The 55,949-nt window shown below is 72.9% G+C and carries 50 protein-coding genes, 1 tRNA gene and 1 pseudogene (2 of these 52 only partly in view); 27 read left to right on the top strand and 25 right to left on the bottom strand.

The genetic code is table 11. The annotated features are described in order from the left end of the window. Together ACIQFX_RS23885 and ACIQFX_RS23880 are read right to left on the bottom strand one after the other, a co-directional pair. Positions 1–417, bottom strand: the 5' portion of a protein-coding gene (locus ACIQFX_RS23885; protein ID WP_402467398.1) for a TetR family transcriptional regulator. It extends 273 nt beyond the left edge of the window; only the first 417 of its 690 coding nucleotides appear in the window; the start codon lies at positions 415–417; the stop codon falls past the left edge of the window. Then, entirely contained in the window at positions 417–1,400 is a 984-nt protein-coding gene (locus tag ACIQFX_RS23880) for an acyl-CoA desaturase (protein ID WP_402466790.1), read from the bottom strand. The genes ACIQFX_RS23885 and ACIQFX_RS23880 overlap by 1 nt, the downstream gene beginning before the upstream one ends. Before the next feature lie 252 nt (positions 1,401–1,652). Between ACIQFX_RS23880 and ppc the strand changes: the two genes are divergently transcribed. Further along, complete coding sequence (ppc, locus tag ACIQFX_RS23875; protein ID WP_402466787.1) at positions 1,653–4,382, top strand: phosphoenolpyruvate carboxylase; 2,730 nt, start codon at positions 1,653–1,655, stop codon at positions 4,380–4,382. Between the two features lie 74 nt (positions 4,383–4,456). Here ppc and ACIQFX_RS23870 read toward each other — a convergent pair whose 3' ends face one another. The 7 genes from ACIQFX_RS23870 to ACIQFX_RS23840 all read right to left on the bottom strand — a co-directional run bounded on the left by ACIQFX_RS23870 (position 4,457) and on the right by ACIQFX_RS23840 (position 10,171). Further along, the gene (locus ACIQFX_RS23870) at positions 4,457–5,248 is read right to left on the bottom strand and encodes an LPXTG cell wall anchor domain-containing protein (RefSeq protein WP_402466785.1); all 792 of its coding nucleotides are present in this window, start codon (positions 5,246–5,248) and stop codon (positions 4,457–4,459) included. A gap of 125 nt (positions 5,249–5,373) precedes the next feature. Further along, entirely contained in the window at positions 5,374–5,817 is a 444-nt protein-coding gene (locus tag ACIQFX_RS23865) for a hypothetical protein (protein WP_402466782.1), read from the bottom strand. A gap of 89 nt (positions 5,818–5,906) precedes the next feature. Continuing rightward, complete coding sequence (gene pth, locus ACIQFX_RS23860; protein ID WP_402466779.1) at positions 5,907–6,503, bottom strand: aminoacyl-tRNA hydrolase; 597 nt, start codon at positions 6,501–6,503, stop codon at positions 5,907–5,909. A 112-nt stretch (positions 6,504–6,615) separates the two neighbouring features. After that, positions 6,616–7,203 (bottom strand): 50S ribosomal protein L25/general stress protein Ctc, encoded by a 588-nt coding sequence (locus ACIQFX_RS23855; protein ID WP_402466777.1) that lies wholly within the window; start codon positions 7,201–7,203, stop codon positions 6,616–6,618. A gap of 244 nt (positions 7,204–7,447) precedes the next feature. Beyond that, positions 7,448–8,422 carry a ribose-phosphate diphosphokinase gene (locus ACIQFX_RS23850; protein WP_116160552.1) on the bottom strand — a complete coding sequence of 325 codons (975 nt, stop codon included), beginning with the start codon at positions 8,420–8,422 and terminating at the stop codon, positions 7,448–7,450. Positions 8,423–8,543: 121 nt separating this feature from the next. Further along, on the bottom strand, positions 8,544–9,989 hold the full coding sequence (glmU, locus tag ACIQFX_RS23845; protein WP_402466774.1) for a bifunctional UDP-N-acetylglucosamine diphosphorylase/glucosamine-1-phosphate N-acetyltransferase GlmU: 1,446 nt from the start codon (positions 9,987–9,989) through the stop codon (positions 8,544–8,546). Between the two features lie 110 nt (positions 9,990–10,099). Further along, a tRNA-Gln gene (locus tag ACIQFX_RS23840) sits at positions 10,100–10,171 on the bottom strand. A gap of 146 nt (positions 10,172–10,317) precedes the next feature. On the opposite strand from ACIQFX_RS23840, the gene ACIQFX_RS23835 reads away from it, so the two are divergent. Continuing rightward, positions 10,318–11,649 (top strand): sensor histidine kinase, encoded by a 1,332-nt coding sequence (locus ACIQFX_RS23835; protein WP_402466772.1) that lies wholly within the window; start codon positions 10,318–10,320, stop codon positions 11,647–11,649. A gap of 30 nt (positions 11,650–11,679) precedes the next feature. On the opposite strand, the gene ACIQFX_RS23830 is transcribed toward ACIQFX_RS23835, so the two are convergent. Further along, positions 11,680–12,171, bottom strand: coding sequence for an SUKH-3 domain-containing protein (locus ACIQFX_RS23830; protein ID WP_402466770.1), 492 nt, complete (start codon positions 12,169–12,171; stop codon positions 11,680–11,682). Between the two features lie 8 nt (positions 12,172–12,179). Beyond that, on the bottom strand, positions 12,180–12,692 hold the full coding sequence (locus tag ACIQFX_RS23825; protein WP_402466768.1) for a YwqJ-related putative deaminase: 513 nt from the start codon (positions 12,690–12,692) through the stop codon (positions 12,180–12,182). A 247-nt stretch (positions 12,693–12,939) separates the two neighbouring features. On the opposite strand from ACIQFX_RS23825, the gene ACIQFX_RS23820 reads away from it, so the two are divergent. The 5 genes from ACIQFX_RS23820 to ACIQFX_RS23800 all read left to right on the top strand — a co-directional run bounded on the left by ACIQFX_RS23820 (position 12,940) and on the right by ACIQFX_RS23800 (position 20,421). Next, positions 12,940–13,932, top strand: a complete 993-nt coding sequence (locus tag ACIQFX_RS23820; protein WP_402466765.1) for an SMI1/KNR4 family protein — start codon at positions 12,940–12,942, stop codon at positions 13,930–13,932. A gap of 7 nt (positions 13,933–13,939) precedes the next feature. Beyond that, positions 13,940–16,582, top strand: a complete 2,643-nt coding sequence (locus tag ACIQFX_RS23815; RefSeq protein ID WP_402466763.1) for an SUKH-4 family immunity protein — start codon at positions 13,940–13,942, stop codon at positions 16,580–16,582. A 117-nt stretch (positions 16,583–16,699) separates the two neighbouring features. Then, positions 16,700–17,647: a cellulose-binding protein gene (locus tag ACIQFX_RS23810; protein WP_402466761.1), complete on the top strand. Its 948-nt coding sequence runs from the start codon at positions 16,700–16,702 to the stop codon at positions 17,645–17,647. A gap of 11 nt (positions 17,648–17,658) precedes the next feature. Continuing rightward, positions 17,659–18,036: a VOC family protein gene (locus ACIQFX_RS23805; protein WP_402466759.1), complete on the top strand. Its 378-nt coding sequence runs from the start codon at positions 17,659–17,661 to the stop codon at positions 18,034–18,036. Between the two features lie 105 nt (positions 18,037–18,141). Then, positions 18,142–20,421 carry an FG-GAP repeat domain-containing protein gene (locus ACIQFX_RS23800; RefSeq protein ID WP_402466756.1) on the top strand — a complete coding sequence of 760 codons (2,280 nt, stop codon included), beginning with the start codon at positions 18,142–18,144 and terminating at the stop codon, positions 20,419–20,421. 24 nt (positions 20,422–20,445) lie between these two features. Here the strand turns inward: ACIQFX_RS23800 and ACIQFX_RS23795 are convergent, their stop codons facing one another. Beyond that, on the bottom strand, positions 20,446–21,990 hold the full coding sequence (locus ACIQFX_RS23795; RefSeq protein WP_402466753.1) for an MFS transporter: 1,545 nt from the start codon (positions 21,988–21,990) through the stop codon (positions 20,446–20,448). Positions 21,991–22,185: 195 nt separating this feature from the next. Here ACIQFX_RS23795 and ACIQFX_RS23790 point away from each other — a divergent pair, with 195 nt between their 5' ends. From ACIQFX_RS23790 to mfd, 3 genes are all read left to right on the top strand, one after another. Continuing rightward, the gene (locus ACIQFX_RS23790) at positions 22,186–22,974 is read left to right on the top strand and encodes an ABC transporter ATP-binding protein (protein WP_376489277.1); all 789 of its coding nucleotides are present in this window, start codon (positions 22,186–22,188) and stop codon (positions 22,972–22,974) included. After that, positions 22,971–25,544 carry an ABC transporter permease gene (locus ACIQFX_RS23785; RefSeq protein ID WP_402466749.1) on the top strand — a complete coding sequence of 858 codons (2,574 nt, stop codon included), beginning with the start codon at positions 22,971–22,973 and terminating at the stop codon, positions 25,542–25,544. The genes ACIQFX_RS23790 and ACIQFX_RS23785 overlap by 4 nt, the downstream gene beginning before the upstream one ends. Before the next feature lie 167 nt (positions 25,545–25,711). After that, positions 25,712–29,242 carry a transcription-repair coupling factor gene (gene mfd, locus ACIQFX_RS23780; protein WP_402466746.1) on the top strand — a complete coding sequence of 1,177 codons (3,531 nt, stop codon included), beginning with the start codon at positions 25,712–25,714 and terminating at the stop codon, positions 29,240–29,242. A 78-nt stretch (positions 29,243–29,320) separates the two neighbouring features. Here the strand turns inward: mfd and ACIQFX_RS23775 are convergent, their stop codons facing one another. Further along, positions 29,321–29,884: a TetR/AcrR family transcriptional regulator gene (locus tag ACIQFX_RS23775; protein ID WP_402466744.1), complete on the bottom strand. Its 564-nt coding sequence runs from the start codon at positions 29,882–29,884 to the stop codon at positions 29,321–29,323. 121 nt (positions 29,885–30,005) lie between these two features. On the opposite strand from ACIQFX_RS23775, the gene ACIQFX_RS23770 reads away from it, so the two are divergent. From ACIQFX_RS23770 to ACIQFX_RS23760, 3 genes are all read left to right on the top strand, one after another. Continuing rightward, entirely contained in the window at positions 30,006–30,854 is an 849-nt protein-coding gene (locus tag ACIQFX_RS23770; protein WP_402467395.1) for a hypothetical protein, read from the top strand. A 133-nt stretch (positions 30,855–30,987) separates the two neighbouring features. Beyond that, the gene (locus ACIQFX_RS23765; RefSeq protein ID WP_402466741.1) at positions 30,988–31,692 is read left to right on the top strand and encodes an HNH endonuclease family protein; all 705 of its coding nucleotides are present in this window, start codon (positions 30,988–30,990) and stop codon (positions 31,690–31,692) included. A gap of 83 nt (positions 31,693–31,775) precedes the next feature. After that, complete coding sequence (locus ACIQFX_RS23760; RefSeq protein WP_402466739.1) at positions 31,776–32,519, top strand: N-acetyltransferase; 744 nt, start codon at positions 31,776–31,778, stop codon at positions 32,517–32,519. A gap of 118 nt (positions 32,520–32,637) precedes the next feature. Here ACIQFX_RS23760 and ACIQFX_RS23755 read toward each other — a convergent pair whose 3' ends face one another. Together ACIQFX_RS23755 and ACIQFX_RS23750 are read right to left on the bottom strand one after the other, a co-directional pair. Then, positions 32,638–33,426: a hypothetical protein gene (locus tag ACIQFX_RS23755; protein ID WP_402466737.1), complete on the bottom strand. Its 789-nt coding sequence runs from the start codon at positions 33,424–33,426 to the stop codon at positions 32,638–32,640. Between the two features lie 170 nt (positions 33,427–33,596). Then, the gene (locus ACIQFX_RS23750) at positions 33,597–34,397 is read right to left on the bottom strand and encodes a DUF4190 domain-containing protein (RefSeq protein WP_402466734.1); all 801 of its coding nucleotides are present in this window, start codon (positions 34,395–34,397) and stop codon (positions 33,597–33,599) included. Between the two features lie 273 nt (positions 34,398–34,670). Between ACIQFX_RS23750 and ACIQFX_RS23745 the strand changes: the two genes are divergently transcribed. The 5 genes from ACIQFX_RS23745 (at position 34,671) to ACIQFX_RS23725 (ending at position 40,323) form a co-directional block, all read left to right on the top strand. Continuing rightward, complete coding sequence (locus ACIQFX_RS23745; RefSeq protein WP_402467392.1) at positions 34,671–36,722, top strand: N-6 DNA methylase; 2,052 nt, start codon at positions 34,671–34,673, stop codon at positions 36,720–36,722. Between the two features lie 120 nt (positions 36,723–36,842). Then, positions 36,843–37,436 carry a hypothetical protein gene (locus ACIQFX_RS23740; protein WP_402466732.1) on the top strand — a complete coding sequence of 198 codons (594 nt, stop codon included), beginning with the start codon at positions 36,843–36,845 and terminating at the stop codon, positions 37,434–37,436. Further along, a complete protein-coding gene (locus ACIQFX_RS23735; protein WP_402466730.1) occupies positions 37,433–39,028 on the top strand; it encodes a protein kinase in 1,596 nt (531 codons plus the stop codon). The genes ACIQFX_RS23740 and ACIQFX_RS23735 overlap by 4 nt, the downstream gene beginning before the upstream one ends. Before the next feature lie 132 nt (positions 39,029–39,160). Next, complete coding sequence (locus ACIQFX_RS23730) at positions 39,161–39,547, top strand: hypothetical protein (protein ID WP_402466727.1); 387 nt, start codon at positions 39,161–39,163, stop codon at positions 39,545–39,547. A gap of 437 nt (positions 39,548–39,984) precedes the next feature. Beyond that, a complete protein-coding gene (locus tag ACIQFX_RS23725) occupies positions 39,985–40,323 on the top strand; it encodes a hypothetical protein (RefSeq protein WP_402466725.1) in 339 nt (112 codons plus the stop codon). A gap of 17 nt (positions 40,324–40,340) precedes the next feature. Here the strand turns inward: ACIQFX_RS23725 and ACIQFX_RS23720 are convergent, their stop codons facing one another. Both ACIQFX_RS23720 and ACIQFX_RS23715 read right to left on the bottom strand, forming a co-directional pair. Continuing rightward, complete coding sequence (locus ACIQFX_RS23720; protein WP_402466722.1) at positions 40,341–40,547, bottom strand: DUF397 domain-containing protein; 207 nt, start codon at positions 40,545–40,547, stop codon at positions 40,341–40,343. Then, positions 40,529–41,371, bottom strand: a complete 843-nt coding sequence (locus tag ACIQFX_RS23715) for a helix-turn-helix domain-containing protein (protein ID WP_402466719.1) — start codon at positions 41,369–41,371, stop codon at positions 40,529–40,531. The genes ACIQFX_RS23720 and ACIQFX_RS23715 overlap by 19 nt, the downstream gene beginning before the upstream one ends. Positions 41,372–41,516: 145 nt before the next feature. Here ACIQFX_RS23715 and ACIQFX_RS23710 point away from each other — a divergent pair, with 145 nt between their 5' ends. Then, positions 41,517–41,891, top strand: coding sequence for a hypothetical protein (locus ACIQFX_RS23710; RefSeq protein ID WP_402466716.1), 375 nt, complete (start codon positions 41,517–41,519; stop codon positions 41,889–41,891). A gap of 67 nt (positions 41,892–41,958) precedes the next feature. Here ACIQFX_RS23710 and ACIQFX_RS23705 read toward each other — a convergent pair whose 3' ends face one another. After that, the gene (locus tag ACIQFX_RS23705; protein WP_402466713.1) at positions 41,959–42,729 is read right to left on the bottom strand and encodes a TetR/AcrR family transcriptional regulator; all 771 of its coding nucleotides are present in this window, start codon (positions 42,727–42,729) and stop codon (positions 41,959–41,961) included. Positions 42,730–42,824: 95 nt separating this feature from the next. On the opposite strand from ACIQFX_RS23705, the gene ACIQFX_RS23700 reads away from it, so the two are divergent. Beyond that, positions 42,825–43,916 (top strand): alpha/beta fold hydrolase, encoded by a 1,092-nt coding sequence (locus ACIQFX_RS23700; RefSeq protein WP_402466710.1) that lies wholly within the window; start codon positions 42,825–42,827, stop codon positions 43,914–43,916. 256 nt (positions 43,917–44,172) lie between these two features. On the opposite strand, the pseudogene ACIQFX_RS23695 reads toward ACIQFX_RS23700, so the two are convergent. Further along, positions 44,173–44,361 (bottom strand): annotated as a pseudogene (locus tag ACIQFX_RS23695) (transposase); the annotation flags it as partial. 104 nt (positions 44,362–44,465) lie between these two features. Here ACIQFX_RS23695 and ACIQFX_RS23690 point away from each other — a divergent pair. Continuing rightward, positions 44,466–45,089, top strand: a complete 624-nt coding sequence (locus ACIQFX_RS23690) for a hypothetical protein (RefSeq protein ID WP_402466708.1) — start codon at positions 44,466–44,468, stop codon at positions 45,087–45,089. A 6-nt stretch (positions 45,090–45,095) separates the two neighbouring features. On the opposite strand, the gene ACIQFX_RS23685 is transcribed toward ACIQFX_RS23690, so the two are convergent. The 3 genes from ACIQFX_RS23685 to ACIQFX_RS23675 all read right to left on the bottom strand — a co-directional run bounded on the left by ACIQFX_RS23685 (position 45,096) and on the right by ACIQFX_RS23675 (position 46,777). Further along, positions 45,096–45,704: a GNAT family N-acetyltransferase gene (locus ACIQFX_RS23685; RefSeq protein ID WP_402466706.1), complete on the bottom strand. Its 609-nt coding sequence runs from the start codon at positions 45,702–45,704 to the stop codon at positions 45,096–45,098. A gap of 126 nt (positions 45,705–45,830) precedes the next feature. Next, positions 45,831–46,409 (bottom strand): HAAS signaling domain-containing protein, encoded by a 579-nt coding sequence (locus tag ACIQFX_RS23680; protein ID WP_402466704.1) that lies wholly within the window; start codon positions 46,407–46,409, stop codon positions 45,831–45,833. After that, the gene (locus ACIQFX_RS23675; protein ID WP_376487837.1) at positions 46,406–46,777 is read right to left on the bottom strand and encodes a PadR family transcriptional regulator; all 372 of its coding nucleotides are present in this window, start codon (positions 46,775–46,777) and stop codon (positions 46,406–46,408) included. Before ACIQFX_RS23675 ends, ACIQFX_RS23680 begins: the two co-directional genes overlap by 4 nt. A 63-nt stretch (positions 46,778–46,840) precedes the next feature. On the opposite strand from ACIQFX_RS23675, the gene ACIQFX_RS23670 reads away from it, so the two are divergent. Beyond that, positions 46,841–47,578: a DUF2625 domain-containing protein gene (locus ACIQFX_RS23670; protein WP_402466700.1), complete on the top strand. Its 738-nt coding sequence runs from the start codon at positions 46,841–46,843 to the stop codon at positions 47,576–47,578. Between the two features lie 142 nt (positions 47,579–47,720). Here ACIQFX_RS23670 and ACIQFX_RS23665 read toward each other — a convergent pair whose 3' ends face one another. Both ACIQFX_RS23665 and ACIQFX_RS23660 read right to left on the bottom strand, forming a co-directional pair. After that, positions 47,721–48,623 carry a hypothetical protein gene (locus ACIQFX_RS23665; protein WP_402466697.1) on the bottom strand — a complete coding sequence of 301 codons (903 nt, stop codon included), beginning with the start codon at positions 48,621–48,623 and terminating at the stop codon, positions 47,721–47,723. Positions 48,624–48,627: 4 nt separating this feature from the next. Further along, the gene (locus ACIQFX_RS23660; protein ID WP_402466695.1) at positions 48,628–48,999 is read right to left on the bottom strand and encodes a peptidase inhibitor family I36 protein; all 372 of its coding nucleotides are present in this window, start codon (positions 48,997–48,999) and stop codon (positions 48,628–48,630) included. 249 nt (positions 49,000–49,248) lie between these two features. Here ACIQFX_RS23660 and ACIQFX_RS23655 point away from each other — a divergent pair, with 249 nt between their 5' ends. Together ACIQFX_RS23655 and ACIQFX_RS23650 are read left to right on the top strand one after the other, a co-directional pair. Next, complete coding sequence (locus ACIQFX_RS23655) at positions 49,249–50,262, top strand: helix-turn-helix domain-containing protein (RefSeq protein ID WP_402466693.1); 1,014 nt, start codon at positions 49,249–49,251, stop codon at positions 50,260–50,262. A gap of 106 nt (positions 50,263–50,368) precedes the next feature. Beyond that, positions 50,369–50,908 carry a GNAT family N-acetyltransferase gene (locus ACIQFX_RS23650; RefSeq protein WP_402466690.1) on the top strand — a complete coding sequence of 180 codons (540 nt, stop codon included), beginning with the start codon at positions 50,369–50,371 and terminating at the stop codon, positions 50,906–50,908. On the opposite strand, the gene ACIQFX_RS23645 is transcribed toward ACIQFX_RS23650, so the two are convergent. Continuing rightward, entirely contained in the window at positions 50,905–53,274 is a 2,370-nt protein-coding gene (locus ACIQFX_RS23645) for a YfhO family protein (RefSeq protein ID WP_402466687.1), read from the bottom strand. The two genes, ACIQFX_RS23650 and ACIQFX_RS23645, sit on opposite strands and share 4 nt — an antisense overlap. Before the next feature lie 126 nt (positions 53,275–53,400). Here ACIQFX_RS23645 and ACIQFX_RS23640 point away from each other — a divergent pair, with 126 nt between their 5' ends. The 3 genes from ACIQFX_RS23640 to ACIQFX_RS23630 all read left to right on the top strand — a co-directional run. Further along, on the top strand, positions 53,401–54,384 hold the full coding sequence (locus ACIQFX_RS23640; RefSeq protein WP_402466685.1) for a glycosyltransferase family 2 protein: 984 nt from the start codon (positions 53,401–53,403) through the stop codon (positions 54,382–54,384). 81 nt (positions 54,385–54,465) lie between these two features. Next, on the top strand, positions 54,466–55,110 hold the full coding sequence (locus ACIQFX_RS23635) for a SurA N-terminal domain-containing protein (protein ID WP_402466682.1): 645 nt from the start codon (positions 54,466–54,468) through the stop codon (positions 55,108–55,110). A gap of 19 nt (positions 55,111–55,129) precedes the next feature. Then, positions 55,130–55,949, top strand: partial view of a nucleoside triphosphate pyrophosphohydrolase gene (locus ACIQFX_RS23630; protein ID WP_402466679.1) — the 5' portion only. The gene runs 140 nt beyond the window's last position; 820 of the gene's 960 nt are visible here — the first part of the coding sequence; its start codon is at positions 55,130–55,132; its stop codon lies off the right edge, out of view.

Genomic DNA, 55,949 nt, shown 5'->3' with positions numbered 1-55,949 from the left:
CTGCGCCACCGGCGAGTCCCGCACGAGGATCCGGAAACCGTCCGTGTAGTTCTCGATGTAGTCGAGGAGCGCGAACGCCGCCTGCTCCAGGAGCTCCCGCGGATGCCCGGCCGTCAGCGCGCCCGTCACCCCGTCGAGGAGCTGGCGCATCTCCCGGTCGACGACGACCGCGTACAGCCCCTCCTTGCCGCCGAAGTGCTCGTACACCACCGGCTTGGACACCCCGGCCTTCGCCGCGATCTCCTCCACCGACGTGCCCTCGAAGCCCTTCTCGGCGAAGAGCGTGCGACCGATGTCGAGCAGCTGCTCCCGGCGCTGCGCGCCCGTCATCCGCACCCGACGCCCCCGCCGGGCCTTCTGCTCTCCGCCACTGCCGCCGGTACCGCCGGTCCTGCCCTCGATCGCCACGTCTTCCATCATGCCGCGTCTGCGGACGCGCTCTGGCGGCGGGCTTCGATGCGGGACTTCGCCGGCCAGCGCACGTCGGACGCCCAGCCGAGCTGCTCGAACCAGCGGATCAGCCGCGCGCTGGAGTCGACCTGCCCGCGCAGCACCCCGTGCCGGGCCGACGTCGGGTCCGCGTGGTGCAGGTTGTGCCAGGACTCGCCGCAGGACAGCACCGCGAGCCACCACACGTTGCCCGAGCGGTCACGCGACTTGAACGGCCGCTTGCCCGCCGCGTGGCAGATCGAGTTGATCGACCACGTCACGTGGTGCAGCAGCGACACCCGCACCAGGGAGCCCCAGAAGAACGCGGTGAACGCGCCCCACCACGACCACGTCACCAGACCGCCGACCAGCGGCGGGATCGCCAGCGACACCACCGTCCACAGCACGAACTGGCGGGAGATCGCCCGGATCGCCGGGTCCTTGATCAGATCGGGCGCGTACTTGTGCTGCGGAGTCCGCTCCTCGTCGAACATCCAGCCGATGTGCGCCCACCACAGGCCCTTCATCAGCGCCGGCACCGTCTCGCCGAACCGCCACGGCGAATGCGGGTCGCCCTCGGCGTCCGAGAACTTGTGGTGCTTGCGGTGGTCCGCCACCCAGCGCACCAGCGGACCCTCCACCGCGAGCGACCCCATGACCGCGAGCGCGATCCGCAGCGGCCGCTTCGCCTTGAAGGCGCCGTGCGTGAAGTAGCGGTGGAAACCGATCGTGATGCCGTGGCAGCCGACGAAGTACATGACGACCATCAGCACCAGGTCCAGCCAGCTCACCCCCCAGCCCCACGCCAGCGGCACCGCCGCGAGCAGCGCCACGAACGGCACCGTGATGAAGAGCAGCAGCGCGACCTGCTCGAGCGAACCCTTGCGGTCGCCGCCGAGCGTGGCGAAGGTCAGGGCCGCGGTGCCCTCGGACGTCGCGGGCGCCGAGGTCACCTCGGGGCTCATGGTCATGGATGTCCCCTGGGGGTGAGGGTGAGAGTGGGGGAATGTACGAGAAAGTACGGAAAGACACGGCCGAGGCTACGCCTCCGTAACCTACGGCGTCGTAAGTATGGCAGCGCCGTGGCGCGCGGCAAGAGGGCACAACAGGGCCCTGGCCGCCGTCCACGGGTTGGACACCTATCCTGGGTGCGTCGGACAGCGCGGTCCGCAAGCCTCCAGAACCCCTCCAGACGTGCTGAAACACTGCAAGGAGCCGCACCTGTGAGCAGTGCCGACCAGACCCCCACCGCCAGCACCGAGCTGCGCGCCGACATCCGCCGACTGGGCGACCTCCTCGGCGAGACCCTCGTCCGCCAGGAGGGCCACGAGCTCCTCGACCTCGTCGAGAAGGTCCGCCGCCTCACCCGGGAGGACGGCGAGGCCGCGGCCGAGCTCCTCCAGGGCGTCGAGCTGGAGACCGCAGCCAAGCTGGTGCGCGCCTTCTCCACCTACTTCCACCTGGCGAACGTCACCGAGCAGGTCCACCGCGGCCGCGAGATGCGCGAGAAGCGCGCCGCCGAGGGCGGCCTCCTCGCCCGCACCGTCGACATGCTCAAGGACGGCGACCCCGAGCACGTACGCGAGACGGTCAAGAACCTCAACGTACGGCCCGTCTTCACCGCGCACCCCACCGAGGCCGCCCGCCGCTCCGTCCTCAACAAGCTGCGCCGGATCGCCGCCCTCCTGGAGACCCCGGTCATCGAGGCCGACCGCCGCCGCCACGACCTGCGGCTCGCCGAGAACATCGACCTCATCTGGCAGACCGACGAACTCCGGGTCGTCCGCCCCGAGCCCGCCGACGAGGCCCGCAACGCCATCTACTACCTCGACGAGCTGCACGCCAACGCCGTCGGCGACGTCCTGGAGGACCTCGCCGCCGAGCTGGAGCGCGTCGGCGTCGAACTCCCCGCCGGCACCCGCCCGCTGACCTTCGGCACCTGGATCGGCGGCGACCGCGACGGCAACCCCAACGTCACCCCGCAGGTGACCTGGGACGTCCTGATCCTCCAGCACGAGCACGGCATCACCGACGCCCTCGAACTCGTCGACTACCTGCGCGGACTGCTCTCCAACTCCATCCGCTACGCCGGGGCCACCCAGGAACTCCTGGACTCCCTCCAGCGCGACCTGGAGCTCCTCCCGGAGATCAGCCCCCGCTACAAGCGCCTCAACGCCGAGGAGCCCTACCGGCTCAAGGCCACCTGCATCCGGCAGAAGCTCGTCAACACCCGCGAGCGCCTCGCCACCGGCACCCCGCACCAGGACGGCCGCGACTACCTCGGCACCGCCGAGCTCCTCCGCGACCTCACCCTCATCCAGACCTCGCTGCGCGAGCACCGCGGCGGCCTCTTCGCCGACGGCCGGATGGACCGCACCATCCGCACCCTCTCCGCCTTCGGCCTCCAGCTCGCCACCATGGACGTCCGCGAGCACGCCGACGCCCACCACCACGCCCTCGGGCAGCTCTTCGACCGCCTCGGCGAGGAGTCCTGGCGGTACGCCGACATGCCCCGCGACTACCGGCAGAAGCTCCTCGCCAAGGAGCTCCGCTCGCGCCGCCCGCTCGCCCCCACCCCGGCGCCGCTGGACGCCGCCGGCGAGAAGACGCTCGGCGTCTTCCACACCATCAAGGAGGCCTTCGAGCGCTTCGGCCCGGAGGTCATCGAGTCGTACATCATCTCGATGTGCCAGGGCGCCGACGACGTCTTCGCCGCCGCCGTCCTCGCCCGCGAGGCCGGCCTGATCGACCTGCACGGCGGCTGGGCCAAGATCGGCATCGTGCCGCTCCTGGAGACCACCGACGAGCTCAAGGCCGCCGACGTCATCCTCGACGGCATGCTCGCCGACCCCTCCTACCGGCGCCTCGTCTCACTCCGCGGCGACGTCCAGGAGGTCATGCTCGGCTACTCGGACTCCTCCAAGTTCGGCGGCATCACCACCTCCCAGTGGGAGATCCACCGCGCCCAGCGCAGGCTCCGCGACGTCGCCCACCGCTACGGCGTCCGCCTCCGCCTCTTCCACGGCCGCGGCGGCACCGTCGGCCGCGGCGGCGGCCCCTCGCACGACGCGATCCTCGCCCAGCCCTGGGGCACGCTGGAGGGCGAGATCAAGGTGACCGAGCAGGGCGAGGTCATCTCCGACAAGTACCTGATCCCGTCCCTGGCGCGGGAGAACCTGGAACTGACGGTCGCCGCCACGCTCCAGGCCTCCGCCCTGCACACCTCGCCGCGCCAGTCCGACGACGCCCTGGCCCGCTGGGACGCGGCCATGGACACCGTCTCGGACGCCGCCCACACCGCGTACCGCAAGCTCGTCGAGGACCCGGACCTCCCCTCGTACTTCTTCGCGGCCACCCCGGTCGACCAGTTGGCCGACCTCCACCTGGGCTCCCGTCCCTCGCGCCGCCCCGACTCGGGTGCCGGACTCGACGGACTGCGGGCCATCCCGTGGGTGTTCGGCTGGACCCAGTCCCGCCAGATCGTCCCCGGCTGGTTCGGCGTCGGCTCCGGCCTCAAGGCCCTGCGCGAGGCCGGCCTCGACCCGGTCCTCGGCGAGATGTACGAACGCTGGCACTTCTTCCGCAACTTCCTCGCCAACGTCGAGATGACGCTCGCGAAGACGGACCTGCGGATCGCCCGCCACTACGTCGACACCCTGGTCCCCGACGACCTCAAGCACGTCTTCGACACCATCGAGGCCGAGCACGCGCTGACCGTCGCCGAGGTCCTCAAGATCACCGGCGGCGAGCAGCTCCTCGACTCCAACCCGGTGCTCCAGCAGACGTTCGCCATCCGCGACGCCTACCTCGACCCGATCTCGTACCTCCAGGTCGCCCTCCTCGCCCGCCAGCGCGCGGACGCCGAGCGCGGCGAGGACCCGGACCCGCTCCTCGCGCGGGCCCTGCTCCTCACGGTGAACGGCGTCGCCGCGGGCCTCCGCAACACCGGCTGACCCGCCCCCCGTTCATGACCGTGCCCCCGTCGGGAGACCCGACGGGGGCACGGTCGTCCGACGCTACGGCGCTGTTACTGCTGCGCCTTGCGACGACGGGTCACCAGGACCGCACCGGCGGCCGCGAGGGCGAGCGCCGCGGCGGCCAGCATCCCCACGGGGGCGCTGGAACCGGTCTCGGCGAGGTCGCCCTCGCCCTTGGTGTCCGAACCACCGGTGCCACCGGCCGACGCGGACGCCGACGGGGACTCGGAGCCACCCGGGGTCGTCTCGCCCGGAGTCGGGCTCTCGGTGCCGGGGGTGGTGGTCTCCGTGCCCGGAGTGGTGGTCTCCGTGCCCGGGGTGGTGGTCTCCGTGCCGGGAGTCGTCGTCTCCGTGCCCGGAGTGGTGGTCTCCGTGCCCGGGGTCGTCGTCTCCGTGCCCGGGGTGGTGGTCTCGGTGACCGGGGTGGCGGGGCAGGTGTGGGAGAGGTTGAACCACTCCTTCTTCAGCGTGCCGACGACCTCGGCCGAGGCGGCGACCAGCTTGGCGCCCGGCTCCGAGCTCGCGTAGGCGTGCTTGTCGCTCGGGGGACCGAAGGTGGTGATGGTCTGGACACCACCGGGCTCGAACTCGACCGTCAGCTTGGTGAAGACGGCGTTCCCGTCCTTGCCGCTGCCCGGCAGCACGAAGTGCCAGCCGTCCTTGCCGTCCGGGACGGTGGGGCATTCGCCCTTCTCGCCGAACTCCTCGGCGGTGATAGGAAGGTCCTCGACCTGGTGCAGCGGGATCGGCGTGGGAGCCGACGCGGAGGCGACCGGGGCCAGGACGAGGGAGCCCGCCATTGCCGCGACAAGTGCGGCTGCGGGTATGAGGGAGCGTCGCATGTGCAGTCGTCCATCTGTGGGATGAGGATGCCGTGGGAGGTGGCTGGGGCAGCCTATCGACCCCCTTAAGCCGTGCTTAACCCAGAGCTCCATAACGATTGCGCCAGGAACCCGGCGCAATCCGCTCAGAGCGCGAGGAAAGCCGCGACGAGCAGCGCTCCGCCGATGCCGGCGACCGACCACGCGGTCCGCGGCAGCCGCATGCCGCCGCCTATGAGCGGCGCGGCGAGGAGGAGCGCGCCGCCGAGCGGGAGCCAGGCGTGCAGGCCGCCGCCCCAGCCCGTGCGTACGCCCTCGTCGGTGCCGGGCTTCACGACGACGGGGATCGTGGTGCCCTTCTCCGCCGCGACCGAGCGCGCGATCGTCAGCGTCCGCCGCGTCGACGACGGGTCCTCGGGTGTGTAGGCGCCGCTGCAGGTTTCCTCCGTGCAGCCGGTCACCGTCAGCGTCCCGTGCTCGCGGCCCTTGGCGAGCAGGACGTGCTGGGCCGAGTTCCAGGAGGTCCACGCGCCCGCGACGAGGAGGAGGAGCGCGACGAGGGCCATGGCGGCGTTACGGACGTGCGTCATGACCCGCGATCGTACAGTCGTACGTTCCGACCGCCGGAGGGTCAGGTCCCGTCCGGAAGTGGCGTCGGCCGGGACTTTCCGGACAGGGCCTACGAGTTGTACGCCGACTGGGCCCGCTCCAGGCCCTCCGCCACCAGGCATTCGACGGAGTCGGCCGCGCGGTCGACGAACCAGTCGAGTTCCTTGCGCTCGGTGGAGGAGAAGTCCTTGAGGACGAAGTCGGCGACCTGCATGCGGCCCGGCGGGCGGCCGATGCCGCAGCGGACGCGGTGGTACTCGGCGGTCATCGCCTTGGTCATGGACTTGAGGCCGTTGTGGCCGTTGTCGCCGCCGCCGAGCTTCAGGCGCAGCGTGGCGTAGTCGATGTCCAGTTCGTCGTGGACGGCGACGACGTGCGCCGTCGGCACCTTGTAGAAGTCCCGCAGTGCCGTCACGGGGCCGCCGGAGAGGTTCATGTACGACATCGGCTTCACGAGGATCACGCGGCGGTTCTCGGGGCCGGGAGGGCCCATCCGGCCCTCGACGACCTGCGCCTGGGCCTTCTGCGCGCGCTTGAACGAGCCGCGCATCCGCTCGGCGAGCAGGTCGACGACCATGAAGCCGATGTTGTGGCGGTTGGCGGCGTACTCGGGCCCGGGGTTGCCGAGGCCGACGATCAGCCAGGGGGCGTTGGCGTCGTCCGTCATGTGCGTCAGGTCTCCTCGTATCCGTCCACGCGCGTGCGTGCTTCCGTGCAAGAGAAACGGGGTGACGGGCCGCACGGCCCGTCACCCCGTCACGTCAGGCAGAGCCTACGGCTCAGGCCTCGGCGCCCTCGGTGGCCTCGGCCTCGGCGGCCGGCTCCTCGGCCTGCGCGGCCAGGACCTGCAGGACGACGGCGTCGGCGTCGGTGACCAGGGTCACGCCGCCCGGGAGGGTGATGTCCTTGGCGAGGACGGAGGAGCCGGCCTCCAGGCCCTCGACGGAGACCGTGACGGCCTCGGGGAGGTGGGTGGCCTCGGCCTCGACGGACAGGGTGGAGAGCACGTGCTCCAGCAGGTTGCCGCCGGCGGCCAGCTCGCCCTCGGCCTGGACCGGGACCTCGACGGTGACCTTCTCGCCGCGCTTGACGAGGAGCAGGTCGACGTGGACCAGGAAGCCCTTGATGGCGTCGCGCTGGACGGCCTTCGGGATCGCCAGCTCGTTGGTGCCGTCGATGTCGAGGGAGAGCAGGACGTTCGGCGTACGCAGCGCCATGCCGAGCTCGTGGGCCGGGAGGGTGATGTGGACCGGCTCGGAACCGTGGCCGTAGACGACGGCGGGAACCTGGGCGTTGCGGCGGATGGCGCGGGCGGCGCCCTTGCCGAACTCCGAGCGGACGGAAGCGGCGAGCTTGACCTCGGACATGTGGCACTCCTCGTAGAAGGTGTCGAAAGAAGACGGTCACCCGGCCACGACTGGCGATGGCCTGCTACGAAGAGCGCGTCGATAACGGACCGCCGTGACCCCATGGGGTACGGCCTCCCTCGCCGAGCAACTACGGCAGTCTACCGGCCCGCCGTCCGACCACCCAATTGGATCACCGGAACACGGCGGAGGGCCGCTCCCCCGAACGGGGAAGCGGCCCTCACGCACGGGCTCTCGCCGTGGCTCAGTGCTCCTCGAAGAGGCTCGTCACGGAGCCGTCCTCGAAGACCTCGCGCACCGCGCGCGCGATCGTCGGGGCGATCGAGAGCACCGTGATCTTGTCCAGCTCCAGGGCGCCGGGCACCGGCAGCGTGTCCGTGAACACGAACTCGCTGACCTTGGAGTTCTTGAGGCGGTCCGCGGCCGGGCCCGACAGGATGCCGTGCGTGGCCGTCACGATGACGTCCTCGGCGCCGTGCGCGAACAGGGCGTCCGCGGCGGCGCAGATCGTGCCGCCGGTGTCGACCATGTCGTCCACCAGGACGCAGACGCGGCCCTTCACGTCACCGACGACCTCGTGCACGGTGACCTGGTTGGCGACGTCCTTGTCGCGGCGCTTGTGCACGATCGCGAGGGGGGCGTCCAGGCGGTCGCACCAGCGGTCGGCGACCCGTACGCGGCCCGCGTCCGGGGAGACGATCGTCAGCTTGTCGCGGTCGACCTTGGCGCCCACGTAGTCCGCGAGGACCGGGAGGGCGGACAGGTGGTCCACGGGGCCGTCGAAGAAGCCCTGGATCTGGTCGGTGTGCAGGTCGACCGTCAGGATGCGGTCGGCGCCCGACGTCTTGAGCAGGTCCGCCACCAGGCGCGCCGAGATCGGCTCGCGGCCGCGGTGCTTCTTGTCCTGGCGGGCGTAGCCGTAGGACGGGATGATCACGGTGATGCTCCGGGCCGAGGCCCGCTTGAGAGCATCGATCATGATCAGCTGCTCCATGATCCACTTGTTGATCGGAGCCGTGTGGCTCTGGATCAGGAAGCAGTCCGCGCCGCGGGCCGACTCCTGGAAGCGGACGTAGATCTCACCGTTGGCGAAGTCGAACGCCTTGGTCGGAACGAGACCGACGCCCAGCTGGTGCGCGACCTCCTCGGCCAGCTCGGGGTGGGCGCGGCCGGAGAAGAGCATCAGCTTCTTCTCGCCGGTCGTCTTGATCCCGGTCACAGCACTGTCTCCTCAGACGTGTTCTCTGGCCGCGATCCCGCGCCTGTCGAGCGCATGGGCGAACCAGCCGAATTTGTGTGCACGTATCACGGTACGCCGAGTTCGACGTACCCGTTTCCGGTCAGCTTTCGCCGGCGGAGTCCTCAGAGGTGGCCTGAGCTGCCTGCGCGGCGGCGCTGCCGGGACGCTTCCGGGCCACCCAACCCTCGATATTCCGCTGCTGGCCCCGGGCCACCGCCAGCGAACCGGCCGGCACGTCCTTCGTGATCACGGACCCCGCGGCGGTGTAGGCACCGTCGCCGATGGTGATGGGAGCCACAAACATGTTGTCCGACCCCGTACGGCAGTGGGAGCCGATCGTGGTGTGGTGCTTCGCCTCGCCGTCGTAGTTCACGAAGACGCTCGCCGCGCCGATGTTCGTGAACTCGCCGATCGTCGCGTCACCCACGTACGACAGGTGGGGGACCTTCGTGCCCTCGCCGATCGTCGCGTTCTTCATCTCGACGTACGTGCCGGCCTTGGACTTCCGGCCGAGGTTCGTCCCCGGGCGCAGGTACGCGAACGGGCCCACGGAGGCGGACTCGCCGATCACGGCCGAGTAGGCGACGGTGTTGTCCACCCGGGCGCCCTTGCCGACGGTGGTGTCCGTCAGACGCGTGTTCGGGCCGACCTCGGCGTCCTCGCCGATGTGCGTCGCGCCGAGCAGCTGCGTACCCGGCAGGATCACCGCGTCCGGCTCGAACGTCACCGTCACGTCCACGAACACCGACGCCGGGTCGACCACGGTGACGCCGGCGAGCATCGCCGCCTCGATCAGCCGCCGGTTCAGCAGGGCGCGCGCCTCGGCGAGCTGCACCCGGTTGTTGATGCCGAGGATCTCGCGGTGGTCGCCCGCCACGGAGGCGCCGACCCGGTGGCCGGCCTCGCGCAGGATCGACAGGACGTCGGTGAGGTACTCCTCGCCCTGGCTGTTGTCCGTCCGCACCTGGCCGAGCGCCTCGGCGAGCAGCTTCCCGTCGAACGCGAACACACCCGAGTTGATCTCCCGGATGGCGCGCTGCTCGTCGGACGCGTCCTTGTGCTCGACGATCTCGGTCACCGCGCCGGAGGCGTCGCGGACGATCCGCCCGTAACCCGTGGAGTCCGGCACCTCGGCGGTCAGCACGGTCACGGCGTTGCCGTCGGCGGCGTGCGTGCCGGCCAGCGCCTTCAGCGTCCCGCCGGACAGCAGCGGGGTGTCGCCGCAGACGACGACCACGGTGCCCTCGGGCGCCTCGCCCAGCTCCTCCAGCGCCATCCGCACCGCGTGCCCGGTGCCGTTCTGCTCCTCCTGGACGGCGGTGCGGGTGCCCGCGTAGTGCTCCTCCAGGTGTCCCCGCACCTGCTCGCGGGCGTGGCCGACGACCACGACGAGGTGCTCGGGCTCCAGCTCCCGCGCGGCGGACACGACGTGCCCGACGAGGGACCGCCCGGCGATCTCGTGCAGGACCTTGGGAGTCTTCGACTTCATACGGGTGCCCTCACCCGCTGCGAGGACGACGACGGCTGCCGGGCGGTTGGCGCTCACGGGAATGCCCTTCGGCTTTGGGTGGTGGACCCACGAAGGATACCGGGGGGCAAGGGGGCGGACATGAGTGCGGGTCCTGACCGTGGTGGTCAGGACCCGCTCGCTCGCTGCTCCCCTGCCAGGACTCGAACCCGGACATAGGACTCCAAAGGTCCCAGTGCTGCCGATTACACCACAGGGGATGGTGTACGCCACCCAACGGACGATCTTTCTGCCCCGTCCGCCCGGCGGCCTCCCACTATGCCGTACCAGGCCCCTTCGTCGCGACGGTACGGGCGGGAGCCCGGCCGCCCGGGCGATCGGACGACCCGCCCGTAGGGTGGTGGCCATGACCACAACGGGGGCAGACCGGGACGCCGAGGGCGTCGGGAGTTGGTGGTGGTGGGGGAGAGGACGGAGTGTCGTCCTCGACGTCGGACTCGCGCTGGTATCGGCGCTGGAGTGCGCGGTCGAGGGGGTGGGATTCGCCGGGAAGGCCGGCCTGCCGGTGCCCGTGGGCGTGCTGTTCGGGCTGATCACGGGGTCCGTGCTGCTGCTGCGCCGGCGCTGGCCCATCGCGGTCGTGCTCGTGTCGATCGCCGTGGCGCCCGCCGAGATGGGCTTCCTCATGGGGATCGTCGGGCTGTACACGCTCGCCGCCTCCGAGGTGCCCCGCCGGATCACCGCCGTCCTGGCCGGTATGTCGACGGTGGCCGTGTTCGTCGTGACCGTGGTGGGGCTGCGGCAGGACGTGGCCCAGGTCGACGACGGCCCCCGGGACTTCGACCCGAGCGGCTGGTACGTGCCGATCGTGTCGCTCTTCATGACCCTCGGGCTCAACGCCCCGCCGGTGCTCCTCGGCCTGTACACGGGGGCGCGGCGCCGGCTCATGGAGAGCCTGCGGGAGCGGGCGGACAGCCTGGAGCAGGAGCTCTCGCTCCTCGCCGACCGGGCGGAGCAGCGGGCGCAGTGGGCGCGCCAGGAGGAGCGGACCCGGATCGCGCGGGAGATGCACGACGTCGTGGCGCACCGGGTGTCGCTCATGGTCGTGCACGCGGCGGCGCTGCAGGCCGTGGCGCTGAAGGACCCGCAGAAGGCGGTGCGGAACGCCGCCCTCGTGGGTGACATGGGTCGGCAGGCCCTCACCGAGCTGAGGGAGATGCTGGGCGTGCTCCGCGAGGGGTCCGCCCCGGCGGCTCCCGCCGCGGTGCCGCTCGCCGCCGTGGGGCGGGCCGCGGCGGCCGCCGCCGAGGCCGCCGCCGACGACGGGCCCTGCCTGGACGCCCTGGAGGCGCTCTGCGAGCAGTCCCGGCTCGCGGGCGCGGCCGTGGAGTTCGTGGTGATGGGCGAGGCCCGCCCGTACGCCCCCGAGGTGGAGCGGACGGCGTACCGGGTGGTGCAGGAGGCGCTGACCAACGTCCACAAGCACGCGGTGGGCGCCGCCGTCGTGGTGCGGCTCGCGCATCGGGACGCCGAGGTCGCCATGCAGGTCGAGAACGGCCCCCGCCCGTCGGACGCGGGCGACACCGACGTACGGCTGCCCAGCGGTGGCAACGGCCTCGTCGGGATGCGGGAGCGCGTGCTCCGGCTCGGCGGGGTGTTCGTGTCGGGCGCGACGGACGCCGGGGGGTTCCGGGTGTCGGCGGTCCTGCCGGTGGCCGGGGCGGAACCGGCCGCGTAGCCGGGCGCGGGCGGGACTTTCCGGGAGGGCTCAGTGCGCCGTGAGGCGGGTGGGGTGGGCTCCGGTGACGAGGGTGGCGAGCGCCGCGTCGATGTCCTTGCCGAGGTACCAGTCGCCGGCGTGGTCGAGGCTGTAGACGCGGCCTTCGACGTCCATGGCGAGGACGGCCTGGTGCTCGCCCTCCTCGCCGAGCGGGGCGATCTCCGTGTCGAGGGCGCGGCCGAGGTCGGCGAGGGTGCGGGACAGGTGGAGGCCGGCGAGCGGGTCGAAGCGGACCGTCGCGGGCGCTATCTGCCGGCCGTGGCCGGGCGCGGTGATCCGCAGCCCGCCGAACTCGGCCCAGGCCTCGACGGCCGAGGGGAAGACGCAGTGCCGGTGCCCGGCGGGGGAGACGTGGGCGCGCAGCGCGTCGGCCCATTCCTCGGCGAGCTTGATGTCCCAGCGGCCGGGCTGCCAGCCGGCCTCCCGGAGCGCGGCGTCGACGTTGACGGGGAAGCGGGTGGTGCTGAGGTGGTCGGGCATGGGGGCGGTCAGCCGTTCTCGACAGGCGTGGTGGGGTCGACGGCGCGGACGCCGAAGTGGGCGAGCATCGCCGTACAGGAGCGGCAGGGCGCGGCGTAGCTGCCGTGGAGCGGGTCGCCGTCCTCCCTGATGCGCCGCGCGGTGAGCTTGGCCGCCTTCAGGGAGCGGCGGGCCTCCCCGTGGGTGAGCGCCTTGCGCTGGGCGCGCTTGGAGCGGGCGTTGTCGGTGGCGGTGAGGTGCCGGGAGATCAGGATCGCCTCCGGGCACCGGCCGGTGAAGCGTTCCCGCTGGCTGCTCGTCAGGGTGTCCAGGAAGTCCTGGACGAGCGCGTGCAGCACGGGCGGCCGGTCGCCGCGGCCCGCGGTGCATGTGAGGGTCTCGCCGCGGACCGAGAGGGCGGCGCCCACGGTGGGGAGGATCCCGTCGCGGCGGTGACGCAGCGAGGGCGCGCGCGTGGCCTCGGCACTGCTGCTCCAGTTGAGGCGTGGGTCACCCTGTGTGGGCGTTGTGGCTACGTGCATGGTGCTGGTCTTCCCCTCCTGCAATCCCCCGAGTTGCGTGGACAGCCTGCCAAATAGGGAGCCATATGGGGAAGCTGGGGCGCCGAAACGCGCTTTCGGTGTGTCGGAATCATGGTGTGACTGTCATGGCGTCGTGACACTTGGTCACCGTCGGGCGGGGGCCGTTACGTGTCCTGTGGCAGCGCATAGGCTGTGCGGGATTCAGTCGGTAGCAGCAGTCAGCGACGCCATGCAGGGGGCAACCGCCATGACGAGTCGGCTCGGGCACACCGCGCCACCGAACGCGGCCTACGCCGGGCAGGTCGTGCACTTCCCGGACCCGGTCCGCGCCTCCCGTCACCCCAGAGGGGTACGGGTCGACGAGCACGGTCACCCGGACTTCTCGCCGTACGCGCGCGCGGCGGCCGAGATCGCCGACCCGCCGGAGGGCTTCGGCGTCGACGAGCTGCGGCTCACGGACTACGTGTCGGCGAACGCGGCGATGGCCGCGACCGGCCACGAGCTGTGGGACACCATCCCGTCGGTCGCGACGCCGCACGGCTGGACCTGGCACCACGTGGCGTGCAGCCGCCGCATGGAGCTGGTGCCGGTCGAGGTGAAGGCGCTGCTGCGCCACCACGGAGGGGTGGCGACGGCCGCCGTCGACCAGTCCAAGCGCGGCACGCGGCCGCTGCAGGAGACCAGGCCGGCGCACTTCGGGCTGCCGAAGACCCTGGTGTCGGTGTCGGAGCAGCAGCTCCAGGGCGTCGAGGAGGACCTCGGCTACCGGCTGCCGGGGGCGTACCGCACCTTCCTGAAGGCGGCCGGCGGCTGCGCCCCGGTGGGCGCGGCGCTCGACGCGGAGCTGGGGCTCCTCGTCGACCAGCCGTTCTTCACGGTGCGCGAGGAGGCGGGCGTCAACGACCTCGTCTACGTCAACAAGTGCCTGCGCGACCACCTGACCAAGGACTACCTGGGCGTCGCCTTCGTCCAGGGCGGTCTGATCGCGGTGAAGGTGCGCGGCCAGGGCGTCGGTTCGGTGTGGTTCTGCGCGTACGACGACGCGCGGGACTCCGGCGAGGTGGCGGCCGGCTGGTCCGTGGCCGAGCGCGTGGAGCGGCTCCTGCTGCCCTGCGGCGCGGACTTCGACGCGTTCCTCCAGCGGCTCGCGGGCAATCCGCCGGAGCTGGAGACGGTGGCGAACCTGATGGTGGACGGTGGCTTCGCGCGTGCCGTGCCCGTGGTCCCGGTGGGGGAGTGAGCTGGCTGTGGTGACGTTCGCGCAGGCGCAGGAGCGCGCCGAGGAGTGGATCAACGGCGAACTGCCGTCCTACCAGCACCGCGAGGTGCGGGTGCGGGAGTTCGAGCTGGGCTTCGTGGTGTGGGCGGAGGACCGCGAGGGCGGCCCCACGTCCGACGGCGGCCGCCAGCGGCTCGTGATCGCCCGCGACAGCGGCGAGGCGACGCTGTGGCCCGGACTGCCGGTGGGCGAGGTGATCCGCCGGTACGAGGAGGAGTACGGCTCCGCCGACGACGTCCCGGCCCAGGCGGCCGTGCCCGCGGCCCGCATCGACCTCAACCAGACGTCGTTCCTGCTGAGCCCGCCCGAGTGGCTCCAGGACGCGGCCGACAAGATCGGCCTCCCGAACGGACCGAACGCCTCGCAGGAGAGCGGCGGTTCGTCGACCCCGGCGGACGACTCCTCGGAGGCGGTGGGCGCCGTGGACGCGGTGCCTTCGGCCTCGGTGGCGTTGTCGGGGGTGGACGCGAGTGAAGGCCTCGGGGTCGGAATCGGTGCCAATGCCGGCGTCGCTCCCGGTGCCGGTGCCGGTGCCGGTGTCGGCGTCGCTTCCGGTGCCGGTGTCGGCGTCTCTTCCGCAGCCGGTGCCGGGGAGTCCGGTCCCGCGTACGAGCCGACGGCGATGGACGGGGTGCCGGCGGCCGCGCCCGCGGCACCGGTGGCTTCCGCGACCCCCGCGGCGCCCGTGGCCCCCGTGGTCCAGGACGCGCCCGTCGCGCCTCCGGCTCCGCCCGTGTCCGTTCCCGCTCCGGCGCCCGCGCCCGTCGCCGCGCCCGTCGCGCCTCCGGCCTCGGCCACCGGCAGCCCGTGGGTGGACGCGAACGCGAGTTCCGGGGGTGCGGACGGGGCGGTGCCGTTGCCGGCGACCGTGTTCGCGCCTCCGCTGTCCGGGACGGACGACGAGGACACCCCGCCGCACGCGGTGGGTGCCGACGCGCCGACCGCGCTGATGAAGGGCGGCAGCGCGCTGCCGCCGACCGCCGTGGCTCCCCGTCTCGACCCGGCCGCGCCGCGGCCGGACGCCGCTCCGGTGAACCCCCTCGCACCGCCGGCCCAGGCGCCGGCCGCGCCCGTGCCGCCGGTGCCCGCGCAGGGCGGCCCCGGGGCGCCGCCGCCTCCGCCGCCCGCGCCCTCGGCGCCGGGCGCGGGGGACATCGCGGACGCCGCGACCAGCAAGGCGACGCTGCCGCCGAAGGCAGGTCGCGGCCCGACGCCGCCTCCGCCGCCGGGAGCACCCGGGGTGCCGGGAGGGTCGTCGGGCGCCGGGGCGTACATCCCCACGCAGCTGGTGTCGCAGCTCGGCCCCGACGGCCCCAAGCCGCCCGCGCAGCCCGGCCCGCCGCCGGCACCGGCCCCGCCCGGTCCGCCGACGCCCCCGCAGCCCGTGCACCACGCCGCGACGATGCTGGCGCACCCGAACCAGGGCGGTCCCGGCGCGCCCCCGCCGCCCCCGCCGCCGCCGGGCGTGCCCGGCACGCCGCCGGGCGGCATCGCGCACGCCGCGACGATGCTGGCGCACCCCGGTCCGGCCGGACCGCCGCCCCCGCCCGCCCCGGCGCCGCCGGTGCACGGCGGGCACACGCCGCCGCCCGCGGCCGGTCCCGTACCCCCCGCGTACGGCTATCCGCAGCCGGCGGGGCAGCCGACGGTCGGTCCGGGCTACCAGGCGGTGCTGCGGTACCGGGCGCCCGACGGTTCCGAGGCGCAGATCATCCGGCGTTCGGCGCCGGGCACCCCGCACCCCGAGTGGCAGATCCTGCACGAGCTGCGCGCGATGAACGTGCCGCCGCAGCAGGTGCTCGAACTGCACACGGAGCTGGAGTCCTGTGAGCTGCCGGGCGGTTACTGCGCGCGGATGATCCGGGAGACCTGGCCGCAGGCGCGGATCACCAGCATCGCCCCGTACGGCCGCGACCACGCCGGACGGCAGCAGGGCATGCGGCAACTCCTCACCCATCAGGGTGAGTTGCATCAGGTCGCGGACGGCCCGGCGCGACCCGCGCCGGTGCGGGCACCGCTGCCGCAGGTGCAGCCGGCGCCGCCGGTCCCGCCGGAGGGCATCGCGCAGGAGCTGGCCGGGGCGTTCGGTCCCGGCATCCTCCGCTTCGACCAGCGCGCGGTGTCCCGGCAGGGCGTGCCGGAGCTGGTGGCGCGGACCCTGGTGTGGGCGGGCCTGCCCGCCGACTTCGGCCCGTTCTTCTGGGCGCAGCCGGCCGTGCCGGTGGTGCCGACGCTCGCGGAGCTCGCGGCGCAGCGACAGGTGCAGGCCGCGACGGACGCCAGCTCGTACCTGGTGCTCGGTTCGGACTTCGGGCGGGCGATCTGCGTCCAGTACGGCACCGCGCACATCGTGGCGGTGCCGGTGGAGGCCGGCCCCGGAGGGCAGCCGGTGCCGCCGCAGTTCGTGAACACCGGACTGCCCGAGTTCACGCGCTCCCTCGCGCTGCTCGGCCGCATGTGGCGGCTGCGCTTCGGGCTCAACCCCGAGCAGGCGGGCCGCTGGACCGTCGACTTCCAGGCGCAGTTGGCGATGCTCGACCCGCAGGCGCTGTCCTCCCCGGAGAACTGGTGGTCGGTGCTCCTGGAGCAGATGTGGGACGGCCTCCTGTAGCCACCGGCAGGCGGAATGTGACGAAAGGCGCTCGACGTGCATGCACGTTCGGCGCCTTTTGTCCGTTCTGATGGCGCATCCTTGACGTTTGAGGCCGTACGGGAAGGGGCGTCAGGGATGGGATTCGCTGTCGGACGAGGCCGGGGATACCGCCCGGAACAGGTCGACCGGTACGTCGCCGCACTCTCCGAGGAACGCGACCGCGCCTGGGAACGCGCGGCGCGGCTCACCGTACTCGCCAAGGAGAAGGAGGCCGAGGCCACCCGGCTGCGCGCCGCCGTCGAGACCCTCGCACCCCAGCGCTACGAGTCCCTCGGCGACAGGGCCCGCACGATACTGGAGATGGCCGAGCAGGAGGACGAGGCCCTCGTCCGCGCCGCCGAAGCCGACGCCCAGGCCCTCGCGGAAGCCGCCGAGACCGCCGGGGAGGAAGCCGCCGCCGCGGCCCGCGCCCACGCCGAAGGCGTCCGCGCCGCCGCCGAGACCGCCGCCCGGGCGACCCTGGACACCGCCCGCGAACAGGCCGCCGAACTCGCCGCCGACGCCCACCGCGACACCGGCGAAGAACGCGCCGCCGCCCGCGAGGCCTTCGAGGAGGCCCGGCGCCGCACCAGCGAACTCCTCGCCGCCCAGCGCACCGAGCAGGCCGCCGTACGCGACGACGCCGACCGCGAGGCCGAAGCCCGGACCGCCGACCTCGACGCCCGCCACGACGCACTCGCCACCGCCGCCGAAGCACGGCTCGCCGAGGCCCGGCGCGCCCTCGCCGAGACCGAGGAGCAGGCCCGCCACGGCCAGGAGGACGCCGAAGCCCGCGCCGGGGAACTCCTCGCCGAAGCCCGCATGAAGGCCGAGCGCGTCGACCGCGAGACCGACCGCGTCCTCCGCGAGCACGACGAGGCCCGCGAAGAGATCCACTCCCACATGGAGCACATCCGCAACTCCCTCGCCGCCCTCACCGGCCGCCCCGGCACCCCCGGCGAGGAACAGGCCGACGACGAGGGTGAATTGTCCGACGAAGGAGACGACTTGACGGACTCGGAAGGCCCCGAGCCCACCCCGTAGGCTCCCCGCCCATGCTCATGAAACTGACGGCCGTCACCCTCGACTGCGCCGACCCCATGGCCCTCGCCGCCTTCTACCACCGCGCCACCGGCATCCCCCTCGCCGACCGCTCCGACGACGAGTTCGCCGGCCTCCGCGACCCGGACGGCGGCCTCTTCCTCGGCTTCCAGCGGGTGGACGGCTACCGGCCGCCGACCTGGCCCGGGCCGGAGGTGCCGCAGCAGCTCCACCTGGACTTCGACGTCGACGACCTCGACAAGGCGGCGGCGCTGCTCGTGGAGTGGGGCGCCACCGTGCCGGAGGCGCAGCCCCGACCGGATCTGTGGCGGGTGGTCCTGGACCCGGCGGGGCATCCGTTCTGCCTGGCGGTACCGCGCCCTGCCGCCTAGTCGGCGCGGCGGAACTGCCCTTCCTGCCGCGGGTCACGCGGGGGTGCCGGGAGGCGTGACCCAGGTGGCGGTTAACCTCCTGAGTTCCAGGGAGGGAACCCGTACATGCATCACGCACGCGCACGCGGCCGTCGTCTCGCGGCCGCCGCCGTCACCATCGTCCTCGCCGCCACGGGCGGCACACTCACCACGCTCCCGGCCGTGGCCGCGCCCGCGCCCGTCGCCGAGCAGGACGACCCGCAGTCGACCCCCGTGGCCTTCCCGCTCGACGCGGACGTCGTCGGCGCGGGGCCCGGCGGCTTCCTGTCGAAGACCCGCGGCACGACACCGGAGTACCGGTGGACCCGGTACGCGGACGGCTCCTCGACCGTGCTGCCGGGGGCAGCCGCCGCCGGTGGCGGCGCGGACCTGGTCGTGACCGGCAACAGGACTCTGCTGTCCGTCAGTTCGGTGCTTCGGATCCACGACGTGTCGAAGCCCGACGTGCCGTCCGTGGAGATCGACCTCGACGCGCTCGGCGACTACAACTACTCGGGTCTGGCCGGCGACACCCTGCTCCTCGGGAAGTACGAGGGCGGCAACCAGGTTCAGTACGCCGCCCCGCTCGACGAGGCCGCGCTCGCCGGGGGCGCGCTCAAGCTCCGCAAGCTGGTCGGTGGGGTCCAGATCGACTGCGACGCCGCCGACGAGGGCTGGACCGACACCGGCTCCGCGCTCTACGACTGCGCGGTCGGCGACTGGCGGGGCTCCGCCAAGATCGCCGTCGATCTCGCTTCGGGAACGGAGACCTGGCACATCCCGGGCAAGGACCAGTGGATGTGGGACGGCGCGGTGTCCGCCACGCATGTGGCCTGGCGGGTGGCCGGGGTGACCGGCGACGGGATCGAAGCCGTCCGGCGTGGCAGCGGGGCCGCGCCGAAGTGGTTCCCGACCACCGGCGCCGAAGTGCAGGACCCGCTCTACCTGGTCGGCGACTGGCTCGCCTTCGGCCAGAAGGCGCACATCGACGCGGCCGCCACCGGCGGCGCCCCGAGTGCCACGGTGCGGCCTTTCACCGTCCAGTCGATCGCGACCGGCGAGAAGGCCGTCCTCCTCACCGCGTTCTCCTCCGCCGTCGCCGGACCCGGTGGCACCCTCCTCGTGCGCGGCGGCACCCCCGAGCAGGGCGAAGGCCTCTACCGGATCTCGCCGCGCGCCGACGGCGGCAGGCCGGACGTCGAACGGGTCGCGTCCACCGGCCAGTCGACCGTGGTGACCCTCACCGGCTCCGACACCCCGAAGGCGCTCACCGGCGAACAGGCCGAGCGCGGAGTCGACTTCGGCTGGGACCTGTCCCGGGCGGACAGCCGCGCATGGCTGACGCTGACCCATGTGCGCAGCCGCACGACCGTGTACCACGAGTGGCCCGACCCGTCCGGCGCCGCCCCCGGGACGCCGCGCCGGGTCACCTGGCGCTGGGACGGAAAGAGCCTGGGGGGCAGCCCGGACCTCGGGACCGCCCCCAACGGTGAGTACGAGTGGGTGCTCACCGCACGCCCGGACGAGGGCATCGGCCCCGAGCTCAGGGCGACCGGCCGCTTCACCGTGACCCGGCCCGTGGGCGCGCACGACTACAACGACGACGGGACACCCGACCTGTTCGTCCGCTGGGGGGACGGCGAACTGCGGCGCGTCGGCGCGATGCGGACGCCCGCCGGCGACAACGTGACGCCCACGGGAGGACTGCCGGTCGGGACCGGCTGGCAGGTCTACGACCGGACGGAGTCCGTCGGGAACATCGCGGGCACGTCCGTGGCCGACACCATCGCCCGAGACAGGGGCGGGGCGCTCTGGCTCTACCAGGGCACAGGCATCGGCGAGAAGCCGTTCTCGGGGCGTACGAGGATCGGCACCGGCTGGCAGGTGTACGACCAGATCGCCGGCGGCAGCGACCTGACCGGCGACGGGAAGTCCGACCTCCTGGCGACGGACAGGTCCGGAGGGCTGTGGCTCTACCCCGGCACCGGCAACGCCAACGCCCCGCTCTCCGCGCGGAAGAAGATCGGCACCGGGTGGGGGATCTACAACCAGATCACCGCGACCGGCAACCTCGCCGGTGCGCCCGCCGGCGACCTCGTCGCCCGGGACAAGGCCGGCGTCCTCTGGATGTACCTCGGCCTCGGCAACGGCACCTTCGCACCGCGGGTGAGGCTGGGCGGCGGCTGGAACGCGTACAGGGACATCGTCGGCATCGGCGACGCCGACGGCGACGGGCGTGCGGACCTGCTCGGGGTGAACGAGAGCTCGTACCTCTACAGGGGTACGGGGGACTGGCGGGCACCCTTCAAGGGCGCGGTGCGCAACGGCCTGGTCGAGCCGGGCCACTGGATCGACGCGGCGTTCTGAAGGACCCCGTCCCCTCGCTCCGCCTCACTCCGCGCCGCGCCGCTCCCGCTCCTCCGCCAGGACCGGGAAGCGGCGCGGCGCCAGGGTGAGGAGCACGAGGAGGGCGAGGGCGGCGGCACCGGCGGCGCCGACGTACACGTAGTCGACGGCGGCGTCGACCGCCCGGCGGAGGTGGTCCGTGGCCTCGGCGGTGAGCGACGCGGGCGCGGCCAGGGCGCGGGCGAGGCCGTCGAGATCGCCGGTGCCGCCGAGACGGGACGCCAGTACGGAGTTCGCGAGCGCGCCGAAGACCGCGGCCCCGACGCTCTGGCCGACCTGGCGGCAGAAGAGGACGGACGCGGTGGTCGTGCCGCGCTCCTCGTACGGGACGGTCGACTGCACGCCGACGATCAGCGGGAGCTGGAACAGGCCGAGCGCCGCACCGAGCAGCAGCATCAGGAGGGCAGGCTGCCACGGCTCGCCGGGGAACGGCAGGAAGGGGAAGGCGAGCAGGACGAGCAGGGCGCAGGAGATCCCGATGACCGCGGTGAGACGGAAACCGATCCGGTTGTAGACGCGGTTCGAGAACGCGGCGGAGACCGGCCAGCTCAGCGTCATCACGGACAGGACGAACCCGGCCGCGATCGGACCGAGCCCCAGCACGGCCTGGGCGTACGTGGGCAGGAACACGGCCGGGGCCACCATCAGCAGACCCAGGGCCCCGAGGGCCAGGTTGACGGCGGCTATCGTGCGCCGCCGCCACACCCAGCCGGGAATGATCGGCTCGGCGGCCCGCCGCTCGACCGCGACGGTCACACCGGCCAGGACGACGGCTCCCCCGAGGAGCCCGAGCGAGGGCGCGGACAGCCAGGGCCACGCGACACCGCCCTGGACCAGCGCGGTGAGCAGCAGCGCCCCGGTGGCGAAGATCGCGAGCGCCCCCGCCCAGTCGATCCGCACCCGCTGCCGGGCGGCGGGGCGGGCCGGCTCGACGAGGTGGCGGCCGATCAGCCAGAGGGCCAGCAGCCCCACCGGCAGGTTGATGAGGAAGATCCAGCGCCAGTCCGCGTACCCGGCGAGGAGCCCGCCCGCCGCCGGTCCCGCGACGGACGACGCCGCCCACACCGAGGACAGCTTCGCCTGGATCTTCGGACGCTCCTTCAGCGGGTACAGGTCCGCCGCGATCGTCTGGATCGTCCCCTGGAGCGCGCCTCCGCCGAAGCCCTGCACCACCCGGAACGCGATCAGCGACGCCATGTTCCACGCCGCCGCGCACAGCAGCGACCCGACGACGAACAGCACGACCCCGGCGATCAGCACCGGCTTCCGCCCGAACGTGTCACTCAGCTTCCCGTACACCGGCAGCGTCACGGTCACCGCGAGCAGGTATCCCGAGAACAGCCACGAGAACACCGCCAGCCCGCCCAGGTCCCCCACGATCTGCGGCACCGCCGTCGACACGATCGTCCCGTCGATCGCCGCCAACCCCATCGTGATCATCAGCGCCGCCACCACGGGCCCCCGCCGCGCCTGCGCGGGGGACGCGTGCGCCGGATCGGCCCCGGCCCGGGTCGTCGACGGCTCCGTCACCGCGCCACCATTCCTTTCTTCATACACCTAAATGATCGGTGACAGGGTCTCACTAGAACCCAGGGCGGAGAAACCCCTAGGGGCCTCTCCCCCATACGGGGCAGGGGTTGTTCGTACCGGCGGAGGAGGTGGGGCGGGGGTGGAGGTTCTTAACTTGAACCTACAAACCAAGGCGCCGCTTCAAGGGAGAGAACCGTGACTTCGGCTGTGACCATCCCCAGGCACGGGGGTACTGGAGGACGAACGGCCGTCGCTGCGCGGGCGCGGCAGGTCGTGAAGGCGTACGGGTCGGGGGAGACCCGGGTCGTGGCGCTGGACTCGGTGGACGTGGACATCGCGCGCGGGCAGTTCACCGCGATCATGGGGCCGTCGGGGTCGGGCAAGTCGACGTTGATGCACTGCCTCGCGGGGCTCGACACCGTGACCGGCGGGCAGATCTTCCTCGACGAGACGGAGATCACCGGTCTGAAGGACAAGAAGCTGACGCAGCTGCGGAGGGACCGGATCGGGTTCATCTTCCAGGCGTTCAACCTGCTGCCGACGCTGAGCGCGATCGAGAACATCACGCTGCCGATGGACATCGCGGGGCGCAAGCCGGACGCGGAGTGGCTGCGGCGCGTGGTGGACACGGTGGGCCTGTCCGACCGGCTGAAGCACCGGCCGAACGAGCTGTCCGGCGGCCAGCAGCAGCGGGTCGCGGTGGCGCGGGCGCTGGCGGCGCGGCCGGAGATCATCTTCGGTGATGAGCCGACCGGAAACCTGGACTCGCGGGCGGGCGCCGAGGTGCTCGGCTTCCTGCGGACGTCGGTGGACGAGCTGGGGCAGACGATCGTCATGGTGACGCACGACCCGGTGGCCGCCTCGTACGCGGACCGGGTGCTGTACCTGGCGGACGGGCGGATCGTGGACGAGATGGAGCGGCCGACGGCCGACGCCGTGCTCGACCGGATGAAGGACTTCGACGCGCGCGGGCGGACGTCATGAGCGTCCTCAAGACCTCGATGCGCAACTTCTTCGCGCACAAGGGCCGGATGGCGCTCTCGGCCGTCGCCGTGCTGCTCTCCGTCGCGTTCGTCAGCGGCACGCTGGTTTTCTCGGACACGATGAACACGACGTTCGACAAGCTCTTCGCGGTGACCGCGTCCGACGTCACCGTCAGCCCGAAGAACGCGGCGGGCAACGACGAGACCCCGCAGACCGGCCGCCCGGAGGCCCTGCCCGCCTCGCTCGTCGAGCAGGTGCGGAAGGCGGAGGGCGTGCAGGCCGCGCAGGGCTCGGTCGCGTCCACCGGCGTGACGGTCGTGGACGGGCGGAACAAGAACGTCGGCCCGACCGGCGGCGCGCCGACCATCGCCGTCAACTGGACGCCCAACGAGCTGCGTTCGGTCGAGCTGGTGTCCGGTCACGAGCCGCGCGGTCCGACCGACGTGGTCGTCGACGGCGCGACCGCCGAGAAGCACCACCTGAAGATCGGCGACACGCTGCGGACCATCGCCGTGACCGGCGACTTCACCGCGAAGATCTCCGGCATCGTCGACTTCAAGGTCACCAATCCGGGTGCCACCGTCGTCTACTTCGACACGGCCACCGCGCAGCGCGAACTGCTCGGCAGGGAAGGCCTGTTCACCCAGGTCACGGCGGACGCGAAGCCCGGCGTCGAGGACGAGGCCCTGAAGGCGGACATCGCCGCCGCGATCGGCGACGGCTACAAGCTGCAGACCGCCGCGGAGACCGCCGACGCGGGCCGCGAGGACGTCGCCGGCTTCCTCGACGTCATGAAGTACGCGATGCTCGGCTTCGCCGGGATCGCCTTCCTCGTCGGCATCTTCCTGATCGTCAACACCTTCTCGATGCTGGTCGCCCAGCGCACCCGCGAGATCGGCCTGATGCGGGCCATCGGGTCGAGCCGCCGGCAGGTGAACCGTTCCGTCCTCGTCGAGGCGGTGCTGCTCGGCGTCGTCGGCTCGGTCGCCGGCGTGGCGGCGGGCGTCGGTCTCGCCGTCGGTCTGATGAAGCTGATGTCCGCGGTGGGCATGGAGCTCTCCACCCGCGACCTCACCGTGAAGTGGACGACGCCGGTCGTGGGCATGGTCCTCGGCATCGTCGTCACCGTCCTCGCCGCGTACGTCCCGGCCCGCCGGGCCGGCAAGGTCTCCCCGATGGCGGCCCTCCGCGACGCGGGCACGCCCGCCGACGGGAAGGCCGGCCGGGTGCGGGGCGGTCTCGGGCTCGCCCTCACCGCCGCCGGTGCGGCGGCGCTGTGGACGGCGACCCGCGCCGCGGAGGCCGGTCCGGGCTCCCTGTGGCTCGGTCTCGGCGTGGTCCTGTCGCTGCTGGGCTTCGTCGTCGTCGGCCCGCTCCTGGCGGGCGGTGTGGTCCGCGCCCTCGGCGTGGTCGTCCTGCGGGTCTTCGGCCCGGTCGGCCGGATGGCCGAGCGCAACGCGCTGCGCAACCCGCGACGCACCGGTGCCACGGGCGCGGCCCTGATGATCGGCCTCGCGCTGGTCGCCTGCCTGTCGGTGGTCGGCTCGTCGATGGTGGCCTCGGCCACCGAGGAGTTGGACCGGTCCGTCGGCGCCGACTTCATCGTGCAGTCCGGTACCGGGCAGCCGATCGTGCCGCAGGCGCAGCAGGCCCTGGAGAAGGTCCCGGGCCTGGACCACGTCACCGAGTACCGGTGGGTCGACGCCCAGGTCACCGACCCGCGCGGCAAGGTCTCCACGGCCGACATGGCCGCCACCGACCCGACGTACATGAAGGACCTGCGCCGCGAGACCACCGCCGGCACGCTGGCGGACGCCTACGGCAAGGGCGCGATGTCCGTCGGCAGCGACTACGCGACCGAGCACGGGGTGAAGGTCGGCGACGTCCTGACCGTCGCGTTCAAGGGCGGCGAGACGGCGAAGCTGAAGGTCGCGGCGATCACCGCGGACACCGGCCAGGTCGACAAGGGGGCGATGTACGTGAACGTCGCCACGCTCGCCGAGTACGTCCCCGCCGACCGGATGCCGCACAGCCTGCTCCTGCTGGCCAGCGCGAAGGACGGCCAGGAGACCCAGGCCTACCAGGCGGTCAAGGACGCGCTCGCGGCCTACCCGCAGTACAAGGCGAGCAACCAGGCCGACTACAAGGAGGACCTGAAGGACCAGGTCGGGCAGCTGCTCAACATCGTGTACGGGCTCCTCGCCCTGGCGATCGTCGTCGCCGTCCTCGGCGTCGTGAACACCCTCGCCCTGTCGGTGGTCGAGCGGACCCGCGAGATCGGTCTCATGCGGGCCATCGGCCTCTCCCGCCGCCAGCTGCGCCGCATGATCCGGCTGGAGTCCGTGGTCATCGCCCTCTTCGGCGCCCTCCTCGGCCTCGGTCTGGGCATGGGCTGGGGCACGGCCGCCCAGAAGCTCCTCGCCCTGGAGGGCCTGGGGGTCCTGGACATCCCGTGGCCGACCATCCTGACGGTGTTCGTGGGTTCGGCCTTCGTGGGCCTCTTCGCGGCCCTGGTGCCGGCCTTCCGGGCCGGCCGGATGAACGTCCTGAACGCGATCGCGAGCGAGTAGCGGCCGCGCCCCGCAGCGGTACGGCCCCGGTGGAGCTCCACCGGGGCCGCCCGTGTTTTCGGAAGCGGCTGTCGGTGCACCGTCGTACGCTGGACACCCCGGCCCGTACGACGTGTCGGGCTGTTCGCGTTGCCCGCCTCCGGCACTCCTCGGGATGGACACCTTTCATGAGCCTGCACGGTCTGCTCGATGTCGTCGTCAAGGACGCGGCCCTCGCCGAGGCGGTGAAGGCCGCCGCCGACGGGAACCGTCCGCACGTGGACCTGGTCGGTCCGGCCGCCGCGCGGCCGTTCGCGCTGGCCGCGCTGGCCCGTGACTCGGGGCGGCCGGTGCTCGCGGTGACCGCGACCGGCCGGGAGGCGGAGGACCTGGCGGCCGCGCTGCGGTCGCTGCTCGACCCGGACACGGTCGTGGAGTACCCGTCGTGGGAGACGCTGCCGCACGAGCGGCTCTCGCCGCGCTCGGACACCGTCGGCCGCCGCCTGGCCGTCCTGCGCCGCCTGGCGCACCCGCGGGACGACGACCCGGCGGCCGGCCCGGTCAGCGTGGTCGTCGCGCCGATCCGCTCCGTGCTCCAGCCGCAGGTCAAGGGCCTGGGTGACCTGGAGCCCGTGGCGCTGCGCAGCGGTCGGACGGCGGATCTGAACGAGGTCGTCGAGGGCCTGGCGGCGGCCGCGTACTCCCGGGTGGAGCTGGTCGAGAAGCGCGGCGAGTTCGCCGTGCGCGGCGGCATCCTGGACGTCTTCCCGCCGACCGAGGAGCATCCGCTCCGGATCGAGTTCTGGGGCGACGACGTCGAGGAGATCCGCTACTTCAAGGTCGCCGACCAGCGGTCCCTGGAGGTCGCCGAGCACGGGCTGTGGGCGCCGCCCTGCCGCGAGCTGCTCCTGACGGACGACGTGCGGGCCCGGGCCCGGGAGCTGGCCGAGGCGCACCCGGAGCTCGGCGAGCTGCTGGACAGGATCGCGGAGGGCATCGCGGTCGAGGGCATGGAGTCCCTCGCCCCGGTCCTCGTCGACGACATGGAGCTGCTGCTCGACGTGCTGCCGAAGGGCGCCATGGCGGTGGTCTGCGACCCCGAGCGGGTGCGGACCCGGGCGGCGGACCTGGTGGCGACCTCGCAGGAGTTCCTGCAGGCGTCCTGGGCGGCGACCGCCGGCGGCGGCGAGGCGCCGATCGACGTGGACGCGGCGTCGCTGTGGGGGATCGCGGACGTGCGGGACCGGGCGCGGGAGCTGGACATCGCCTGGTGGTCGGTGTCGCCGTTCGCGGCGGACGAGGTCGTGTCGGGGGACACCCTGACGCTCGGCATGCACGCCCCGGAGTCGTACCGCGGCGACACCGCACGCGCGCTCGCCGACACGAAGGGCTGGCTGGCCGACGGCTGGCGCACGGTGTACGTGACGGAGGCGCACGGCCCCGCGTCGCGCACGGTCGAGGTCCTCGGCGGCGAGGGCATCGCCGCCCGCCTCGACGCCGACCTGGCGGAGATCTCGCCGTCCGTCGTGCACGTGTCGACCGGCTCCATCGACTACGGCTTCGTCGACCCGGTGCTCAAGCTCGCCGTCCTCACCGAGACCGACCTGTCCGGCCAGAAGGCGGCCGGCAAGGACGGCCAGCGGATGCCGGCCAAGCGCCGCAAGACGATTGACCCGCTGACCCTGGAGGTCGGCGACTACATCGTGCACGAGCAGCACGGCGTCGGCCGGTACATCGAGATGGTCCAGCGGACCGTGCAGGGCGCCACCCGCGAGTACCTCCTCGTCGAGTACGCGCCCGCCAAGCGCGGCCAGCCCGGCGACCGGCTCTACATCCCGACGGACCAGCTGGAGCAGGTCACCAAGTACGTGGGCGGCGAGGCGCCGACCCTGCACCGGCTCGGCGGCGCGGACTGGACGAAGACGAAGCAGCGGGCGAAGAAGGCCGTCAAGGAGATCGCGGCCGACCTGATCAAGCTGTACTCGGCCCGGATGGCGGCCCCCGGCCACGCCTTCGGCGCGGACACGCCGTGGCAGCGCGAGCTGGAGGACGCCTTCCCGTACGCGGAGACGCCCGACCAGCTGTCCACCATCGCCGAGGTGAAGGAGGACATGGAGAAGACGGTCCCGATGGACCGTCTGATCTGCGGCGACGTCGGCTACGGCAAGACGGAGATCGCGGTGCGGGCGGCGTTCAAGGCCGTCCAGGACGGCAAGCAGGTCGCCGTCCTCGTCCCGACGACGCTGCTCGTGCAGCAGCACTTCGGCACGTTCAGCGAGCGCTACTCGCAGTTCCCGGTGAAGGTGCGGGCGCTGTCCCGCTTCCAGACCGACACCGAGTCGAAGGCGACCCTGGAGGGGCTGCGGGAGGGTTCGGTCGACGTCGTCATCGGCACCCACCGCCTGTTCTCGTCGGAGACGAAGTTCAAGGACCTGGGTCTGGTCATCGTCGACGAGGAGCAGCGCTTCGGCGTCGAGCACAAGGAGCAGCTGAAGAAGCTCCGCGCCAACGTCGACGTGCTGACCATGTCGGCCACGCCCATCCCCCGCACGTTGGAGATGGCGGTCACCGGCATCCGCGAGATGTCGACGATCACCACCCCGCCGGAGGAGCGGCACCCCGTCCTCACCTTCGTCGGCCCGTACGAGGAGAAGCAGATCGGCGCGGCCGTGCGCCGTGAACTCCTGCGCGAGGGCCAGGTCTTCTACATCCACAACCGGGTCGACTCGATCGACCGGGCGGCGGCCCGGCTGCGGGAGATCGTGCCCGAGGCGCGGATCGCGACCGCGCACGGCCAGATGTCGGAGTCGGCGCTCGAACAGGTCGTGGTGGACTTCTGGGAGAAGAAGTTCGACGTGCTCGTGTCCACGACGATCGTGGAGTCCGGCATCGACATCTCCAACGCCAACACCCTGATCGTGGAGCGCGGCGACAACTTCGGCCTCTCGCAGCTGCACCAGCTGCGCGGCCGTGTCGGCCGCGGCCGCGAGCGGGGTTACGCGTACTTCCTGTACCCGCCGGAGAAGCCGCTGACCGAGACCGCGCACGAGCGGCTCGCGACGATCGCCCAGCACACCGAGATGGGCGCCGGCATGTACGTGGCCATGAAGGACCTGGAGATCCGCGGCGCGGGCAACCTCCTCGGCGGCGAGCAGTCCGGCCACATCGCGGGCGTCGGCTTCGACCTGTACGTGCGGATGGTCGGCGAGGCGGTCGCGGACTACCGGGCGCAGATGGAGGGCGGGGCGGAGGAGGAGGCCCCGCTGGAGGTCAAGATCGAGCTGCCGGTGGACGCCCACATGCCGCACGACTACGCCCCCGGGGAGCGGCTGCGCCTCCAGGCCTACCGGTCCATCGCCTCCGCCAACTCGGAGGAGGACATCAGGGCCGTGCGGGAGGAGCTCACCGACCGCTACGGCAAGCTGCCCGAGCCCGTCGAGAACCTGCTCCTGGTGGCCGGTCTGCGGATGCTGGCCCGCTCCTGCGGTGTCGGCGAGATCGTCCTCCAGGGCTCCAACATCCGTTTCGCCCCGGTGGAGTTGCGCGAGTCCCAGGAGCTGCGCCTCAAGCGCCTCCACCCTCGTACGGTCATCAAGCCGGCCGTCCACCAGATCCTCGTCCCGCGCCCGACGACCGGCAAGATCGGCGGCAAGCCGGTGGTGGGCCGTGAACTCCTGTCGTGGACGGGGGAGTTCCTGACGACGATTCTCGACTCGTGACGGCGTCGGCCCGGCCGCCCCGCGAGGCGGCCGGGCCGACGGCTTCGTGCCCTGCGGGTCACGGGAGGTGAGGGGGCGTCAGGCGGTCGGCGGGGGGAACATCGAGCCGGTGAGGGAGCGGAACACCTCTCCCGGGTCCCGGTCGCCGACGGGGTCGTCCAGGTTGCGGGTGAGGAGCAGGGTTGCGAAGCCGTGGGCCAGGGACCAAGCCGCGATGCCCGCGGTGCGGACGTCGGGGGCGTTCTTCAGGTCGGTGACGCCCGCGCGGAGTTCCGCGGAGGCGCGGTCCTTGGCGGCGAGGAGGTCGGGGTCGTCGGCGCGCAGCAGCTCGGGCTGGAACATGACGGTGAAGTGGGCGGGGTGGTCGACGGCGAACCGAACGTACCGGACGCCCCGTTCGCTCAGCTCGGGTGCGCCGGCGAGGGCGTCGGCGAGCAGCTCGTACCCCTGGGCGGCGATGGCGGTGAGGAGCCCGGTGCGGTCCTTGAAGTGGTGGGCGGGGGCGGCGTGGGAGACCCCGGCGCGGCGGGCGAGGTCGCGCAGGCTCAGGGATCCGGGGCCCTCGGCGGCGATGGCGTCGAGGGCGGCGGCGAGGACGGCCTGCCGCAGGTCGCCGTGGTGGTAGCTGTTCCGGCTCGTCATGGCAGCAGCGTAGCCCGTATCTAGTCATTGACAAGTTGATGGCGCCGGAGCAATCTAGTCAGTGACAAGACGTGGGGGCGAGGGAAACGAGGACACCGTGGAACCCGGACGCGTACGCCAGATGTGGCACCTGCTCGAACCGCTGCACGCCCTGCTCTACTACGCCCCCGAGGCCTTCGACGAGGCCGCCGCCCTCGGCTACGACACCACCGAGCGCTGGCCCTCCTACTTCGCCTGGCGGGCCGCGCCCCTCGGCGCCGCGGGCCCGCTCCCGGTGGCCTCCGCCTTCTACAGCTTCAGCCCCGGGACGGTCGCCCGGTACGTCCCCGCCGTCTGGGAGACCGCCGCCCCGGCGAAGGTCCTCGCCGCCCGGCTGCGGGCCGTCGACCGCACCTACCGGGCCGTCCTCGGCGACGAAGCCGTCACCGGCCCCGAGCTCGCCGAGGCCGCCGCGCTCGCCCGCCGCGCCGCGGAGGCCGTCCGGCCGCTCGGCCTGGCCGGACGCCCGCTCGCCGCCGCCAACGCCGGGCTTCCCTGGCCCGACGCCCCGCACCTCGTCCTCTGGCAGGCCGCGACGGTCCTGCGGGAGCACCGCGGCGACGGGCACCTCGCCGCCCTCCTCACCACCGGACTCGACCCGGTCGAGGCGCTCGTCTCCTTCGCCGCCGTCGGCGCCGCCCCGGAGCCCGTCTTCGAGAGCCGCGGCTGGTCCGCCGCCGACTGGTCGGCCGCCCGCGCCCGCCTGACCGCCCGCGGCCTCCTCGACCCGGCCGGCGCCGTCACCGAGGCGGGCCGCGCCCTCCGCGCCGACGTCGAGCACCGGACGGACGTCCTGGCCGCCGCCCCCTGGACCGCCCTCGGCCCCGAGTCCACCGCCCGCCTCGCCGACCTCCTCGGCGGCCCCTGGCTCGCCGCGATCGGCTCCGGCCTGCTGCCCTCCGAGAACACCCTCGGCATCGGCAAGGTCTGAGCCGCCGACAGGGCGCCCTCGGCAAGTCCTGAGGCGTCGACAAGGGGGCCCGTGGACGAGGGGCGAGCCGCCGACAAGGCGGCCCGTGGGCGAGGACCGAGCCGCCGACAAGGGCGCCCCCTAGGATTCCGGGGTGTTCACACAGCGGACGTATCGAACGAATCGAAGGCCCCTGGCCGCCGCGGTGCTCGCCGCCGCCGCGCTCGTCGCCACCGGCTGCTCGCCCGGCACCGGCATCCCCGGGCCCGGCGACAGCTCGGGCGGCAGGCCCGCCGCGCGCGGTACGGCCCTGGCGGCCGTGGACGCCCTCACGGTCAAGGGCCGTGCCCCGAGGACCGGTTACGAGCGCGAGAAGTTCGGCCGCTCCTGGGTGGACGTCGACGGCAACGGCTGCGGGACCCGCGACGACGTACTCAAGCGCGACCTGACCGGCGTCCGCTTCACGGACGGCCGCTGCAAGGTCGCCTCCGGCACCCTGGCCGACGACCCGTACACGGGCGCCGACGTCCCCTATGTCCGGGGGCGCAGCAAGGTCGACATCGACCACGTCGTCGCGCTCTCCGACGCCTGGCAGAAGGGCGCGCAGAAGTGGGACGCGGAGACCCGGCGCCGCTTCGCCAACGACCCGCTCAACCTCCTCGCCGTCGACGCGTCCGCCAACCGCCGCAAGTCCGACGGCGACGCGGCGACCTGGCTGCCGCCGAACAGGGCCTACCGCTGCTCCTACGTGGCCCGGCAGGTCGCGGTGAAGAAGAAGTACGGGGTGTGGGTGACGAAGGACGAGCGGGACGCGATGAAGCGGGTCCTCGGTGGCTGTCCGCAGCAGAAACTCCCGTAGCGCGGCGCCCTGTCGGGAAATCCACTGTGAAACCGACGGGAAAGTCGGTTGGTGTAGCGGGCAGCGATCTCTATCCTGCCCCCATGGACATCAACATATCGACCCTCGCCGAACGTCCCGAGCTCGAAGGGGCGATGTGGTCCATGAAGGACCTGTGGCCCGAGTTCATGATGTACGACCCGGTCGGCTGGGCGAACATGGGCCGGATCGTCCGGGAGTTCCCGGAGTACGTGCTCGTCGCCACCGACGGCGAAGGCGCGGTCGTCGCCCGCGGCTTCAGCGTGCCCTTCCGGCTCGACGCGGAGGGCCGCCGCGAGCTGCCCGCCCGGGGCTGGGACGAGGTCCTCAACTGGGCCTTCTCCGACCTGCGGCACGGCCGGGAGGCCGACACCGTGAGCGCGATCGAGATCACCGTCGACCTCGCCCACCTCGGCAAGGGCCTGTCGCACCGGATGCTCGCCGCCCTGCGGAAGAATGTCGCCCGGCTCGGCTTCGCCGAGCTCGTCGCCCCGGTCCGCCCCAACGGCAAGCACCTGGAGGCCGCGACCTCCATCCACGAGTACGCCTTCCGCACCCGTGAGGACGGCCTGCCGCACGACCCGTGGCTCCGCGTCCACGTGCGCGCGGGCGGCACGATCGTGGCGGTGGCCGCCGCCTCGATGACCGTCTCCGGCTCCGTCGAGCAGTGGCGCTCCTGGACCGGCCTCCCCTTCGAAACGGACGGCCCGGTCGAGGTTCCCGGCGCCCTGGTGCCGGTCCACTGCCAGGCCACCCGCGGCTACGCGGTCTACGTCGAGCCCAACGTGTGGGTCCGCCACCGGGTCTGACGTACGGGTACGGGTACGGGCCGCGGGACACGGGGAGCGCGCACGCGGGGCGGGGCCGCTCCCCTGCGGCGGCCCCGCCCCGCGTGACGCGTTCCCCGTGTCCCGCGGCCCGCGCGGCTCAGTCGGCGGCGACGACGTCCTTCGCCGCCGGGGCCTTCGCGTCGACCGGCTTCCCGTAGTGGGAGAAGGCGATCGTCCCGGGCTCCTCGCCGCCCTTCGTGACGATCTTCAGGATGTACGGGGTGCCCTCGGTGGCCACGTAGACCGTGCTCGTCTCGCCGGCGTCGCCCGGCTCCGTCAGGGCCAGCGCCGGCTGCCCGTCGACGGTGGTCTCCGCGCCCTTCTCGATATCGGTCGCGCCCTGCTCGAACCCGTCGAGCAGCTCGTCGAGGTCGCACAGCGCCAGCATGCCGTCGGAGTCGGCCTCGCTCGCGGACGACTTCAGCCAGCGGCCCTTGAGCTCCTTGACCATGGCGTCCTGCGCCTCCGGGCCTTCCTCCTCGACCTGCTCGCGGAGGAAGGCCTCGTCGAAGCGCAGGTAGACGTTCTTGTCGTCGACCTTGATCAGCTCGGCCGTGTTCGCCGCGCCCATGGTGAGCGTGCCGGCGCACTTCCCGCCGGTGTCGAGCGACAGGTAGGCCTTCATCGGCTCGACGGGGGACCGGACGTCCACGTCGACGGTCAGCGACTTCGCCGTCTTCGTCGCCGCGAACGCCTTGTCGACGACCTGCGATCCCGTCAGCTCCCCGAAGGGTCCGGCCGGCTTCGCCTTCGCCTCGTCCGCCGAGGGGCCGCAGGCGGCGGCGCCGACCGCGACGGCGGCGCACAGGAGGGCGGCGACGGCGGTCCGGGCCGACCGGGTGGTCCGGGTCGTGCGGTGGGTCCGGGGGCGGGTGAGGGCGCGCATGGGGGTGTCTCCGAGAGAGGGCGTACGGGCGGTGGGGGCCCCTGAGGGCCCCCGCTCCTGGTGGTGCTGCGTGGTGCCTGGTGGTGCTGCGTGGTGCTTGGTGGTGCTTGGCGGTGCCAGGCGTTGCTTGTGGTGCCTGGTGGTGCCGGGGGCTGCTCGGCCGTGCCGGGTCAGCCGAGCTTCAGCTCCCACTGCGAGGCGTCGTAGGTGAAGCCGGGGTTGACCTCGACGGTGAGGTTCTTGGCGGCCTTCGGGGTGTCGAAGGCGACGGTGATGGTGGCCTTCTTGCCGGGCATGATCGTGCCTTCGAAGCCCGTGCCGACCTTGTCGTCGAAGATCTGCTCGGAGGCGACGCCGTCGTTGCCGGCGGTGGCGCTCAGGGACACGAGGGCGGTGTCGAACTTCTCCTTGCCGCCGTTCTCGATGACGACGGTGACCTGGTAGGCCGTGTTGCCCTTGGTGTGGCCGACCGCGTACTCGCCCGGGGTGTACGGCTTCGGGTCCGAGACCGTGACCTTGACGTCGTCGTCGTAGACCGAGGTGTCGCCGTCGGCGAGGCCCGCGCCCTTGTCCTTCTTGCCGGCGTCGCCCGCCGGGGCCTTGGCCTTCGGGCTCGCGCTCGGGTCCTTCGGGGCCGCGTCCTTGACCGCCTTGTCGAGCTCGTCCACCGCGTCGCTGACGGCCGTGAACGTGATGACCGCGCCGACGACCGAGAGGACCAGGGCCGCGAGGCCCAGGATCGCGCCGGTGAGGGCCACTCCCTTGTTGTTCGCCTCGCGGCGCTTCACGCGGCCCCTGGCGACGAGGCCCAGGATCAGGGCGATCAGGCCGAGGATGCCGGCCAGCCAGAAGAAGAGCGGGACGAGGCCGGAGAGCGTGCCGATGATGCCGAGGATCAGGGCCGCGGTGCCGAGCCCGTTGCGCATGACCTGCGGAGCGGCGGCAGGCGGGACCTGGGTGTCGTACGACATGGGTGTGTCCTCCCGGACGGTGAAGATGTCTGGCGCGATGGGTCAATCACAGCAGAGCCTGTGAACCGAGTCAACACGGTTCACGAAAAACAGGTCGACTCACACTGTGAAGTGGTGTGGTGGAGGTTCCTCAGTAGGATTGGTGTCGCACGAGGACGAGCAGGACGAGCAAGCGGGCGAACCAGGGAGATGGGTCACGTGCCGGAGCGCGCAGCGGACGTAGGCGGCGGAGACAGCGGGGACACGGGCACCGAGGAGGTGGGCGGGGCCGAGGTGACCGCCGCCGGGATCGCCCGGCTCGCGGGCGTCGGCCGGGCCGCCGTCAGCAACTGGCGCCGCCGCCACGCCGACTTCCCCAAGCCCGTCGGCGGCACGGAGGCGAGCCCCTCCTTCGCCCTCGCCGAGATCGAGCAGTGGCTCCGCGACCAGGGCAAGCTGGCCGAGGTCCCGCTCCGCGAGCGGGTCTGGCAGCAGGTCGCCGGCCATCCGGCGGGCGCCGTCACCGCCCTCGTCCACGCGGGCTGCGCCCTCCTTCTCGTACGGGAGCGGTCCGCGGCCTGGCCCGCGCTGGCCGAGCTGCCCGACGAGCGGCTCGTCGAGGTGCTGCCCGTCGCCCTGGAGGAGACGCTCGGCGAGCGCCTCGGCCACGGGCGGCCCGTGCTCACCCCCACCAGCACCGCGCTCGCCTCCTCCGTCCCCCTCCTGCGCGGGGCGGCCGAGCTGGCGGCCGAGACCGGGGTCCGCGCGGCGTTCGAGTTCCTGCTCGGCCGTCACCTCGACGCCAACCCGCGGCAGTACACCCTGACCCCGCCCGGCCCCGCCGCCCTCATGGCGGCGCTCGCCACGGGCGGGGACGGCGGCGCCCCGCTCACCGTCCTCGACCCCGCGTCCGGCACCGGAAGCCTGCTCACCGCGGTCGAGCGGCCCGGCGCGTTCTGCGGCCAGGACGCCGACCCCGACCTCGCGGCGCTCACCGCCCTGCGCCTGGCGCTCGCCACCGACGCCGACATCCGCGTCCGGTCCGGCGACAGCCTGCGCGCCGACGCCTTCCCGTCGCTCGCCGCGGACGCCGTCCTCTGCCACCCGCCGTTCAACGAACGCAACTGGGGCCACGACGAACTGGCCTACGACCCGCGCTGGGAGTACGGCTTCCCGGCCCGCACCGAGTCCGAACTCGCCTGGGTCCAGCACGCCCTGGCCCGCCTCCGCCCCGGCGGCACCGCCGTCCTCCTCATGCCGCCCGCCGCCGCCTCCCGCCGCTCGGGCCGCCGGATCCGCGCCGACCTGCTCCGCCGGGGCGCCCTGCGCGCGGTCGTCGCCCTGCCGCCCGGCGCCGCGCCGCCGTACGGCATCCCGCTGCACCTCTGGGTGCTGCGCCGCCCCGTCCCCGGCGAGCGTCCCCCCGCCGAACTCCTCCTCGTCGACACCGCGTCCGAGCACGCGGGCCCGGCGCGGGACGCCCGCGACCGGATCGACTGGCCGGCCGTCCAGGCCGCCGTGCTCGACGCGTGGACGCCCTTCGACCGGGACGGCGGCGTCGCGGCCACGCCGGGCGTGAGCCGCTCCGTCCCCGTCATCGAGCTCCTCGACGACGACGTCGACCTCGCCCCCGCCCGCCGTCTGCCGCCCCCGGCCGCCGCCGAGGGCGCGGCCCAGCTGGCCGGGGTGCGCGAGAGCCTGACGGAGACCCTGCGCCGGACCTGCGAACTCACCCCGCCGCCCGTGACCGACCCCACCGAGGCCGGTGCCGGACCGGTCGGCCGCCCCACGACCACCGTCGGCGAACTGGCCAGGGCCGGAGCCCTGGTCCTGCGCGCGGGCGGTGCGGGCACGACGCCCGCCGCGTCCCCGCTGGCCGTCCTCACCGACCACGACGTGCTGGCCGCCCAGCCGCCGTCGGGCACGCTGCCCGACGGCCCGCCCGAGGAGCCCGTGCTGCTCGCCGCCGGCGACGTCGTCGTCCCCGTCCTGGGCGGCGGCGCGGCCGTCCGGGTCGTCGACTCCTCGGCGGAGGGCGCCGCGCTCGGCCGCAACCTCCAGCTGCTGCGCCCCGACCCGGCCGCGCTCGACCCCTGGTTCCTGGCCGGCTTCCTGCGGGCCACCGCCAACAACCGGCAGGCCAGCAGCTACGCCTCCACCGCGACCCGGCTCGACGTCCGCCGCCTCCAGCTGCCGCGGCTGCCCCTGGCCGAACAGCGGCGGTTCGGGGAGCGGTTCCGGGCCCTCGCCGAGTTCGAGGAGGCGCTGCGGCAGACGTCCCGGCTCGGGGACCAGCTCGTGCAGGGCCTGTACGACGGACTGGCGGACGGCACGGTCGCGCCCTGACCCCGCCGGGGCCGCTTCCCGCTCACTTCGACAACGGTTCCGGGTATCCCGGAACCGTTGTCCGCATCGGTGTATACGCTCGTCTCCGCACCCCGATCCGTCCGAGCAGGAGCAGCCGAGATGTACGGCCACCCGCAGGCCCCGCAGCCGCCGCAGAGCCCCGCCTCCGGCGGCCTGATCGCGCTGCGCGTGCTCTTCACCGCGCTTCCGCTGCTCAGCTGCGGCTTCCTGGGCTGGGCCCCGCTGCTGCGGCTCGCGATCGTCACCCGCCGGACGCTGGACTGGGTGCTGTGCGGCCTGGCGTTCCTGGCGGGCTCCGCCCTCTTCGCGTACGCCGCGGCGACCGGCGAGGAGGAGAGCAGCACGCTGGAGGCGTTCGTCGGCGTCGGCGTGATCACGGTCCTCGCGGCCGGTTCGGTCACGTACTACCTGGTCGCGGAGATCCGCCACTTCGAGCGCCGCCGCACCGCCCCGGAGCAGGCGCCCCCGCCGTACCGGCCGCTCGGCCCCTCCTACGGCGCCGACGGCTCGGCCGTCACGGTGCCGAGTCCGCTCGGTCCCCCCAACCCGTACACCGGCACACCGCTCCCGGAGCCGCCGGTCCAGGCGCCCCAGCCGCCCGTCGCCCCCCGGATCGAGCAGGTCCGCGCCGAGCTCGACGAGCTGAGCGACCTGCTCCGCAAGAACGCTCCGGAAGGTGAAGACCGCAGGTGAACGGGCGTGTCATCGGGGGGCGTTACGAGCTCGCCACCGTCATCGGGCAGGGCGGGATGGGGCAGGTCTGGACGGCGTACGACGGACGGCTCGACCGCCGGGTCGCGGTGAAGCTGCTCCGTCCGGCGACGATGACCGGCCCCGCCACGGCGGCCGAGGAGCTGCGGCGCCGCTTCGTCCGGGAGTGCAGGGTGACCGCGCACGTCGACCACCCCGGTCTGGTGACCGTGCACGACGCGGGCAGCGACGGCGACGACCTCTACCTCGTGATGCAGTACGTGGAGGGCGCCGACCTCGCCGACCACCTCGCCGAGCACGACCCCTACCCGTGGGAGTGGGCCGTCTGCGTCGCCGCGCAGCTGTGCGCGGTGCTCGCCGCCGTGCACGCGGTGCCGATCGTGCACCGCGACCTCAAGCCGCGGAACGTGATGATCCGCCCGGACGGGTCCCTCACCGTCCTCGACCTCGGCGTCGCCTCCGTCCTCGACACGGACACCACCCGCCTCACCCAGACCGGTTCGCAGATCGGCAGCCCGGCCTACATGGCGCCCGAGCAGGCGATGGGCGGCGCGGTCGGCCCGTCCACCGACCTGTACGCGCTCGGCGTCCTGCTCCACGAACTCCTCAGCGGCAACGTGCCGTTCGCCGGCTCCACCGCCCTCGGCGTCCTCCACCGCCACCTGTACGAGCCCCCGGTGCCCATCCGCCGGATCCGGCCCGAGGTCCCCGAGGCCCTCGAAGCGCTCGTCCTCCACCTCCTCGCCAAGGACCCGCAGGCCCGACCGTCCGGCGCCCACGAGGTGTACGAGCACCTGCTGCCGCTCCTCCCCGCGCGCGGTGCCCCCACGGGTCCCATGGACCCCACGCGTCCCTTCCTCCGTCCGCACGCCCCCTGGCCGGCCCGCCCCGCCGCCGTGCCCGTACAGGTGCCCGTGCCGACGCCTCCGCCGCCGCGTGCGGCGCCCGCGGACCCCCGGAACGACCCCCGCGCCGACCTCCGGAGCGACCCCCGGGTCCCGCTCGGCGCCGCCGCGCCGCGCGTCGACCTCGCCGCCGCGGTGGACGAGGTCAAGCGGCTGCTCGGCGAGGGCTCGCTCACCCAGGCCGTGGACCTCCTCGGCGGCATCCTGCCCACGGCGGCGGCCGAGCACGGGGAGCGCTCGCCGGTCGTCCGCATCCTGCGCAAGCAGTACGCCTCCACGCTGATGGACGACGGCCAGTACCGCCGCGCGCTCCCGGAGCTCCGCAGGCTCGCGGAGGACCGCGACGCGGAGGCAGGGCCCACTGACCCCGGGGCCCTCCAGTTCCGCTACGACGCCGCCCTCTGCCTGGAGCAGCTGGGCGAGACGGCCGCCGCGCTCACGGACTTCCGTGCCGTCCTCCCGTACTACGAGCACGATCCCGCCCGCGCCTTCGACATCCGTCGCCGCATCGGGCTGCTCCTCCTCGCGACCGGCGAGCACACGGCCGGCCAGGGTCAGCTCCAGCAGCTCCTGTTCGACGCCGAGCGCGCCTACGGCCCGTATCACCCGCTTCCGGTCGACTTGCGCAGGGCGCTCGACCATCAGCGGCAGCTGGGCCCCCGCCCCTGAAGGGTTTCTGACGTGCCGACAGGATCACGACTCCACAACTGATCCAGTAGTGGATCTTCATGATCCTTTTTGCCGGTTTTGGCGCATGTAACGTTCGCGTCTGATCATGTCCGCGTCCCCAAGGAATCCCTCATGACGACGCCCTCCGCGCCCCTCACCCCCGAGCAGCAGCCGGCCGCTCCCGCCCCCGCCAAGAAGAGCGGCGCCCTGAAGAAGGTCGGCGGCGTCGTCGTCGCGATCGTCGTGGCCCTCGCCGTCAAGTTCGGCCTCCCCTTCCTCACGGGTGAAGCCCCGGTCCACGCCAAGGCCGGCGAGTGCGTCGTCGTCACCGGCTCGGACAACGACCCCAAGGTCGACGGCGAGGACTGCTCCTCCGGCAAGGCCGACCTCTTCAAGGTCGTCAAGGTCTACGACAACACCTTCGACGTCAACAAGTGCGCCGAGGACAGCGAGCAGGCCCTCGCCCAGCAGTGGGACGCCGACAAGTTCGTCCTCTGCATCAACCCGGTCAAGAAGTAACCCCCGCACACCCGAGAGGGCCGGAACCGGCAGGTTCCGGCCCTCTCGCGTTGCCCGGACCGGGCCGGGTCCCGCCGGGTCGCGCGCCCCCGCGACCCGGCGGCTCCCGACGTCCTTTTCAGTACCCGGGGAAAGTACCCACCCCACCCCCACCTGCTCTGAGTGGTCATGCCGAGGGGGCGTCACCCGCGTGAGCGAACCATCCCAACTGGGTTGGATTTCGGGGTGGTTGCCTGGCATATGCTCGCGGCGGCCTGAACGGAAAAAAGTTCGGTCCCCGCCTGGGACTCGGAATCCCGGAGAGGGCCTGACCGACAAGGAAGCAGCATCTTCCCTATGGGTGTTCAGCGCCCTAGCGCGGCCTTGCCCGGCGTGGGCGTCATCCACGCCAACGTCGCCCACACGAGCGGCTTCGTGGTCGGAGGGCGGGTGGGCACTTGAAGGAGGAGCCCGATCGGGGACATCACGCGGCCCCGCAGGCAGCGCAGGGGCCGGTCCCGCGCGCGGGGCAGGGCGCGATCCCGTACCTCGCGCCGGGCTCGGTGCCGTACCCGGCCCGGAGCCCGGCGGCCTACGCCCCTGCCACCGCCGCCCCTGCTCCCACCTCCGTCCCGGACGCGGCCGACGACCCGCCCGCGCAGCCCGTACGCCGCGATGCGGAGCGGCTTCCGGAAGGTCCGGCCGCCGAGCTGCTGCTCGACCTGCGGCGCCATGACGAGCGCCTGCTGCTGTCGGCACGGGACGTGCGGCACCTGGCCCCCCGCGTCGACGCGTGACGCTCCGAGCAGATGCCTCAGGCGTCGAGCCGCCCGCTCTTGACTCCGGCGACGAAGGAGGACCAGGCGACGGCCCCGAAGACGAGCGCGGGGCCGGCGGGGGTCTTGCTGTCACGGACGGGGACGACGGGGAGGTGGTCGGCGACTTCGAGGCAGTTGCCGCCGTCGTTGTTGCTGTAGGAGCTCTTGCGCCACGTGATGCTGCTCAGATCGACGGCTCGCACGATGCTTCCTCCAAGTTCCACATGATGAACTTCCGTGAATCCGCCGGGGAAAGCGCCAGATCACGGACCCGATCGTAGCGGAGCTGCAGTCGCTCGACGGCTGCCGGTTCTTCCACGAGATCGCCCGAGTGACCCGTCTCCACCCAGGCCACCGGGCGTCCGTCCGTCAGCCGCAGAAACATCACGTCCGTGGTCGTCAGCGCGTGTGGGCCCGCCGCGTGCGGCATGACCTGGATCGTGATGTTCCGCCGCTCGCCCATGCTCAGCAGGTGCTCCAACTGCTCACGCCACGCGGTGAGGTCCGGCAGCGCTGTGCGGAGCACTGTCTCCGAAAGGATGGCTCGGAACGGCGGTGCGTCGTCTCCTGCCAGAAGCTCGCGACGACCTATCCGCGCTTCCACCTGAGCGGTCAGTTCCTCACCGTCCATGCCGCTCGTCGCCAGGAAGGTCCGAGCGTAAGCGGGTGTCTGGAGAAGGCCTGGCACTGCCCCCACCGCGTAGTACCAGAGGCTCATCGCCTCCGCCTCCAGCGTCATGTACCTCCGGTACTTCTCCTTGAACTGCGTCGGGTCCCCCACCGCCAGCTCCCACAGCGCCAGCAGCATCGTCGCGGTCCCGTAGTACTGGTCCAGCGCCTGGACCACCTCGGGTCCGCCGACCGTCTCGCCCTTCTCCATCTTCGAGAACAGAGACCAGTCCCACCCCAGCGCCTCGCCGAGCTTGCGGAGGCTGAGGCCCCGGTCGGTGCGGAGGAGCTTCAGTTCCTCGGCGAACCTCTTCCTGGGTTCCTGGCTGCGGCCCGTCACCACGCGTCTCGTCGGCATCGCGCGCACTCCCTTGTGGAAGATGTGGAACTACCCGCGCGACCTGGGGAAGTACGGTCCGCCACCGCTCCGGGTTCCCTGTGCCCCGGTCCATTCTTGTAGTGCCGGGATCACAGAGGGTAGTCCACGGAGAGGGGAGGAATCCATGGAACGCGGGGCTTGGGTCTACGACCAAGTGGCGGGTGTGGTAGGTGAGTTCAAGGGGGACGCGGGGCCCTATGTGATGCTGCGGCCGGTCGGGGGCGGCCGGGAGTGGCAGGCGGACCCGGCCGACGTGCGGCCGGCCACGCCGGCCGAGCGGCTGAGCGCCGGGGTGCGCGCCGCCAATGACAGGGCCCGCGCCGGCTGCTCCCCGCAGCCCGCGCCGGACCTGAGCCGTCCGCCGGAGCCCGTGGAGCACTGTGTGGCGTGTGCGCTGCTGGTACGGGAACGGGCCGAGGCCCGGAGCCGGTTCGACCACAGTGCGGTGACGGATGCGAACGTGCTGCTCAGGCGGCACTTGTCGCAGGACCACCGCTGAAGGGCGTCCGGGGGAGGCCCGGAAGCGTCACGATCGCTTGGTCGGTGCGTGCCTGAGTGGCGGCTCGCTAGGTGATCAGGGCCGCCACTCCGTCGAGGATCCGCTCCAGGCCGAAGTCCAGCGGGTCCCCGCCCTGTGGTGCGAAGGCGCCCTCCGCGATGGCCGACGTGAGCGCGGGGAAGCGGTCCGCGTGGCGCTCCAGGACATCGGCTGTGAGCCGTGCCCACTCTGCGTTCGCCGCCTCGTCGTGGTCCACGTGCTGCTGGGCGATGGTGCGGATGTGGCCTACGAGCAGCAGGAACGTGTCGTGCTGCTGGGCGGCCGACAGGCCGGTACCTGCCATCGCGGTCAACGCCGTCTCCAGCCAGCCGAGTTGATGGGGGCCCATGATCTGGCGCCGCATGCCGGTGGCCGCGAGGATCCACGGGTGGCGGCTGTACGCGGCTGAGCACTGCCGGGCCCACTCGGTCAGCTGTGGGCGCCAGCCGCCGGGGATGCCCGCGATAGGGGCCGGGGGGCCGATCGCGAGGTCGACCATCAGGTCGAGGAGTTCCGCCTTGCCGGGAACGTACCGGTAGAGCGCCATCGCGGTGACGCCGAACTCCTTGGCGACCCGCGCCAGTGAGACCGCGTCCAGGCCTTCCTCGTCGGCGATGCCCATGGCCGCCTCGGCGATCCGGACCGCAGTGAGCGAAGGCTTCGGGCCCCGGCTCGGCGGCTCCTGCTCGCCCCAGAGCAGGGCGAAGCTCGCCTTCGCACCGGCCTGCTTCCCGGCCTGCTTCCCGGTCGGCTTGGTCGACTCCCGCCCGTTCGCCGGCCCGGGCTTCTTCGCGGCCATCCTCGTCTCCCTCGCGTCGCCTGTTGACGACCAACCCTAACTGTTTATAGCGTATAGCCAACTGCTTACGTCATATACAGTTTCGAGGAGTAGTCGTGATCGCCACCATCGTCGCCACCTCTGCCGCCGCACTCCTCGCGGCGCCCACGGCCGGACTCCTCGGCCACCGGGCCCTGAGGCGCTCCCGCAACGCCTCCCTGATGAGGATCGGCACCCCGGACGGCATCGACGAGCAGGGCTTCGTCCCCATCGGTGGCATCGACCAGTGGATCTCGGTCCGAGGCGAGGACCCGGCCAACCCGGTCGTCCTGGAGCTGCACGGCGGCCCCGGAGCCTCGACCGCGATCTTCGGGCCGCGCACCAGGTCTTGGGAGAAGCACTTCACGATCGTCCGCTGGGACATGCGCAGCTCCCTCAAGACCTTCGGCCGCGGCGGCCCCGAAGGGCAGGGTGAGATGACCTTCGACCGGATCTACGCGGACGCGATCGAGGTCACCGACCACATACGCACCCGCCTGGGCGTCGACAAGGTCGTCCTGCTCGGCCACTCCTACGGGAGCGCCTTCGGCCTGCGACTCGCCCGCGAGTTCCCCGAGCGCTACTCCGCGTACGTCGGCACCGACCAGAACATCCACGACGCCGGCCGCGACGACTCCGTGCACCGGGCCCTGCTCGGCCGGCTGCGTACGACCGGAAAACTCAAAGAACTGGCGGCAGTCGAGGCGCTCGACCCCGATGAGCACCAGTGGACCGCCCGCGAGCGCGCGATGCACGCCAAGCTGCTGGCCACCAGCGACCCGCTGACCCTGGACACGATGAAGAAGGTCGTCATGGGATCCCTGTGGTTCTCGCCGCTGCACTCGCTGCGCGAGTTGGGGAGCTTCCTCAAGGGCATGACTTTCTCGGAGCGGATCACCGTGGGCACGTCCGGGTTCGACGACTGGGCGGACGGCACGGAGTTCGAGATCCCGTTCTTCCTCTTCCAGGGCGAGAAGGACATCCTCACGTCCCCGGAGCTCGCCCGTCGCTTCTTCGACGACGTCCGGGCGCCCGCCAAGGGCTTCGCGCTGATCGAGGACTGCAGTCATTTCGCGGCGTTCCGGCGGCCGGAACGCTTCCTGGAGCTGCTGCTGGCGCATGTGCGGCCGGCGATCGCCGGCAGGTCGGATGCTGCGGCGGGCGTCTAGGGCCCGTTGCGAAAGTGGATCAGGAGTCGTGGTCGGCTCGGGCGGCCGTCCGGTCCGACCAGCCTCGCGACAGGGTGAGGCGGCCGGATCGGAATGCGTCGCGCTGTTCGGTCACCCATTGCTCAACCTGATCTGCGGATTCCGCGACGGGCCGGTCCGTGGTGTTGAGCACATGGGTGGACCACCGCCGGTCGTCGGCAGTCCACCCGGTCCAGCGGTGCCAGGCCATCTCGGGCCAGGTGTCGTTGCGCTGTCAGCGGCGGAACGGATCGTAGGTCCGGTCCCACGGCCCGTACCGTTCCGGGACGTCCCGCCACGGCGCACCGGTCCTGGTGCGCCAGCGCATGCCGTCGATCAACTGCCGACGTGTCCACGTCGGCAGCCGCCCCGGCTTCCCGCCCAGCGGCGGCAACGGCTCCGTCCGAGTCCACTGACGATTCGTCAGATCTCCGCGCCCCGCGACGCTTGGTCATCCACGACCTTGATCAACTTTCGCGACAGACCCTAATTCGGAGGAACGGGCGGGTGGGGGGGTGGCAGGGTCGGGTCATGTCCAATGACGTCGCGTATCCGGTATTTCGTAGCACCGACCGTGGGGAAGCCCTGCGGGTGGCCAGGCGGTTCGTGGAGTACGGCCAGGAGTCGTTCAGTGAGGTGAGGGTGGAGGCCGAGGCGCACACCGTGGGGGAGCTGAAACGGCTGGGCGGGGAGCTGCCGGAGGCGTGGGTGATGTGCTGGGACGGCAGGAGGGCGCCGGAGGTGCCGCCGCCGGGGCTGCCGGACCTGACTCATCCGATCCGTGCCCGGGAGCTGCCGGAGGACCTGGGGGGTGCGGAGGCGTATCTGCCGCTGACCCTGTCGATCGAGGAGGAGCCCGTCGGCAGCCTTGAGGACGCCTTCGTGGCAGCGGTCGGTGCGTCGCCGGGGGCGGTCAACTGGGAGAGCCTTGAGTGGCCGGAGGTGCCGGAGCGGGACTTCTGCGGGGAGTTCAAGCACGCCGAGGTCACGCTCGTCCTCAACAACGACTCGCGTGAACTCGACGTGCCGGCCGACACGCACCTGGTCCTCGTGCACGTCCGTCGCCGCAATGGGAACGGTTACGAGGAGGAGCGGGTCCAGTGGCTGGCCGAGCGGTTCTGCCACGGGGTCATCGGCCCGCCGCAGCACGTGTGAAGGGCGTCAGGCCGACCGGGGGTCGCGCTTCATGGCCCACAGGGTCGGGCCGCCGCCCGGGAGGGCGAACTCGCCGACGACGGTGAAGCCGAAGTGCTCGTAGACCGGGAGGTTGTCGGGCTTGGAGGACTCCAGGTAGACGGGCATGCCCGCCGCGTCGGCCTTCGCGAGGCCGGAGCGGAGGAGGGCCGAGCCGTGGCCCCGGCCGCGGGCGGCGGGGTCGGCGCCGATGACGGCCAGGTACCAGTGGGGTTCGGTGGGTCCGTGCTCGGCGGCGGCCGTGACGGCCTCGCGGAAGACCGGGGCGCGGTCGCCGAGGATGGCCACGAGTTCCTGGATGGTCTCCGCGTCGGGTACGGCCTTGTCCGCGCCCTCGGGCGAGACCCAGAACGCGGCGGCGGAACCGGTGCGCTCGCAGACGCCGTGGAGGCCGTACTGCCGGGTGAAGAGGGTGGTGAAGTAGCGCCCGAGGTCCGTCTCGCGGGTGGCGGCGTCGGGGAAGAACCACCGCATCATCGGGTCGTCGCCGAAGGCGGAGGCCAGGGTGCGGCCGACCATCGGGGCGTCGTCGATCGTGGCCGTCATCGGTGCGTTGTCGAGAGGCATACGGGTCATTCTGCACCCGAGATGATCTTGGTCGGGATGGGGGGTGCCGTCCCTCGCCCCCCGTGCGCCCCTGCGATCCGCGCCTCGCGATCCGCTGTCGACGTCGAAGCTCCGCGACCTGCGATCCGTGCCCCGTCAGGCGGCCGCGGGCCGGGCGCGGAGGAGGCGTACGGCCGCCGTGACCGGGAGGGCGATGCCCATCGCGAGGAGCGCGAGCAGTTCCGTCGGTCCGACGCGGGCCGCCAGGAGGAAGGCGCCGAGCACGGCCGCGACCGGGGTCGCCAGGGTGAGGCAGGTCGCGAGGGTCTTCGTGCGCCGGTCCCAGGCGGTCGACGTCCACAGCAGGACGAGGCCCACGGCGAGGGCGGCCAGGCCGGCGAAGTCGAAGACGAGGGTGGCGACGCCGCTGGCGCCGAGCAGGGCGGCGGTGGCGACGGTCCGCGACCGGGGCTGCGCCTCGGCGGCGGGGGCCGCGGGCGCCGCGGCGGTCTCGGGCTCCTCCGCGCGGGCGGCTGCCACGATGGCGGAGGGGGTGCCGAGCCGTTCGACGGCGGCGCGGACGGCGGCCGGGTCCTGCTCGTCGCCGACGGCCACGGCGAGGTGTTCGCGGAGGTCGGCGAGGAGTTCCGCGCGGCGGCCGACGGGGAGGAACGACGCCTCGCGCTCGATCGTGGCGAGGTAGTCCGTGACGAGGGGGTGCTCGGTGCCGGTCATGCGGTGCCTCCGTGGGGTGCGGTCAGGAAGTGGTCGACGCCGTCGCGGAAGCGCGGCCAGCTCTCGGCGAACTCGGCGAGCGCGGTCCTGCCGGGCGTGGTGAGGGTGTAGTAGCGGCGGGCGGGGCCGGTGGCCGATTCGCGCAGCTCGGTGTCGACGAGTCCGTCGCGTCGGAGCCGGGACAGCAGGGGGTAGATCGTTCCCTGGCTGGTGGTCATGACGCTGACGGCGGCCAGTTCGTCGAGGATCTCGACGCCGTAGCGCGGGCCGTCGCGCAGCAGGGCGAGGACGCAGTACTCCAGCACGCCCTTGCGCAGCTGGCTGGCGACCTTCCCGGTCGCCTCTGATCTTGCTTCGCCAGGAACCATGCAATGCAAGATACCCTCGACGGCGCCGCCGATCAACGGCGCACCGCGTGCGACGATGCCCGGGTGCGAGAACTGCGTGGACTGGACGAACTGACCGGGGTCGACGAGCCGGCGTGGCCGCTGCTCGAAGCGGAGCTGCGGGCGGCGAAGGTGCCCGTCGATGTCCTGGACGCCGACCCGGGGTGCGCGGCCGCCACACTCCTGCAGACGCAGGTCACCGTCCGCTCCTACCTGGGGGCGTTCGTGCACCGCACGGGCGGCCTGCTCGTCGACGACGGCTGGCTTCGGGTGTACGGCAGCCCGGCCGCCCACAACGACCGGCGCCTGCCCGGCCTCGCGCGGGTCAACGGCTACCCCGCCGAACCCGACGCCGCCTGGCGGCCCGCCGGCGCACTCGTCGTCGCGCACGACGTCCTCGGCGGGACCTTCGCCATCCAGGGCGGCACCGAGGAGGAGACCGGACTGCCCGGCCGCCCGGGCGAGATGGTCTACTTCGCCCCCGACTCGCTCCGCTGGGAAGCCGTCGGCGCCGGCTACGGGGCCTGGCTGTCCTGGCTCCTCGACGGCGGCACCGAGGAGTTCTACGAGGACCTCCGCTGGCCCGGCTGGCGGGACGAGGTTCCCGGCCTCACCGGCGGCGAAGGGCTCACCCTCTACCCGCCGCTGTGGTCCGTCGAGGCGCACCAGGACCTGGCCGGGACCAGCCGCGCGGTCGTCCCCCTGGCGGAACTGCTCGGTTTCGCCAAGGAGACGAGCCTGCGCCTGGACGGAGCCGACCCGGGCTTCCTGGGAGACCTGTAGCGCCCGGGCGGGGTGGACCGCCGAGCCGACCCCTGGCGCCCGGACGGGGCGGACCACTTGGCCGAGCCGACCCCTGGCGCCCGGACGGGAGGCCGTCCGGCGGTCGGCGCCGCGGACGGCAGCGCCCGGGCGCGGTGGCCGGCTAGCGGGTGGTCGCCGTCGTGAGGGCCTTGTCCCGCATGGCCTTGAGGGCGGCGAGCTCGTCGGCGTAGCCCGCGCCGAGGGTCTTCTCGGCGTCGGTCTGGGCGGCCGAGACGACGGTGGTGAGACCGGTGGCGGCCTGGCAGTCGGCGTCCGCGCGGGACAGCTTCAGCTCGACGCCGGCGACGGCGTGCAGCTCGGCCTGGTCCCGGCCGGCTCGGCGGAGCTGCCGGTCGACCGTGGACCGGGGGTCGCCGAAGGCCTTCGCCGCCGTCCCCGCCTTCTTCATGCAGGCGCTCCAGGAGTCCTGCGCGGCGAGGTACCTGCGGTCGGTCCTGACCTTCTCGACGACCGCGTCGCCCAGGACCTGGAAGGTGTTGAAGAGCTTGTAGTAGTCCGGGCCGTAGAGCCGGGACGTGGCGTCGCTGACGCAGGAGTCGGCCTGGTAGAAGAACTCGCGCCCCAGGGGCATCGCCAGGTTCACCCGGTGGGCGGGGGTGCCGAGCAGGGCGTCCTTCCAGCGGGTGTTCGCGGCCTCGGCGGCGTTGGCGTCCGCCGGAGGCCGCATCGACAGCGTGGTGCTCGTGATGCCGTAGCCGTCGTTCACCGCCTGGGCGACGGAGAGCAGTCCGTACGGGTTGGCGTCGGCCAGGTGGTTCCCGGTGGGCAGGGGCTGGGGGCGGTACGTGAACCCGCGCCGCTCCATGCAGGCGGCGACGAGGTCCTCCTCCGCCGCGCGCAGGGCTGTGAGCTGCGACCCGGGGTAGTGGGTGACGCCCTGGAAGGGGCGGGGTGCGGGGAGTGGCGCGGGACCGGGTGCGGCGGTGCCGCCGGACGTCGAGCATCCGGCGGCACCGAGACCCAGAAGCAGCGCCACGGCGGCGGTGCGACTTCCGGAGGTCATCGACTCAGACCGTGCACCACTTGTTGGAGCCGATGGTGCTCAGGTTGTCGCCGATGCGGTTCCAGCCGGTGCCCCGGTACAGGATCCAGCCCTGGCCCTGGTAGCCGGTGGCCTTGTAGAGCACGACGTTGCAGCTGTTGCCGTTGTTGAAGGCCGCGCCGTTCAGGGCGTACTTGAAGTTCGTGTACCCGGTCAGGTCGGTGTTGTCCTGGTAGACCGTCTGCACGGCGCCCTGGTAGTCGGCCTGCCAGTACACGCACAGACCGCCGCTGGCACAGCCCGCCGGGGCCGCGTTGGCGGCGGGGGCGACGGCCGCCGCGCCGAGGGCGACGCCGGCCGCCATGCCGAGGGCCGCGAGGGATCGCTTGAAGTTCACGAGGTGCTCTCCGTTTCTCAGGGACCGGGTTTCCGGTACGGCACGACGCTGCCAGCGGCGCTCAACGAACGGCCAAGGGAGGCTCAACGTCCGCTCAACGCAAGAGTGTTGAAGTACAGGTCCGGGCGCGTGCCGGAAGGTCGGTCCGGGGTCGCCGGGAGCGCCACGCCGATCGCCCAACCCGGCGACAAACCCGTTCGCGCCGCTGCATTCTGGCCGCCGACGGGAAGATCGACGGGGGAGTGCGCGATGTGGTCAGCGGTCTCGGCGGGGGAGCTGCCGGCGGAGGAGCGTTTCGACTGGTTCGCCGACCTCGTCACGCGCGAGGTGATGCCCACCGCGCTCAGCGCCGAGCGGCCCGCCGACTTCCAGGCCGAGGCCGCCGTGCTGGACCTCGGGCCCGTCCGCGTCGCCCGGTTCTCCTTCTCGCCCCTGCGGTCGCGCCGCACGCCCGCGCTGATCCGGCGCGGCGACCCCGAGCAGTACCAGCTGGGGCTGATCAGGAGGGGGGTCACCGTCCTGTCCCAGCACCGCAACGACTGCCGCGTCGGAGCGGGCGACCTGGTCTTCTGGGACACCTCGCGGCCCTCCGACGCGGCCATGCCCGAAGAGGCCGGGGCCGTGCAGCTGACCATGCTGCAACTCCCGCGCCCCGTCATGCCCTTGCGCGCCCAGCGGATCGACCGGCTGCTCGGCAGCAGGATCTCCGGCGGGCACGGACTCGGGGCGGTCCTCGCCTCGTTCCTCGACTCCCTGGACGGCCACGCCGGACAGTGCGGGCCCGACGACCTGCCACGGCTCGGCTCCGTCGTCGTCGACCTCGTCGCCGCCTGCCTCGCCCAGAACCTCGACGCCGAGGACGAGCTCCCCGCCGAGGCGCGGGCGCGGACCCTGATCCAGCGGATCCACGCCTTCGTCGACGCCCACCTCGGCGACCCCGACCTCACCCCGGCCGCCGTCGCCGCCGTCCACCACGTCTCCGTACGCACCCTCCACCAGCTCTTCCGGACGTACGGCGACGGGGAGACCGTCCAGGCCCGCATCCGGCGCCGCCGCCTGGAGCGGTGCCGCGACGACCTCGCCCGCCCCGAACTCCTCGGGCGGCCCGTGCAGGACATCGCCGCGCGCTGGGGCTTCAGCGGCCCCGCCGTCTTCAGCCGCGCCTTCCGGGCGTCGTACGGCGCCAGCCCCACCGAGTTCCGCGCGCTGATCGTCAAGGACGCCCGCGCCGGAAGCACAGCCGGCGCCACCGCCCCGTCCTAGGCTCGGAGCCGTTCGGCCGGCCACCGGAGGGCCCGGCCGCGGGACCACCGGGGAGGAGGGCCACAATGACCGGAGACATCGACCAAGGGACCTGGGACGCCGACGCGTGAACACGGAAACCGAACAGGACGGCACCGCGGCCCTCGCGGCCGCGACCGTACGCACCGAGCGCCTCGACCTCGTGCCGCTCGCCGTCGCCCACGCCGCCGAGATGGCCGAGGTCCTCGCCGACCCCGCCCTCCACTCCTTCACCGGCGGCGCCCCGCTCACCGGGCCCGACCTCCGCGCCCGCTACGAGCGCCTGACCGCCGGGTCCCCCGACCCGGCGGTCCTCTGGTGCAACTGGGTCGTCCGCCTGCGCGCCTCCGGCCGCCTCGCCGGCACCGTCCAGGCGACGGTCACCGACGAGGGCCGCACCGCCGAGGTCGCCTGGGTCACCGGCACCCCCTGGCAGGGCCGCGGCATCGCCCGCGAAGCCGCCGGGGCCCTCGTCGCCCTCCTCCTGGACCACGGCGCCCGCACCGTCGTCGCCCACGTCCACCCCGACCACACCGCGTCCGCCGCCGTGGCCCGCGCGGCCGGCCTCGCCCCGACGGACGAGGAAGTGGACGGCGAGGTCCGCTGGGAGCTGAGGCTCCCCGCCTAGGCCCGGTCAGGAAGACCGCGCCCGGCTCTACTTCCCGACAGGGCCTGGGCCCCGGCCGGAGAGCCCCGTCGGCCCCGGGCCACCCGGGGTGCCACGACCACGCCCAGGAGCAGCAGGGCCGCCACCGCGCCCGCCCCCAGGCCCGCCCGGAGGCCCGGGGGGCGGAAGGAGCAGGAGAGTTCGGTGCGGTCGGGGCCCAGGGGGACGGCGAGGAGCCCGCCGTACGAGAGCGGTTCGGTGTCCGCGCAGTGCCAGCCCGCGATGCGGGGGGCCGCCACGACGGCCGTGCCGCCGCCCGGCGGGAGGGTGGCCCGTACGCCGTCCGGGGTGACGCGGATCGAGGTCGCCGCGCGGGCGCGCAGGGCCGTCACGGCCGAGCGGAGGCGGTCGTGGTCCAGGCAGCCGAGTTCGCCGGGGCCGGGGAGGACCGGCCTGAGGCCGGGTACCCGCTGGACGCCCAGGGAGGTCAGGGCGGCGCGGCGCTTCGGGCCGCCGCCGAGGAGGTGGACCGGGGGGTGGTCGCCGAGGCGGGCGGTGCCGGTGGCCCCGGGGGCCCAGAGGAAGACCTCGGTGCCGACGCGGCACGCGCCCGCGTGGGGAGGCTCGTACACGCGGGAGCCGAGGAGGAGTTCCTGGTTGCGGAAGGGGGAGGGGCCGTAGGCCGGGGGCGGGCCCGGCGGGCGGACCGTGACGAGGGGGAGGCGGACGTCCGTGCGGGCGACGGCGCCGTCGCGCCAGCGGGCGCCGACGCCGAAGAGGGCGTCCGTCACCGGGTTGTCGAGGCTGAGGAGGTTGCGGCCGCGGGAGGTCCAGCCACCGCCGAGGGCGGTCAGCGTCCGGGTCAGGACGGCGGGGGTGTGGCTGCTGTAGTAGGCGGCGCCCTGGCCGCCGAGGAGGAGCGGGTCGTTCCCGGCGACGCGGGGGAGGCCGGAGTCCGTGCGGGAGGCGGGCCAGTCGTCGGCCGCGGCCAGGGCGGCCGCGCGTCGGGCGTGCTCCGTGCCCCACGGCGGGTAGTCGTCGAGCCGGGCGAGGCGTTCGCGGTCCGCGTGCGCCGTCGTCGCGGCGGCCTGGCCGAGCAGGGTCCCGGTGACGAGGAGCGCGGCGAGGAGCCCGTACCGGCCGCGGCGGGGGAGGAGGAGCGCGCCCGCGACCGCGGCGAGGCCCGCGCCCGCGAGGAGCAGGGACCAGGAGGTGAGGAGGGGGCTCGGCAGGGCGCCGGCCGCGAGGACGAGGACGATCGCGGAACCGCCGAGCAGCGACCTGCGGTCCGGGAGGCCGCGGGCGAGGCCCGTCCACGCGGTGAGGACGAGGACGCCGGACAGGACGAAGGTCTGGCGGTACGGGCTGCCGTTCGGGGTGGCGAAGACGTGCCAGACGAGGTGCGTCGGGCCCCACTGCATCGACATCGCGACCGCCGCGCACAGGCCTCCCCACAGCCACCGCTCGCGTCCCGGCGCGTCCCGGCGGAAGAGCAGTGCCCCCGCGAGCAGCGGCACCGCCGTGCAGACGAAGGCCGCCGGGGTCGCGAAGCCGTACGTCACCGGGAGCAGCCGGGCCAGCACGTCCGTGCCGTCCGCGGCGGCGAAGTCCCGTACGACACCCGGGTGGGCGTGCCGGGAGCCGAGGAGGACGGGGACGAGGACGGGCGCGGCGAGGCCGATCCCGAGTCCGGTCGTGAGCGCGGCCCGGCCGAGGGTCCGTGCGCGGAAGGAGTCGGTCGCGGCGAGGCGGACGAGGAGCACGAGGCCCGCGCCCAGGGTCGCCATGTACGCCGTGTAGAAGTTCGCCAGCCAGCAGACGGCGACCACGAGGGGCCCGAGGAGCGGCCGCCGCCCCTCCCGTACCCATTCGCCCACGAGGCAGAGCAGCGGGAAGGCGATCAGGCCGTCCAGCCACATCGGGTTGTACGTGCCCTCCGCGAGCGACCAGCCGCACAGGGCGTACGAGGCGCCCAGGACGGCGGCCCACCACCCCACGCCGCCGGGTCCGAGGCGGCGCAGCAGGAAGGTCGTCGCGGCGGCCGCGAGCGCCGTCTTCAGGACGGTGACCGCGTACACCGCGTACTCGATGTCTGCGCGCGGGAAGAGCGCCACGAGCGGGGCGAGGGGGCTCGACAGGTAGGTGCCGTAGTCGGGGAGGAAGCTCGTGCCCCAGCCCGCCTGCCAGTCGAGGAGGAGCCCGCCGTCCGCCCGGCCGTGCAGGAGGTCCCAGAGGCGGGCGTGGAACGGGACGAACTGGTTGGCGAGGTCGTTCACGGCCCGGTGGCGCGGGCCGAAGGGGAAGACCCGGGCGACGGCGTCGCCGCCGCAGACGGCGACGGCGGCGAGGAGGGCGGCGAGCGCGCAGGAGCGCGTGGTGTTCGGCATGGCGGTTCGAATATGTCAGCGCCCCGGGCGGAACGGCCGGAGTCGGAGGGCCAGTTCACGTGATGGTCGTCTGCGCGCCACGCACCCGGACCGGCCGGGACACCGCGCTCCGTTGTCGTGGGTCGCGTGCTGCTCTCGATCGTCGTCCCGTGTTTCAACGAGGAGGACGTCCTCGCCCGCTTCCATGACCGTGTGACGGCCGAACTCGCCAAGATGGACGGCGAGTTCGAGATCGTGTACGTGGACGACGGAAGCCGGGACGGGACCCTCCCGCTCCTCAGGGAGCTCGCGGCGGGCGACCCGCGCCGGGTCCGCTACGCCTCCTTCAGCCGCAACTTCGGCAAGGAGGCCGCCATGCTGGCGGGCCTCCGGCACGCGGCCGGAGACGCCGTCGTGATCATGGACGCGGACCTCCAGCACCCGCCCGAGCTGGTCCACCGCATGCTCGCGCTGCACGCGGAGGGGTACGACCAGGTCGTCGCCCGCCGCACCCGCGACGGCGACCGCGTCACCCGGACCCTGACGGCCCGCCTCTACTACCGGGCGATCAACCGGCTCGTCGACGTCGAGCTGGTGGACGGCGTCGGCGACTTCCGGCTGCTCTCCCGCCGCACCGTCGACGCGGTCCTCGACCTCGGCGAGTACAACCGCTTCTCCAAGGGCCTGTTCTCCTGGGTCGGCTTCCGCACCACGACCTTCGCGTACGAGAACGCCGTCCGGGAGCAGGGCCGCTCCAAGTGGTCCTTCGGCAAGCTCCTCAACTACGGCCTCGACGGCCTCCTGTCCTTCAACAACAAGCCCCTGCGGGCCGCCGTCCACCTCGGGCTGCTGCTCCTCGTCGTCGCCCTCGGCTATGCGGCCTGGATCGTCGCCGACGCCCTCGCCCACGGCGTCGACACCCCCGGATACGTCACCCTGCTCGTCGCCGTCACCGCCCTCGCCGGCGTCCAGATGGTCATGGTCGGACTGATCGGCGAATACGTCGGCCGCATCTACTACGAGGTGAAGCGGAGGCCGCACTACCTGCTGCAGGAGACGAGCGGTGGTGCGGAACCGGCCGACACCCGGGTGACGGGTGAGTCGTTGTGGGAAACAGTCGCACCGAAGTAGTGGCTCCGGCCCCGGCGACTCCCTACCATCGATCACCGCAAGGTCGTTCAACGTGACGCACGACCAGCCCGGGAGGCTCCTTTGCACCGCCGCACTGCGCTCACCGTCTCCGCCGCGCTCCTCGCCGCGGCCCCCCTGCTCACCGCCTGCGGCAGTGACGCCCACCCAGGAGCGGCGGCCGTCGTCGGGGGCGAACGGATCGAGGTCTCCAGCCTCCAGGCGCAGGTGAAGGACGTGCGCGCCGCGCAGGCCTCCTCCGCGCAGTCCGCCGAGCTGCTCAGGTCCACCGGCGACCTCGGCCGGCAGAAGCTCAACTCCATGATCATCTACCGGATCGTGGAGAAGGTCGCCCAGGACAACGGCGTCACCGCCAGCCGGGCCGACATCCAGCAGACCCGCACCGCCTACACCCGCGAGAACGGCGGCCAGGAGCGGTTCGAGGCCATCCTGCTCCAGCAGCGGGGCGTGGCGCCCGACCAGATCGACGACTTCATCCGCCACGAGGTCCTCATGCTCAAGACGGCCGAGAAGCTCGGCTTCACCGACAGCCCCGAGGGCCAGAAGAAGCGGAGCGACGTCTACTCCGCCGCCTCCAAGGCGCTCGACATCGACGTGAACCCGCGCTACGGCACCTGGGACTCGGAGCGGGGCGGACTGACCGCCGCCACCACCCCCTGGCTCCGCAGGGTCAGCCAGGACCCGGCCGCCGTCCCGACCGGTGCCTGAACCCGGGTAGGTTCGAGGGGTGACTTCTGAGAGCCCCGGCCGCATCGTCCTGCTGACCGCCAGCCACCGCGTGGCGCCCGGAATCCTTTCCTGGCCCGCCTGGCAGGCGCTGCACGGTGCCGACCGGGTGCTCTGCCCCGACGAGGACCACCCCCAGCTGCCGTACCTGCGGGAGGCCGGCGTCGCCGTCGAGCACGTCCGGCCCACCGCCGAGGAGCTCGTGGCGGCCTGCGCCGGCGGCCGGACGGTCCTGCTGCTGCCCTCCGGCGAGGGCGACCGCGCGCTGACCGACGGCCTCGCCCGGCTCGCCGGCTCCGGCCGGTACGCGATGCCCGACCTGGAACTGCTGCCCGGCTCGTACGACCTGCCCGGCGCCCGCCTCCTCGACCTCGTGCAGATCATGGACCGCATCCGGCGCGCCTGCCCCTGGTCCTCGCGGCAGACCCACGAGGGACTCGCCAAGTACGGCATCGAGGAGGCGTACGAACTCGTCGAGGCGATCGAGGACGGCGACCGGGACGCGCTCCGCGAGGAGCTCGGGGACGTCCTCCTCCAGGTCGTCTTCCACGCCCGGATCGCCGAGGAGGACCCGGAGGAGCCGTTCTCCGTGGACGACGTGGCCGCGACGCTCGTCGAGAAGCTGATCCACCGCCACCCTCACGTCTTCGGGGACGAGACCGCCGAGACCCCCGAGGAGGTCAAGGCGCACTGGCTGCGCACCAAGGCGATCGAGAAGCAGCGCGAGTCCGTCACCGACGGCGTGCCGCTCGGCCAGCCGGGCCTCGCGCTGGCCGCGAAGCTGGCGAGCCGGGTGCGGACCGCCGGTCTCGACGTGGAGC

Origin of the sequence: Streptomyces sp. NPDC093089 (assembly GCF_044754405.1) — a bacterium.
GTDB lineage: Bacteria > Actinomycetota > Actinomycetes > Streptomycetales > Streptomycetaceae > Streptomyces.
Note: the sequence above shows the minus strand (reverse complement) of the source record. Positions and strands in the feature narration are given on the sequence as shown.

What these genes read in the sequence shown, in the direction of transcription:
- ACIQFX_RS23685 (WP_402466706.1), bottom strand. Translation starts at nt 45,704, where the DNA reads ATGACCCGTATGCCTCTCGACAACGCACCGATGACGGCCACGATCGAC.
- ACIQFX_RS23760 (WP_402466739.1), top strand. Translation starts at nt 31,776, where the DNA reads ATGGACATCAACATATCGACCCTCGCCGAACGTCCCGAGCTCGAAGGG.
- ACIQFX_RS23880 (WP_402466790.1), bottom strand. Translation starts at nt 1,400, where the DNA reads ATGACCATGAGCCCCGAGGTGACCTCGGCGCCCGCGACGTCCGAGGGC.
- ACIQFX_RS23785 (WP_402466749.1), top strand. Translation starts at nt 22,971, where the DNA reads ATGAGCGTCCTCAAGACCTCGATGCGCAACTTCTTCGCGCACAAGGGC.
- ACIQFX_RS23775 (WP_402466744.1), bottom strand. Translation starts at nt 29,884, where the DNA reads ATGACGAGCCGGAACAGCTACCACCACGGCGACCTGCGGCAGGCCGTC.
- ACIQFX_RS23645 (WP_402466687.1), bottom strand. Translation starts at nt 53,274, where the DNA reads ATGCCGAACACCACGCGCTCCTGCGCGCTCGCCGCCCTCCTCGCCGCC.
- ACIQFX_RS23770 (WP_402467395.1), top strand. Translation starts at nt 30,006, where the DNA reads ATGTGGCACCTGCTCGAACCGCTGCACGCCCTGCTCTACTACGCCCCC.
- ACIQFX_RS23805 (WP_402466759.1), top strand. Translation starts at nt 17,659, where the DNA reads ATGCTCATGAAACTGACGGCCGTCACCCTCGACTGCGCCGACCCCATG.
- ACIQFX_RS23870 (WP_402466785.1), bottom strand. Translation starts at nt 5,248, where the DNA reads ATGCGACGCTCCCTCATACCCGCAGCCGCACTTGTCGCGGCAATGGCG.
- ACIQFX_RS23730 (WP_402466727.1), top strand. Translation starts at nt 39,161, where the DNA reads ATGACGACGCCCTCCGCGCCCCTCACCCCCGAGCAGCAGCCGGCCGCT.
- ACIQFX_RS23865 (WP_402466782.1), bottom strand. Translation starts at nt 5,817, where the DNA reads ATGACGCACGTCCGTAACGCCGCCATGGCCCTCGTCGCGCTCCTCCTC.
- ACIQFX_RS23710 (WP_402466716.1), top strand. Translation starts at nt 41,517, where the DNA reads ATGGAACGCGGGGCTTGGGTCTACGACCAAGTGGCGGGTGTGGTAGGT.
- pth (WP_402466779.1), bottom strand. Translation starts at nt 6,503, where the DNA reads ATGACGGACGACGCCAACGCCCCCTGGCTGATCGTCGGCCTCGGCAAC.
- ACIQFX_RS23740 (WP_402466732.1), top strand. Translation starts at nt 36,843, where the DNA reads ATGTACGGCCACCCGCAGGCCCCGCAGCCGCCGCAGAGCCCCGCCTCC.
- ACIQFX_RS23690 (WP_402466708.1), top strand. Translation starts at nt 44,466, where the DNA reads ATGTCCAATGACGTCGCGTATCCGGTATTTCGTAGCACCGACCGTGGG.
- ACIQFX_RS23800 (WP_402466756.1), top strand. Translation starts at nt 18,142, where the DNA reads ATGCATCACGCACGCGCACGCGGCCGTCGTCTCGCGGCCGCCGCCGTC.
- ACIQFX_RS23715 (WP_402466719.1), bottom strand. Translation starts at nt 41,371, where the DNA reads ATGCCGACGAGACGCGTGGTGACGGGCCGCAGCCAGGAACCCAGGAAG.
- ACIQFX_RS23835 (WP_402466772.1), top strand. Translation starts at nt 10,318, where the DNA reads ATGACCACAACGGGGGCAGACCGGGACGCCGAGGGCGTCGGGAGTTGG.
- ACIQFX_RS23855 (WP_402466777.1), bottom strand. Translation starts at nt 7,203, where the DNA reads ATGTCCGAGGTCAAGCTCGCCGCTTCCGTCCGCTCGGAGTTCGGCAAG.
- ACIQFX_RS23705 (WP_402466713.1), bottom strand. Translation starts at nt 42,729, where the DNA reads ATGGCCGCGAAGAAGCCCGGGCCGGCGAACGGGCGGGAGTCGACCAAG.
- ACIQFX_RS23665 (WP_402466697.1), bottom strand. Translation starts at nt 48,623, where the DNA reads ATGACCTCCGGAAGTCGCACCGCCGCCGTGGCGCTGCTTCTGGGTCTC.
- ACIQFX_RS23655 (WP_402466693.1), top strand. Translation starts at nt 49,249, where the DNA reads ATGTGGTCAGCGGTCTCGGCGGGGGAGCTGCCGGCGGAGGAGCGTTTC.
- ACIQFX_RS23820 (WP_402466765.1), top strand. Translation starts at nt 12,940, where the DNA reads ATGACGAGTCGGCTCGGGCACACCGCGCCACCGAACGCGGCCTACGCC.
- ACIQFX_RS23755 (WP_402466737.1), bottom strand. Translation starts at nt 33,426, where the DNA reads ATGCGCGCCCTCACCCGCCCCCGGACCCACCGCACGACCCGGACCACC.
- ACIQFX_RS23680 (WP_402466704.1), bottom strand. Translation starts at nt 46,409, where the DNA reads ATGACCGGCACCGAGCACCCCCTCGTCACGGACTACCTCGCCACGATC.
- ACIQFX_RS23825 (WP_402466768.1), bottom strand. Translation starts at nt 12,692, where the DNA reads ATGCACGTAGCCACAACGCCCACACAGGGTGACCCACGCCTCAACTGG.
- ACIQFX_RS23675 (WP_376487837.1), bottom strand. Translation starts at nt 46,777, where the DNA reads ATGGTTCCTGGCGAAGCAAGATCAGAGGCGACCGGGAAGGTCGCCAGC.
- ACIQFX_RS23830 (WP_402466770.1), bottom strand. Translation starts at nt 12,171, where the DNA reads ATGCCCGACCACCTCAGCACCACCCGCTTCCCCGTCAACGTCGACGCC.
- ACIQFX_RS23750 (WP_402466734.1), bottom strand. Translation starts at nt 34,397, where the DNA reads ATGTCGTACGACACCCAGGTCCCGCCTGCCGCCGCTCCGCAGGTCATG.
- mfd (WP_402466746.1), top strand. Translation starts at nt 25,712, where the DNA reads ATGAGCCTGCACGGTCTGCTCGATGTCGTCGTCAAGGACGCGGCCCTC.
- ACIQFX_RS23810 (WP_402466761.1), top strand. Translation starts at nt 16,700, where the DNA reads ATGGGATTCGCTGTCGGACGAGGCCGGGGATACCGCCCGGAACAGGTC.